This window comes from Pseudofulvibacter geojedonensis, assembly GCF_042675745.1.
Lineage (GTDB): Bacteria > Bacteroidota > Bacteroidia > Flavobacteriales > Flavobacteriaceae > Pseudofulvibacter > Pseudofulvibacter geojedonensis.
The window spans coordinates 346027-403697 of the sequence record NZ_JBHTJM010000002.1 but is presented as its reverse complement, the minus strand read 5'-3'; the positions used below and the strand labels follow the sequence as shown (position 1 = coordinate 403697).

Below are 57671 nucleotides of genomic sequence, written 5' to 3'. Positions count from 1 at the left end.
AGGTATGAAAGCCACAGGAACATTGGGTAACGCATTGATGTTAGGAACAGAGAATGCGATCATTCCGGTTCAGTTAATTACAAATGATATCGCACGAATGACAATACTGCCAAATGGAAACACAGGTATTGCGACTAACACGCCTAGTTTTCCGCTTGAAATCAATGGAGATGGTCGTGCAAACAATACATTCTATTTCGGAACTGCTGGTGCAGCTTTCTCAGGAACTAATCAAGGAGGTTCAATAGAGTTAGGGCCTTCAAATAGTGCCGCTGGTGAAATACCATTTATAGATTTTCATTATGGCGTAGGAACGGCACAAGATTATAACTTCAGAATAATTAACGATGCAGATCATAGACTATCTTTTAGTTACGACAATCTCTATCCGCTTCGAATAAGTACAACAGGTGTAGAGATTAATCAAGCGTATACTTTACCTACTGTTGATGGTACAGCGAACCAAGTATTAAGTACCAATGGTTCTGGTGCATTGAGCTGGGTTAACGTAAGCGGCGGCTCAACAAATAGAATTATAGACGCTGATAGCGATACTCAAATACAGGTTGAAGAAAGTACAGATGAAGACATTATCCGATTTGATGTAGGAGGAACAGAAGCTGCTGTGATTAATGCAAGAGAACGAGGTTCTTTAGGTATCGCAACAAACGATCCTAGAAGTACGATACACATATCTGACGGTTCAACGTCTCTAAAAACAGTGAGCGACGCAAGTGGAAATGGTACTGCATTACAAATAACAGATGATAATATTCCTCGTATCTATTTTGAAGATAGTAGTGAAAGTGCTGATGATAAATTGATGGATCTAAGCTATGAAGATCAGAGAATGAAGTTTGGTTCGCTTAATGATGCTGGAAATGCCTGGGATAACCGAGACATTCTTGTAATGGAACGCGATGGCAATGTGGGAATAGGTGTTGCTGATCCTGTAGAGCGATTGCATATCACTGGTAAGATTAGAATGGTGGATGGTAATCAAGCTGTAGGACGGGTTTTAACAAGTGACGCCAATGGTACTGCTACTTGGGCTGCTTTACCGTCTAGTTCAAGTAATAGTAGTCTAATTATAGATACCGATAGCGATACCCAAATTCAAGTAGAAGAAAGCACCGATGAGGATATCATTCGTTTTGATCTGGCAGGAACAGAACGTTTTACTTTCAATGAAGGACGTATAGAAGTAAAAAATAGCAACCAAAATATTGCTTTGGGTGATACAGCAGGTTTAGCACTAAACACTTCAAACACTGAAGGAAATACTTTTATAGGAGATGCTGCTGGATTGAGTACAAGTGCAGGAAACTACAATGTTGCTATAGGTGTAAATACATTGAGAAATAACAAAGCAGTGACTTTAATTACAGAAGCTAGCAACAATACTGCTGTAGGTAATTCTGCTCTACAACAAAACGCTACGGGTAAAGAAAATACAGCAATAGGACGCAATACTATGCTAGGGAATACTACAGGTAATTTTAATACTGCTTTAGGGTTGGGAGCTCTTACCCAAAACAGTACAGGGAATTATAACACAGCTATTGGTTACTTTGCGCAATTTGGTTTTTCATTAACAAATTTGAGCAATACCATTACTCTGGGATACAATAGTGAGGCTACAACTAGTAACACAGCTCGAATAGGAAACACAAACATTACCTCTATAGGAGGTTATGCTAACTGGACAAATGTATCTGACCTAAGGTTTAAAAAAAATATAAAGGAAGATATTATAGGTCTTGAATTTATTTTGAAATTACGTCCGGTATCATATAATTTAGATTTAGATGCTTTACATCGTTTTAAAGGTACTAAGGATGAATTACGTTTTCGAGATAGTGAAAGAAATAAAGCCTTAGAAGTTCAAACAGGTTTTATAGCTCAAGAAGTAGAGGAGGCTGCAATAAAAACGGGGTTTAATTTTCATGGAGTAGAGGTTCCTCAAAATGCACAATCTCACTACGGCTTACGATATGCTGAATTTGTGGTACCATTGGTGAAAGCAACTCAAGAACAACAAGAGTTGATTATTTCTTTAAAAAAGGAATTGGATAGACAAAGAGAAGAAAATAAAGCGTTAGCTAAACGTTTGAGTGTAATTGAAAAATATATCTTGACATTGAAAAATAAATAGTGTTGTTGTTTTTTGACACACCTAGATCGATTGTTTAAAATAAGACTTGAATGTAATTGAAATGTTTTACAATATTTAATTAAGTATGAAACTTGTGTTAAACGTCACAACTCCTTGTTTTTAAAGGGATTTAACAAGGTGTTATTTTTTTGTCACCATCTTATTTTTTATTCTCATAGCAAGTTTATTAATATTTACGGAGAATTCTAAAATCTAATCTATCAGTATTTCTTAACGCAATTTTTTTATAAAAATAATGATAGTTGTTGAGTGTTTTAAATGGTTAATAGTAATCTAAAATTTAATTACCATTTAATACCTGATTGGGTTTTAATAAATCTAACTTTATTATGATAAGAAAACTATTTTTTCTATTTGTTTTATTAACGACACTATGGTCAAACGGCCAGTCTTGTAGTGGATTAATGACACCATTATCAATTGAAAACCGTATTAATGAAGCGTCTATTATTGTTGAAGGTGTAGTTACCGAAAGCCAAAGTTATTGGGATAATAATGAGCATAATATATATACAGTTCATAGAGTTGAGGTGTATAAAAACATGAAATCTAATACCTCCAATTCTGTATTTGTAGTAACAATGGGAGGAGAAATAGATAATTTAATTCAGGTTAAATCAAATGAAGCAACTTTGCGAAAAGGTGATGTGGGGACATTTTTTTTAAAAGAATTTAACAGTAATATAAACTTATCTAGTACACTTTATAGTTTAGTTGGGGCAGCTCAAGGTGTTATAAAATATGATTACTACTTGAACAAGGCTTCAGGTGTTTTTAGCCAATACCAATCTATTGAAGATGATTTGTACTCAAGAATTCAATCAGCTACAGGACAATCATTTCACGATATAAAAGAGCGCCCAAAATATAACGCTAATCAATTTAGAGCGCAAGCTGCAGCTAATATTTCTAGTTTTTCACCTACAACAGCAACTGCAGGTACAGGAACGGTATTAACAATTAATGGGAATAACTTTGGAGCAGTAAAGGGTAGAGTTGGGTTTTCAAATGCTAATAATGGTGGTAGTACTTTTGCTTTAGCGCTAGATAGTCAGGTAATTAGCTGGTCAAATACTTCTATTACTGTAGAGATTCCCAGTTTTGCCGGAACAGGACCTTTATACATCATTACGGATGCTGGTGGTACTCATTTTACTTCTACAAGTTTAACAGTTCCTTATGCTAGAAGTAACCCTAATGATGGTACGACGGCTTATTCGCCTTATTTGGTTAACGATGATGGTAATGGTGGATTAACTTTATCATATCATACGGGTTTTGATGGAAGTACAGCTGCAACTTATTTTGAAGAGGCCTTTGATGTTTGGAACTGTGAGTCAAATTTTAATTTGACGTTTAGTGGCACCACAACCACGAATGCGGTAGGAAACGATGGGCTTAACATCATACAATTTGACAATGGAAGCTTGCTTCCCACGGGTTCTTTAGGAGCTGTATCAACAACCTATAGTGTTTGTAGCAATGGGAATGTATTTCCAGTTGACATGGATATTACTTGGAGTAATTCTGTAAACTGGTATTACGGTAATGGGACACCTCCAGCAGGACAACACGATTTTAAATCCGTAGCATTACACGAGTTAGGTCATGCACATTTGTTAAATCATGTAATTAATACTAATAATATCATGCATTACTCACTAGGAACTGGAGAGAGTAGGTATGTATTATCTCAAAACGATATAGATGGTGCTAATTATATCATGAGTGAGTCTACTACAAGTTTAGGTTGTGGTATTCAACCAACAACACCTCAATACAACTGTTGCGAAGATATTAATATAAATAATGAAGTCTTTCAAGGTAACGTAGAAGAAAATGGCACCGTAAATTTAAATTTTGATGCAGTTAATTACGATAGCATACAGTGGCAAGTAAGTACGGATAATGGTGCCACTTGGGCAGACATTACAAATGGAGGTAACTATTCAGGAATTAGTAGTTCATCTCTTAACATTACCAATGTGCCGTTGAATTTTGATGGTAATATCTATCGAGCCTTTCTAAATAATCTATGTAATACTGGTATCTATACCTCACAAACAACTTTGAATATTGTTGTTTATACCGCTATTCCAGATGATAATTTTGAGGCTGAATTAAGTGCGTACGACGATATACTAGGAGACAATCGCGTACCTACAAATAACATTAATACTATTACTCTTTTGGATATTAGTGACTCAGGAATTCAGGATATGACAGGAATAGAGTCATTTGTGGCATTAGAAAATTTAGATGCTCACAATAACCCATTTATTTCAATTGATTTAGCTAGTAACACTTCTTTACTTGAATTAAGACTAGACAGTACTTCCATCATCAGTTTAAATCTTCAACAGAATGGTGACTTGATAGAATTAGATGTAAGTAATTCACCACTATCTAGTATTAACCTTTCTGGTAATTCGGCATTAGAAATACTTAATTTAGAAAGTACTACTTTAGCAGCATTAGATTTGAGTTCTAATTCGGCGCTCAAAGAATTATCCCTAGAGGACACTGCGACCTTATCTTCTGTAGATATAAGTGATAATGAGTTACTTGAGAGGTTAAACTTAGGTACTATGGGAATTACTAATGTAATTTTTGGGAATAATACCGCTTTGGAAAGTTTACAACTTAGTTTTAATCAATTAACGGCACTAGATCTCTCAAATTTCAGCAATTTAAAGAGCGTAAGTGTAGGAAACAACAACTTACAAAGCTTAAATATAAAAAATGGTAATAATACAAATATAACTACCTTTATAACAGATAATAATCCTGCCCTAAACTGTATTTTAGTAGATGATGCCACTCATAGTACTAATAATTGGACACAGATTGATGCGCAAACTAGCTTTAGTGATGTATCATGTGGATATACCCCAATACCCGATAGTGCCTTCGAGACCAGATTAGGTGCCTTAGGATATGACGATACGCCAAATGATGCACAAGTACCAACTTGGCTTATAGAAGGTGTAACTATTTTAGATGTTGAAAATAGAGGGATAAATGACCTTACAGGGATAGAGGATTTCTCGGCGTTAACGAATTTAAATTGCTCTCAAAATAGTCTTGAAAGTCTGGATTTACAGGCAAACACATTACTTGAAGTTTTAAATTGTGAAAGAAACCTTTTAACAAGCTTAAACATTCAAAACAATACAGCCTTGTTGAACCTTAATTGCAATAGAAATCTTTTAACCAGTCTTAATGTCCAAAACAATACAGAGTTACAAATTTTAACCTGTGAGAGAAATAACATTAATAGTATTGATTTGTCAAACAATGAAGATTTAGAGGTATTAGATATAGAAAGAAATAATCTAACAGCGATTGATGTTTCGAACAATCCATTACTAAGAAGCCTTGTAATAAAAATAAATAACGGACTTAATCAGTTAGATGTATCACAAAATCCCAACCTAGAAGTATTACTGTGTAACGGTACCAGCATCCCGTCATTAGACCTTTCTAATAATAATGCTTTGACAAATGTACAAGCACATACAAACAACACGCTAACAGCAATAGACCTTTCAAATGCCACACAACTTCAACAATTACTTCTGTTCGATACTCAAGTAAATACCTTGGACGTATCAGATTGTGCAGCCTTAAAAGAGCTTAATGTCCGTGACTCACGTATCGTTTCATTAAACCTTAGTACCAATGGGTTGTTGGAAAAAGTTGATGTGTCTGATAACAACGACCTTACATTTCTTAATCTTAAAAATCAAAACAACACAACTATAACTAGTTTCGATGCTACTAATACAGCTAATCTTTCTTGTGTTAATGTAGATGATGCAGCTTACAGTACAACAAACTGGACGAATATCGATGCAGGTATGACCTTTGGTTTATTCTGCGAATATACTTTAATACCAGATAATAATTTTGAAGCAGCCTTAAGTGCTTATGATGATATTCCTAATGACGGTCAGGTACCTACGGTAAATATCAATTCTTTAATTAGTTTGGATGTTCGTAATAAAGGCATTTCAAATTTATCTGGAATTGAAGATTTTACCAGTTTAGAAGCATTAAATATTCGTGATAACAATCTTGAAACTGTAGATTTAACAAGCAACACCGGATTAAAATTCATCTTTGCCCAAGATAATGTATTGACTTCAATAAATGTAAATAATCTTTCTGAGCTTGTCAACTTAGGTTTAGCTAGAAACCAAATCACAGCTTTAGATGTTAGTAGCAACGTAAGCTTAAGAGAATTGTATCTTGCTGTTAATCAGTTAACCAGTTTGGATTTAAGTCAAAACCCTAATCTTGAGATTGTGGGAGTTAACTCAAATAACCTTCAAAATTTGAATGTTAAAAATGGGAACAATACCAATATCACAACATTTAGTGTTAGTGGAGGCAACTCTAATTTAGCTTGTATTTTGGTTGATAACGCCGAGTATAGTGCAACAAATTGGACTCTCATAGATTCACAAACTTTCTTTAGTGAAACTAATTGTACATTAATATATACTGCCATTCCAGATCCAGCGTTTGAGGCAGAGCTTAGTGCATATGATAACTTTCCTAACGATGGGCAGATTCCAACTCAACGTATAAAAACAGTAACCTATGTAGATGTTAGAAATGCTGGTATTTCAAGCTTAGTTGGTATTGAGGATTTTGAAGCGTTGGAAGTACTGGATTTTATTGATAACAATGTAGATTCTCTTAATGTTACAAATGCACCAAATTTACGTGTATTACGTTTACGTAATAACAATGTCTCTTCAATCAATTTGAGCCAAAATTCTAATTTAGAGTTTTTACTTATGGAAAATAATGGAGTAGAGAGCATTGATTTAAGTAACAATCTAGCAATAGAAGAGTTGTATTTAGGTGGAAATCAAATTACCGAATTAGATCTAAGTAATCATGCCGCACTTAAAATAGTTGGTGTAAATGTAAATAATCTTAACAGGCTTAATATTAAAAACGGTAATAATACCAACCTTACCACTTTCGTGGCAGGAAATAATCCTAATCTAAATTGTATTTTAGTAGATGATGTTAATTACGCTCAAACTAACTTTACTAGTATAGATGCTCAAGTAAGTTTTAGTGATACATATTGCCGTTACACAGCTATACCAGATGCTAATTTTGAAACAGTATTAGATAATCTTGGATATGATGATATTTCTGGAGACGGACAAGTGCCAACTGCTTTAATTGAAAATATAACAAGTTTAAATATAGAAAGTAAAAATATTTCTAATTTAAGTGGAATAGAAGATTTTAAAGCTTTAACAATTCTTAATTGTAAATTTAATTCTTTATCAGCTGTTAATCTTTCGGAGAATAACAATCTTGAACATTTATATATAAATAATAACAATTTAACAGATTTAAATATTACCAACCTAACAAACCTTAAGAGGTTAGAAGCAGGTTTAAATAATCTTGGTACTATAGATTTAACTAATAATAATAAATTAGAAAACCTTCAAGTTCAATACACAAATTTAGCAGCATTAGATATAAGTAACCTTGAAGATCTTAAAATTTTAAGGGTGTTTAATAATCAGTTGTCTAGTCTAGATTTAACAAACAGTCCGCTATTAGTTTATTTAGATATGAGAGGAAATACTAATGTATCTTCTCTAGATTTAACACATAACTCTTTGTTGAATTATGCTAATTTACAACAAATGAGTTTAACTAGTTTAGACTTAATAAGTAATACAAATTTAAATACATTACTAGTTGATTATAATGAACTAACAGCTCTAGATGTATCTAGCAATACAGTTTTAGAGACACTAGATGTCGAATTAAACAATTTAGCTACAATAACCTTTGGTGAAAACACACAATTAAACGAATTAAATTTAGGGCAAAATAAATTGACTTCATTAGATGTTAGTGGACTTTCAGGATTAACAATATTTGAAGCAGATAATAATGAGCTTATAAGTTTGAATGTTAAAAACGGGAATAATATTAATTTTACAACTTTTAATTCAACAGGAAATTCAAACTTGACATGTATATTGGTAGATGATGCAGTTTACAGTAATACCAATTGGACAAGTGTTGACTCTCAAACCAGTTATAACGACGTAGCTTGTATTTCCTATACACCCATACCAGATATTAATTTTGAAACTGCTTTAGAAAATCTGGGTTATGATGATGTTTCGGGTGATGGTCAGGTTCCTACTGCTTTAATAGAAGTGGTAACCAGTCTAGATATTTCAGGACAAAGCATTAGCGATTTAACAGGAATAAAAGATTTTACGGCTCTTCAAAGTATAGATTTTTCATTAAATAGTATGCAAAGCATTGATATAAGTGGGCTTACTAATTTGGAAAGTATTTATGCTAATCCAGCACCTATGAGTTTAACAAGTCTTGATGTGTCTAATTTGCCAGCTTTAAAAACATTAACTCTAAATGATACAGGTATAACACAACTTGATGTTTCAGACTCCACCTTACTTGAAGAATTAATTATACCAGTAAATAGTTTAACAAGTCTCGATATTAGCGCCAATACTTTGCTAGAAAAAATTGAAATTCGATCTACGCCTTTGGGTAGCTTAAATACAAACGGTTTAACAAGTCTTGTTGACTTAACTGTAAAAAATACATTAGTTGAGAGTTTAGATTTAACAGATAATATTGCATTAGAAATAATTGATGTTTCAAATAATCAATTAAATCAGTTGAATATAAGAAACGGAAACAATGAAATAATTACCAGTTTTGATGCACGATTTAATGATGGGTTAACTTGTATTTTAGTAGATAATGTGTCTTTTGCTGAAGCGAACTTTACAAATATTAATGATGCTGCAAGTTTTACAGCTACAAACTACTGTCGTTATACTGCTATTCCAGATACCAATTTTGAAGCGGCTTTAGAAAATCTTGGTTATGATGATATTTCAGGCGATGGGAAAGTGCCAACAGCTTTAATTGAAGTTGTAACTAGTCTTCGTCTTATAGAACGCGGTTTAACAGATATGACGGGTATTGAAGATTTTGAAGCCTTGGTGAGTTTAGAATTAAATGAAAATAATTTTACTAGTATAGATTTATCTCACAATCATCTATTAGAAGTTGTTGATTTAGAAGAATGTACTATTTTACAAAGTATCAATATTTCAGATAATCCCGCATTAAGAGAGCTAAACTTTAGTCAAACCTCAATGACTACTATTGATTTAAGTAACGTACCAGCACTAGAGATTTTCGATGGTTCAAGCATAGACTTGTCATCTCTTGACGTAAGTAATAATCCTTTGCTAGTCAAAATTAATATTAATGATACAGAAGTTGATACTTTAGATGTATCTAATTGTACTGATTTGGTGGAATTGCGAGCAAGAAGTTCTAATCTTAATTATCTAAATATAATGAATGGTAATAATACTAACGTTACCATCTTTGATATAAGAAACAATCCAAGTCTAACTTGTGTACGTGTTGATGACATAACCTATAGTTCGGCCAACTGGACTCTAATAGATGTACAAACCAGTTTTAGCGATACCTATTGTCGTTATACAGCTATACCTGATACCAATTTTGAATCAGAGCTTGAAGCATTGGGGTACGATGATATTTCTGGAGATGGGCAAGTGCCTACAGCTTTGATTGAGGTTGTAACGAGTTTAAATTTACAAGGTAAAAATATTTCTGATTTAAGCGGAATAGAAGATTTTACGTTATTGGTAAGCCTTAATTGTAGATATAATTCTTTCTTAGTGGTAGATCTTTCAGAAAACATCAACCTTGAACATTTAAATATAAGAAATAACAGCTTAACTAATCTTGACGTTACAAATCTTGTAAATTTAAAGGTTTTAGAAGCAGGTTTTAATAATTTAGGTAACATCGATGTATCTAATAATACCAATTTAGAGCGTCTTGAGCTTCAATACACAAACCTAATGACTTTAGATGTTAGTGCGCTAGCAAATCTCAATCATTTATCAGCATTTAACAACCAACTATCTAATTTAGATGTAACAAACAATCCTTTACTAGAATATTTGAATGCTAGAGGAAATAATAATATAACTTCTTTAGATATAAGGAATAATACATTGTTAGATTATGTCAATTTGCAACAAATGAGTTTAACTAGCTTAGATATTTCGAATAACTCAAACATTACTTCTCTGATTGTTAACTCTAATGATCTTATGGCTCTAGATGTGAGTAATTTATCTCAGCTAACTACATTACGTGTAGATGATAATGAGCTTATTGCGCTTAATGTTCAGAATGGTAACAATGTTAATATTACAACATTTAATGCTTTAGGAAACCTTAATTTAGTGTGTGTGTTGGTAGATGACGCTACTTATAGTGTTACAAATTGGACTGATATCGAACCGTTAACTAATTTTAATGAAACTAGTTGTAGTACAGACTTTTCATTAAATATAAAAGTATTTTTACAAGGCCCAGCTTTGAACCCAAATGCAGGAGAAGAAACATTAATGCGAGATGATTTACGAGTTGCCGGTTATATACCTACTACAAGTCCGTATCCAGACGGGATGATATGTGATGCATCAGTTTTTAATATATCAGGTACAGATGCTATTGTAGATTGGATTTGGGTTGAATTAAGGGATATAAACGTTAATACTTTGGTAAGTTATTCACAATCAGCCTTATTACAGCGTGATGGGGATATAGTTGGTGTTGATGGTATTTCTAAATTAAATTTTTCAACATTAGAAGACTCATACTACGTGGCTATTAAACATAGGAATCATTTAGGGATTATGACTAGTAATTTCATTGCATTTAGCTCCGGAGATATTAGAGATATAGACTTTACATATTCAGATGATACATTTACTCATGGAGTTAATTCTTTAACTAGTAACAATATGCCAATAGGCGTTGTAGCTATGTGGGCAGGAAATGTTAGTAATGATGCAATAGTACGATATCAAGGTTCTGGTAACGATACCAATACGATTAAAGATAACGTGTTGGCAAATGCTGGAAATACAACAAATAGTAATTTATATTCATATACAGGATATGATGTGGCCGATGTTAATTTAGATGGAACAATTAAGTATCAAGGTTCAGGAAATGATGTCAACACTTTAAAAGATGTTGTTTTAGCACACCCAAATAATCAGAGCTCACCATCTAATCTGTTTATGATCACAGAGCAATTACCAGAAAATTAAATTAATGTATAATAAAAAATAAAAGAGATGAAAAAAATATATATAGCTTGTACTTTATTGGCAATAATTTTTGGAGTGAATGCCCAAAACATGAATTACAGTTTAAGTCACATTGGCACAAATGCTAATGGTAACTTAGAAATGGCATTAGTAGCCACTCCCGATTTTACAGAAACCAACGGAAACTCATCAGATATGGGGGCAGTTGTATCGATAGCAGGAGGAGCATATTTATTACCGGGAAACACCGGTTTTGTTAATAATTGTGTGTTTACTCCACCAGCAAGTAATGTGTGCGATTATGCCATACCTGCAACCGAGTGGGATGCTACTTATTTGGCAGGTCCATCTGCATCTAGCGGAAATTTTGTATACCAGTTATTAAGAACACCTGGGGCAACCAATGTATTTTTTGATGCAGAAAGTGGTACACCAATTATCATGGCTGTATTTCAGGTAACAACCGGATCTGGAGCACCAACAACCGGAAGTATATCTATAATCGATAATAGTGATGCTTTAATTAGTTCAGAACCAAATGAGAACTTTTTAAATATCAATTACCCAACGGCTACTTCAGGAAGTACACAAGATATATTAGGAACTGTAGATACTACTCCTTTTTCTTTTGCAGCATTAAGTACTAGCGATGTTTCATTAAACTTAAATGAGGCAGTGTTATCACCTAATCCAACAAAAGGATCTTTTGTGGTAGAAGGATTAAAGACTGCAGCATCAGTGTCAATGTACAGTGTAAACGGAAAGAAGATTTTATCTATAGATAATTACCAAGGAGAATCTATAAATACATCAAATGTATCTTCAGGATTGTATTTGGTATCAATAGAATCAGAAGGTTCTAAAGAAGTAAGAAGGTTAATGATTAATTAAATAAGGCAGTTTTATATAATTAAAATTTGGTTTGTTGGTAAGAGCATCTTTTTTAGGTGCTCTTTTTTTATTCTAATACAAGGTGTCATAAGTATACGTCTTATTGATTTAAATATAAAGTAACTTTAGAAAACGGATTGCTATTATAATTCTTTTAAAAAAAGTAAGTCTAATAATTATTTGCTAGAGGGGTATTTATAATATTTTAAATATAGCTTTCAATTAAAGAGTGTAGAAGAAAAACCAAGTATTAAATGATAAGATACTAACAGTAAAGGTAATAGAACTGTGTATATTAAGCTATACGGTTACAAACGAAATAAAATTAAAAGCTGAAAATAAGAAAATTGGCAACGCTGATGGCAACTAAAAAAACAAAATCCTTGTAAATCAGATGTTTACAAGGATTTGTGTGAGCCCTGCAGGATTCGAACCTGCGACCGCCTCCTTAGAAGGGAGGTGCTCTATCCAGCTGAGCTAAGAGCCCGTAGTTTTTAAGTTTCTACGAAAACTGTGTCGGGGTAGCAGGATTCGAACCTGCGACCTCCTGCTCCCAAAGCAGGCGCGATAACCGGGCTACGCTATACCCCGAATAAAACCGGTTTTTAAGTTTTGGAGTGCAAATGTAATTATAAATTTAATAATAAAAACATTTTAAGTTAAGTTTATTTCTAAACTTAATAATAAAACTTAAATTCTGCGGAGAGACCGGGATTCGAACCCGGGCAACCCGAAGGTTGACAGCTTAGCAGGCTGCTGCATTACCACTCTGCCACCTCTCCAAAGTTATAAAGAACTTACAATACTAAATTGCGGTTGCAAATATATCTTAACATTACCTTTTACACAACATTTTTAGAAGCTTTTTTTAAAACTTTATGCTATCAAATTATTAATCAGGGTATTCTATACGTAAATGATATATGTTAATTAGTTTTTGCTTGAGTATTTTCTTTATTTGTTCGATCTCTTTAAAGGTAATATTGGCATTTAAAAATTGACCTTCAGATTTTTGTTTTTCAATAATTTGTTCAACAAAAGTGCTAATTTTTGTGTAATCAGGGTTTTTAATACTTTTAGAAGCAGCTTCTACACTATCGCACATCATTAAAATAGCAGTTTCTTTAGAAAATGGTTTAGGACCTGGGTATTGAAACTTTGTAATATCTACGTTTTCATTTATTTCCTTTTCCTTACTGTAAAAGTAATAAACTAAACTTGTACCATGATGAGTTCGAATAAAATCAATAATTCTATCTGGTAATCTATTTTTCTTAGCAATTTCTATTCCACTAATAACATGGTCTATTATTATTTGCGCACTTTCTTTTGGAGAGATTTCATCATGAGGGTTCATGTTGTTGTTTTGATTTTCAATAAAGAAAGTGGGTTCTTTTAATTTTCCAATGTCGTGGTATAAGGCTCCGACTCTTGTTAGCATAACATTGGCACCTATTTCATTTGCAGCAGCTTCTGCTAAGTTGGCAACATTTAATGAATGGTGAAAAGTTCCAGGAGCTTTATCTGCCAAATCTTTTAGTAATTTAGAATTGGTATCAGACAGCTCTAATAGTGATACATCTGATACTAGTCCGAATATTTTTTCAAAAATATAAATTAAGGGTTGAGCAAATAAAGTAGCTAATCCGCATAAAACAAAAAGGCCGAAAGTCTCTAATTTTAGTTCAATAATATTTCCTTCGTGTATTATATAAAATGAAAAATAAGCAATAATATAAACAAGTGTAATTTGTCCAACAGAAATAAACAAATTAGCTCTTTTGTATAATTCAGAAATTGTTAGAATAGTAATAATTCCAGCTATAATTTGTAAAAACATGTACTCGTAACTGTTCGGTACAATAAAACCGAGAAGTAAAACGGTTATAACATGTGCAAATAAACCTAGCCTGGCATCAAAAAAGGCTTTGAGTATTAATGGCATTATACAGATAGGCACAATATATAAATAAGAAGATTGATAACGCACCATAAGAGATGTGATGGCAATCATTAATATAATGTTAAAAAAGATAAAAGTGAGTTTGGTGTTGTTTTCAAAAATAGAAGGGCGATATTTTTTAACAAATAAGACTAGCATTAACAAAGCAAGAACTACCAAGATGCTATAGCCAAAAACAATCCAATTGTAATTTGACTCACTCCATACCTGAGAGGTGTAAATTTGTTTTAAAGAGTTTAATTGTTGTAGCTTATCTCCTTCAACAACTTCTCCTTTAGATATTATAATAGTATTTTCTTTTACTAGGCCTTGAGTGGGTAGTATCTTTGTTTTTTCAGCTTCGTAATGTTGTAATGTTTTGTTGCTGTTGTATCTTACATTTGTTTTTAAATGTTTAAAATATAGATTGTTTAAATAGCTTCTATGTTCGTTAAAAATACTATCGGATATAGATTTTTGTAAAAATTCTGTAGCACTTTCACTTGTAAAGAAATTTCCGAATAAATTTTTAGAAGCTTTGTTGGATCCTTTTATTTGAATAATTACTTCTCTACTCTCACTAAAAGTCAAATCTTCAGATAAAAGTCCTTTTTGGTAAATTACCGATAACGAATTGCTCAAAGTGTTTTTGCTTTTATTTTTTAAATCTAAATTTAAAGAGTCGGGAAAGCTAATTTCAAATTCATTTAATAGAGCTAAAGTAACATTTTTAACTATAGAGGTGTCGGCAACGAAGTATAGAGGTAATTGTTTTTCTAATTGTTTTTCTTCTTCGTTAATTTGATTTTTCGATTTTTCAATAGAAAAGTCAAATGGAGCGTATAAGTTTTTGTATTGCCATACTTTTCCTTTTTCAAATTGATACTTAAAAGAGCCTCCCTTAGGTAAGAGGTAAACTATAAAAAATACTGATACAACAAATAATAATAACTTATAAATGCTAGATTGGTAGGTATATAAATAGTGTGTTATTTTTTTCATTTAGTAACTTGTATGATATCAAAAATACTAATAAATACTTGATAAATGTAGTATTCGTAATTGTATAAAAAAATAGCTGAATAAGAGGTTAGCAATACCCGTAAAAAATCATTAAATTCGCAGACATTAATTAAGATTTAAATTATTTGAGATATGAGTAAAAAAGTTGTTATAGTTTCAGCTGCAAGAACTCCACTAGGGAGCTTTTTAGGAAGTTTATCATCAGTTTCTGCACCGAAATTAGGTGCTGTAGCTATTAAAGGAGCTTTAGATAAGATTAATTTATCTCCTAGCGAAGTAGATGAAGTTTTAATGGGGAATGTTGTACAGGCGGGAACAGGTCAGGCTCCAGCTAGACAAGCAGCTATTTTTGCTGGTATTCCAGAAAACGTACCTTGTACTACTATTAATAAAGTATGTGCCTCTGGTATGAAAGCTGTTATGCAAGGTGCTCAAGCTATTGCTTGTGGAGATGCTGAGGTTGTTGTAGCTGGTGGTATGGAAAATATGAGTTTAATACCTCACTATTATCATGCACGTTCTGCTTCTAAATTTGGTCCAGTTAAAATGTTAGATGGAATGCAGGTAGATGGCTTAACAGATGTTTATAGCCAAGAGGCTATGGGAGTTTGTGCAGATGCTTGCGCAACAGAATATGAGTTTTCACGAGAAGACCAAGATAATTTTGCTATTGAGTCTTATAAAAGATCTGCAGCAGCATGGGAAGCAGGAAAATTTGATAATGAAGTAGTTCCAGTATCAGTTCCTCAAAGAAGAGGAGAGCCTACTGTAGTAGCTAAAGATGAAGAGTATTCTAACGTTAAATTAGAGAAAATACCAAATTTGCGTCCGGCTTTTACAAAAGAAGGTACAGTTACAGCTGCTAATGCTTCTACTATTAATGATGGGGCAGGAGCCGTAATTTTAATGTCTGAAGAAAAAGCAAAATCACTAGGATTAACTCCATTGGCTACTATTACTGGGTATGCTGATGCAGCTCAAGAGCCTAAATGGTTTACAACAGCTCCAGCTAAGGCTTTACCAAAAGCGCTGGACAAAGCGGGTATTGGTATTGATGATGTTGATTACTTTGAATTTAATGAGGCTTTTTCTGTAGTTGGTTTAGCTAATATGAAAATTTTAGGCCTTTCAGCAGATAATGTAAATGTGAACGGAGGAGCGGTGTCTTTAGGTCATCCACTGGGATGTTCAGGAGTTAGAATTATCATAACATTATTAAGTGTCTTAGAGCAAAACAATGCTAAAATAGGAGCCGCAGCTATTTGTAATGGTGGTGGTGGTGCTTCAGCAATTGTAGTTGAGCGTTAATTTTAAAAAGAAATAAGTCTTCATGCGATACGGTATTGCTCATTTAAGTATTGTTCCTTTAAGAATAGAACCTGCCGACCCCAGTGAAATGGTTTCACAGGTGTTGTATGGTGATGTGTTTAAAGTAATAGAACAGCGAAAAAAATGGAGTAAAATTAGATTAGCGTTTGATAAGTATGAAGGTTGGATAGATAATAAGCAGTATTTAGAGATAACCGAAGAAGTATATAAAACAATGGTTAAAGAAGTGTTGAAGGTCACTTCTGATGTTGTTGAGTATATTACTTATCCTAACGGAAATATGAGTCTGTTACCTTTTGGAGCTACATTAAATGGTGTGGGTTTACTTAAGCATCAATTTGAAGGAAATTATATTAGTGATAAGCAACCAAAAGAAAATATTATAAAAACAGCGTTTATGTATTTAAACGCTCCTTATTTATGGGGAGGAAAAACACCATTCGGGATAGACTGTAGTGGTTTTACTCAAATGGTTTATAAAATTAATGGATATGCTATTTTGCGTGATGCATCACAGCAAGCTACACAAGGAGAGGCTTTAAGTTTTATTGAAGAAAGCGAACCTGGAGATTTAGCATTTTTTGATAATAGCGAAGGTAATATCATTCATGTGGGTATAATAATGAAAGACAATTACATTATTCATGCTCATGGTGAAGTTAGGATAGATAGATTAGATCATACAGGTATTTTTAATGTAGATAGAAATGTCCACACGCATAAACTTAGGGTGATTAAGAGAATTATATAAATAAAAAACCGCTCAATAGAGCGGTTTTTTTTTATGTTATTATTTATATTAATTAGCTTCAATAATTGCTTTCATTCTTTTAACATTATCCATATCGGCTAAAACACCATAAATATTTTTCAAAGTTTTAGCAGCATCTAGGTTTTTAGCATCTACAGTAAGAATTTTTTCTAAATAAGGAACGGCAGATTTGTATAGTTCATTACGTTGCTTTTGTAATAGATCATATTTTTTATTATCAGCAGATGAAGTTCCTAAAGAATTCATTTTTTCAACTAATGGTTTTTCATCTTCTAAAATTAAAGCGGCCATATTAAAGTTAGTGTTTATATCATCTCCTCTTAAGTCTAAGCTTTTTTGGTAGTATTCTCTTGCTTTTACTCTATCTCCATTTTCAGCAGACATAACCCCTAAGTTAAAGAATAATCCAGGATTATTAGGGTCTTTTTCTACAGCAGTTTTCATTAGTTGGGTAAACTCTTCTTTTTTACCTAATTCAAGGTATAAGTTAGCTTCTGTAATAATTAAGCTTACATCGTTAGGGTCGTTAGCTCTTGCGTCTTTGATAGCTGTAATAGCTTTTTCTGTATTACCTAAATTTACATGAATTAAAGCAATATTTTTAATTATTTCAGCTTTAACAGAAGGTGTTTGTTTTTCTGTAGGTTTAATGTGAGTTCCAGTTTTAAGAGCGAGAGTTCTCATTTGTTTGTTAGGGAAAGCCTCATCTTTTTTAGTAGCTGTATTGTAAGCCATGTATTGAGTCTTTACTCCTGTGTAATCAAGCTGTTTTAATTCTTCTAGTAATGGTAGAGATTTATCGTATTTTTTAGCGCTTATATATGTATTAGCAGCATAATATAAATATTCTTGATCTCCATTTAATCTATAAGCTGTAAGAAGTTTTTTTGCAGAAGCTTCATGTTTACCTTTGTTTGCGTCTTCTATAGCTTCGTTAACTATTTTTCCAGATAATTCTGTTTTTAGTTGAGAAATTTCAGCTTCGTATTTGTTACTTTTATTAGCTTCAAAATCAGCTAAGGCTTTCACAATACCATCGTAGTCTTTACCAGATAATACAGCTTTGGCTTTTAAATAGTAAAACTTAGCTTTGGTCTTATCGTCTGCATTACCTATAACTCCTTCAGCGGTAGATATTAAGCTTTTTACGTTAGCAAGGTTTCCTGATTTTATAGCTTTTTCTAAAGCTTTTACTTCATTTTTTTGAGCCATTGTCATTGTTGCAAATCCTAATAATGCAATAGCTAATACTTTTTTCTTCATTTATTTAAGTTTTAGGGATGTAAAAAGCCACAATAATGTATCTAATTAATAGAGTTATTATTATGGCTTAAGTTATTTCATTTAAAATTAATTTTATTCTTCTTCAGAACTACTTTCAATATCTGTGCCATCTTCTTTTACATCATTTTCATCATGCATAACTTTGGCTACAGCAGCTATAGAATCTTTACCTTTAATGTTGATAAGCTTAACACCTTGAGTGGCTCTACCCATTACACGTAAATCTTCTACTGCAATTCTAATAGTTATTCCTGATTTATTGATAATCATTAAATCATCATCATCAGTAACATTTTTTATAGCAACTAATTCACCAGTCTTTTCAGTTACAGATATAGTTTTTACTCCTTTACCTCCTCGGTTGGTAATTCTGTAGTCTTCTAAGCTAGAACGTTTACCATAACCGTTTTCAGAAACAACTAATATGTTACTGTCCATATCGTTTACAGAAACCATACCAACTACTTCGTCATTTTCATGGCCAAGAGTAATTCCTCTAACTCCTGATGCATTTCTACCCATTGGGCGAGTTTTACTTTCTTCAAAACGAATAGATTTACCAGATTTTAAAGCTAGCATAACTTGGCTGTTTCCAGTGGTTAGTTTTGCTTCTAGTAACTCATCGTCGTCTTTAATAGTAATTGCATTAATACCATTAGTTCTTGGCCTAGAGTATTGCTCTAAAGAAGTCTTTTTAACTTGCCCTTTTTTGGTGGCCATAATTACATAATGGTTGTTGATGTAATCCTCGTCTTTAAGGTCTTGAGTACAGATAAATGCTTTTACTTTATCATCTTGTTCTATATTGATAAGGTTTTGCATAGCTCTACCTTTAGATGATTTGCTTCCTTCTGGTATTTCGTAAACACGTAGCCAGAAACATTTTCCTTTTTGAGTAAAGAATAACATGTATTGATGATTAGTACCAACAAACATATGTTCTAAGAAATCTTGATTTCTAGTTGATGTACCTTTTGTGCCAACACCACCTCTGTTTTGTTTTTTATATTCTTCTAAAGGTGTACGTTTAATGTATCCTGCGTGCGAAATTGTAATAACAACTTTATGGTTTGGAATTAAGTCTTCAATACTTACACTTCCTCCAACGTACGATATTTCAGATCTACGTTCATCACCATACTTATCTCTTACTTCTTCAAGCTCTTCTTTAATAATCCCCATTCTACGAGATTTATGAGCAAGAATATCTTTTAAGTCTTTAATGGTTTCCATTAACGCGTCGTACTCCGAACGTAATTTGTCTTGCTCTAGTCCTGTTAACTGACGTAGACGCATTTCAACAATCGCACGGGCTTGAATTTCTGATAATTCAAAACGTTTGATTAATTTTTCGCGAGCTTCTTCAGTGTTTTTAGAGCCTCTTATTAAGGCTATTACCTCGTCTATATTATCTGAGGCAATAATTAGCCCTTCTAATATATGAGCTCTTTCTTCAGCTTTCTTTAATAAATATTGAGTCCTTCTGGTAACTACATCGTGTCTGTGTTCAACGAAGTAGTGAATTAAATCTTTTAGATTTAACATTTGAGGCCTACCATTAACTAAAGCAATATTGTTAACGCTAAAAGAAGATTGTAATGCGGTATATTTAAATAATTTGTTAAGAACAATATTAGGAACAGCATCTCTTTTTAAAACGTAAACAATACGCATACCTTTTCTATCAGACTCGTCTCTAATAGAAGAAATTCCTTCTAGTTTTTTGTCATTAACTAAATCGGCAGTTTTCTTAATCATATCTGCCTTATTAACCTGATAAGGTATTTCAGATACAATGATACATTCTCTTCCGTTAACTTCTTCTATTACAGCTTTACCACGTAATACAATTCTACCTCTACCTGTTTTAAAAGCATCGCGAACACCATCATATCCATAAATAATCCCTCCAGTAGGAAAGTCCGGAGCTTTAACATGTTGCATCAACTCATCAATTTCTATATCGTTGTTTTCAATATATGCAAGAGTTCCGTTTACAACTTCTGTCAAATTATGAGGGGGCATATTGGTTGCCATACCTACAGCAATACCAGAGGCTCCATTTACTAAAAGTCCAGGTATACGTGTTGGAAGAACTTTAGGCTCTTTTAAGGTGTCGTCAAAGTTTAATTGGTGGTCTACAGTGTCCTTATCGATGTCAGCCATCATATCCTCAGATATTTTGCGCATACGTACTTCTGTATAACGCATAGCTGCAGGGCTATCGCCGTCTACAGACCCAAAGTTTCCTTGACCATCTACTAGCATATATCGTAAACTCCATTCTTGAGCCATACGTACCATTGCATCGTATACAGAGGTGTCTCCGTGCGGGTGATATTTACCTAACACTTCTCCAACAACTCTTGCTGATTTTTTATGTGCTTTGTTAGAAGTTACACCTAATTCATGCATACCAAAAAGAACTCTTCTGTGTACGGGTTTCATTCCGTCTCTTACATCTGGTAATGCACGTGAAACAATAACCGACATTGAATAGTCAATGTAGGCTGATTTCATTTCATCTTCAATATTAATTGGTATCAGTCTTTCTCCTTCTGCCATGTATTAAAAATTTATTTTTATCAAACGAGCTAATATACATATTCTAAGCTTAAAAAAAGAAAAGAAATGAGGGCTTTTTAAACGAATTTATTAACAAAAAAAAAGTCGAAAATAGTTAATAACTATCATTGGGTTTTCTTTGTTTTTTAGCCTATATTTATTCTATTAGCAAGGTAAGAAGTTATATTTCGACCAATTTACCCTGAAAAATAACTTTTATTTAATAATTTTATAGGACTGAGTACAATTTATGGATGATAATTTTACACCAAGAGTTAAAGATGTTATAGGTTACAGTAAAGAAGAGGCACTGCGTTTAGGGCACGATTTTATTGGTACAGAACACTTGATGTTGGGTTTGTTGAGAGATGGAAATGGAAAGGCTATAGATATTCTTGATAAACTACAAATTGATTTAGATCATCTACGTAAAAAGGTAGAAATATTAAGTCCAGCAAATCCTAATGTAGCTTTTGAAACTAATCAAAAGAAGAATTTACATTTAACAAGGCAGGCAGAAAGAGCTTTAAAAACTACTTTTTTAGAGGCTAAATTATTTCAAGATACTTCTATAAATACGGCACATTTGTTGCTTTGTATTTTGCGTAATGAAAACGATCCAACAACAAAACTGTTGAACAAGCTTAAAGTAGCTTATGACAATGTTAAAGAACATTTTAAAAATATGCATGCAAACGAAGAAGATTATATAGATGATACTCCAAGAGCAGATGCTTTTCCTGATGATGATGGAAATGCAGGTGAAAGTGGAGATGCTAAAGAGAATCCTTTTACTTCAGGTAGTACAGGGAAGTCTGCTAAAAAATCTAAAACTCCAGTTTTAGATAATTTTGGTAGAGACTTAACAGCTTTAGCAGAGGCTGGAAAATTAGATCCAGTAGTAGGAAGAGAAAAAGAAATACAACGTGTTTCTCAAATATTGAGTAGACGTAAAAAGAATAATCCTTTATTAATAGGAGAACCAGGTGTTGGTAAATCGGCTATAGCAGAAGGTTTGGCTTTGCGTATTGTTAAGCGTAAAGTTTCTCGTATTCTTTTTGGAAAGCGAGTAGTAACTTTAGATTTAGCTAGTTTAGTAGCAGGAACAAAGTATAGAGGGCAATTTGAAGAGCGCATGAAGGCTGTTATGAATGAGCTAGAGAAGAATGATGACGTAATTCTTTTTATAGACGAAATTCATACTATAGTAGGAGCAGGAGGAGCAACGGGTTCTTTAGATGCTTCTAATATGTTTAAACCTGCTTTGGCTAGAGGTGAAATTCAATGTATAGGCGCAACAACTCTAGATGAGTACCGTCAATATATAGAAAAAGATGGTGCATTAGAGCGTCGTTTTCAAAAGGTTATCGTTGAGCCAACAACTATAGAAGAGACAATAGAAATTCTTCATAATATTAAAGGTAAGTACGAAGACCATCATAATGTAGATTATACAGATGAAGCTATTGAGGCCTGTGCTAAATTAACAAATAGGTATATGACAGATAGGTTTTTGCCAGATAAAGCTATTGATGCTTTAGATGAAGCGGGATCTAGAATACATATTACTAATTTAGATGTTCCTAAGCAGATTTTAGAGTTAGAGAAAAAACTAGAAGAAGTTAAGGAGTTAAAGTCATCTGTAGTTAAAAAGCAGAAATATGAAGAGGCAGCTAAATTACGTGATGATGAGAAAAAAATAGAAAAAGAATTATCTGTCGCTCAGGAAAAATGGGAAGAAGATTCTAAGTTGCACAAAGAAACGGTAACAGAAGATAATGTGGCGGATGTAGTTTCTATGATGACAGGAATACCAGTAAATAGGGTAGCTCAAAAAGAGACTAATAAATTAGCTGAGTTGCCAGATTTGATAAAAGGTAAAGTTATTGGCCAAGATACCGCTGTAGCTAAAGTTGTGAAAGCAATTCAGAGAAATAGAGTAGGTTTAAAAGATCCTAACAAGCCAATTGGTTCTTTTATATTTTTGGGTTCAACAGGTGTTGGTAAAACACAATTAGCTAAGGTGTTATCTAAAGAATTGTTTGATTCTACAGAAGCCTTGATAAGAATAGATATGAGTGAATATATGGAGAAGTTCGCTGTGTCAAGGTTAGTGGGGGCGCCTCCTGGGTATGTTGGTTATGAAGAAGGAGGGCAGTTGACCGAGAAAGTAAGAAGAAAGCCTTATTCGGTAGTATTGCTTGATGAAATTGAAAAAGCTCATCCAGATGTGTTTAATATGATGCTTCAAGTATTAGACGACGGACATTTGACAGATTCTTTAGGTAGAAAGATTGATTTTAGAAATACGATTATCATCATGACATCAAATGTAGGTGCCAGAAAATTACAAGATTTTGGTACAGGCGTTGGTTTTGGGACTAAAGCGAGAAGTGAACAGGAGGATGATATGGCTAAAAGTGTGATAGAAAACGCTTTAAAAAAGGCTTTTGCTCCAGAATTCTTAAATCGTATCGATGATGTTGTTGTCTTTAATTCATTAAGTAGAGATGATATACATAAGATTATAGATATAGAGCTAGGGAAGCTGTATGCAAGAATAGGTGATTTGGGTTATGAGTTGACTTTAAGTGAAAAAGCAAAAGATTATATTACAGATAAAGGATACGATAAGCAATATGGAGCTAGACCTTTAAACAGAGCTATACAAAAATATATAGAAGATGCTTTGGCAGAAGAAATAGTTTCGTCTCATATTAAAGAAGGTGATAAAATTTTTATGGATTTAGACGAAGAAAAAGATGAATTAACTATAAAAATTGAGAAAGCAGAGAAGTCTGCCGAATCATAATAGTTATTTCTTTAAATAATAAAAAAAGAGGAGCATTTTGCTTCTCTTTTTTTATTAGAATTAATGACATAAAAAAACCGATAACTTTTGTTACCGGTTTTGTGGGGAGAGCAGGATTCGAACCTGCGAAGTCGAAAGACAACGGAGTTACAGTCCGTCCCATTTGGCCGCTCTGGAATCTCCCCCAAAGCATTCGTTTATGCGGTTGCAAATATAGTAGTGTTTTTCAATAATACAAACATTTTTGTTGTAAAAATTATCAATAAAAAACAAGTGGTTGATAATGAATACTAAAGCTTGAATAGTTGAGTTATAAAGTGTACATTTATCCATCTAAAGTATACCCTAAACATGCAAAATCGCCTACTTTTTTTGTTCGCTATTATTTTATGTAGTTTTAAGAATTCTTTTTCTCAACAAAAAGAACAAGATAGTGTGTGGGTATCTATTTATACTACAGATAGTGTTACAAGGTATTCTAAAAAGTTTCCTTATAGTGGTTTGTTCGTAAAGAGTATTCAGTTGCCAGCAATTGATAAAAAAGATTATAAAAAAGATTTTATTTCTTTGGTGAAAACAGATAAGCAGTTGCTAGAGCAATCTTTGTTAAACCAATCATATTCACCAGAAGAAATAAAAGGTACAACCCTTCAAAAAAAATTAAGAGAGTTTGAACAATTATCTTATCCGTTTTCAAGTGTTATTACTCAAGCTTTAGCAGAACAAATAGCAATCCCTAATAGCGAAAGTATTCTGGTCTCTTATAAAGGAAATGTGTTTAAAGAATCAAAAAAAACAAAAACATTAAATACCAATCATGCTTTTTTAAAAATAAATAAACATGATAGTATTGTTTTTAATGAACAATTGTATTTACGTTCTAGATTGTTAGATTTTATAGTAGGTAATAATTCAAGATCAATAAACAATACTGAATGGATCTTAAAAGCATATAATGAAAAGGTAGAGGTGTTGCCTTACCTGTCTAATTATGACAATCAATTTATGCGATTAGAAGGTACTTATTCATTAATTAGTAAGCTGATCCCAGCTTACAAGCATTTTTCTAACTATACAGTAAAGATAAAAGATATAAAAAAGATAAGTAAGGAGTTAATAGGTTTTGATGTAAATGTATTGAGTACACTATCTTATGAGGAATGGATGAGTGAGGTTGATTTTGTGAAAAAAAATCTAACTGATTTACAAATTGATAGTATAAAAAAGAAGCTTCCTTATACAATTAAGGATAGAGCTACTGAACAACTTTTTGAAGTTTTAAAAGGTAGAATAAAAAACTTAGAGTTAATAGCAACAGAATATTATAATTTAATATCTCCTCATAAAATTGTTAAAGCATCAAATAATAGTAATATAATTGTTGTTAACAGGAAGTCTAATGGTGTAACCAATGTAAATATCTACAATGAAAAAGAGGGGAAAAAGAGTCCGATAAATAGTTATTCGTTTACTAAAAAGAACACTAAAAGTATTTGGGTATATGGTTTGGATGGAAGCGATTATTTTGAGGTAAACGGCGAGTCAAAGTTAGCTATTCCTATTAGTTTAATAGGTGGGAATCATCTCGATAAATATGAAATTAACAACGGTAGGGGAATAACTATTTATGATACAAAAAAACAAACAAATATTGTTCGATCTCATAAGGCTAAAAAGGTATTGTTTAATGATGGTTACTTAGTAGATAATTCACTAGTAAAATATAAACACAGTAGTTATAAAATAAGCCCTGTTTTAGGAGCTAACCCGGACGACGGTATATTTATTGGTGCTTTAAACACTTTGAGAGTTAATAATTTCGAACGCAATCCGTTTACTCAAAATCATGAACTGGAAGGGGTGTTCTATTTAGGGCAGATAGGCTTTAAGTTGAGGTACACAGGAGAAGTGGTTAATTTGGTAAAAGACAACAATGCGTTTGTATCTGTAGGTTACCAAAGCCCTAATTATAGTACTAATTTTTTTGGGTTTGGAAATGAAACGCCCAATTTTGATGATAACTTAAAGTTAAAATACAATAGGGTTCGTATGTCTGTGCTAAATACTCAATTGGGGTTGGTGAGAAAGAAAAAAAGGTATGAAGCAAAGGTGAATTTCTTTTTAGAAAGTATTAAAGTAGATAAAACACCTGAAAGATTTGTTAGTTCAGAAACTTTGTTTTTTCCAGATGATGAGTTCTTTGATTTAAAAAATTATATAGGCTTAAATCTTGGCTTTAAGTATAAAAAAATAAAACTTATCGAAGATTTGAAGCTAGTCCCTAATTTATCAGTAAAATCCGCAGTAAATCTTAAAGACACACAAAAGATTGTAACAAGTATTCAACCAGATGTTATGTTGTCTTATCCTGTTTATAAGGATAAAGTTTGGGTTGACGCTAGGTTGAATTATAATTATGTTTTTGGTAAACATTTAGAGTTTTATCAAGCGGCTAGTATTGGAGGGAACAATGGTTTAAGAGGTTATAGAAACCAAAGATTTACTGGGCAATCATCATTGTTTTCTAATTCTGATATAAAATGGTATGTAAAAGATTTAAAATCTGATGTATTGCCTCTTCAATTTGGTTTAATAAGTGGTTTTGATGCGGGAAGAGTTTGGTTAGCAGGTGAATCGTCTAATAAATTACATACTTCTTACGGAGCTGGATTTTGGTTACAATCTGCTAATTTATTAAAAGGGTCTTTAATGACTTTTGGGTCAAGTGAGGGGATACGATTTAATTTTAGTGTATCTTTTGGGTTGTAAAGTTTTTATTTTGAAATATCTTTACTTTTTGTAAAAAGGGATAAAATAGTTGATTGTGTACCCAAAACCAACACCCCATTTGCTTGTTTCATATGTCTTTCCAAAGCCAGGGATGTACAAATTATCGAAGTTTTCGGCAGAATTATTGCTAATGTTTCTTTTTAATTGGACATTAACGCCAAGGTATACATTGTTGAGTACTTCTGTTTTTATACCAAAAATAAATTCTATCCAATGAGAAGAAATTCCGTTGAATGATTCGGGAGTATTTATTAAGTTATTCTCATTCCAATAGTCATCAGTATTGTATATGCTATAGCTGTTTAAAGTTTGAGAAAAAGAGCTAAATCCGTATCTTAAACCTGCGTAAATGGCATTTTCCATATTTAACCAGTTTTGGTAGGCATTGTAATCTACTCCAAATTTAATGTATGACCCTTTAGTGTTTAAATTGATTTGAGTCTCATTTATTAAATGATTTTCATAACCTATTTCACCAGCTATATAATATTTCTTTGCAAATTTATAATCTGCATTTATTTCAAAAGCAGTGTAATTGCTTCTAATAGCAGTTTTTATAAGCTTTGAAATGTCCGTACCTACTCGCAATCCATAACGATGCTTTTTGCTAGAAGAGTCTATTGCTTTTTCTTGACTATATAAACAAAGGCTGCAAAATAAACTAATGATAAATATGTATATGCGCATTATTTTCGTTGTCTATTGTAGTTTGTTTGATTTCGGTATTTAGAATCCAGTTGTCACTATCAGCTGTAAATCCTATATTGGTATTCTTGTAGATGTTTTTGTATCCACATGCTCTCGATATAAAAACCTGTTCGTTATTGTATGATATTGTTATTTCATCTGTATTACCACCAATTATATCATCACTAGTATCGTCTGGAGTTCCATTGTTATTATAAGTGTAGTCTTTTGTAAGGGTAAATAAGGTATTGTTGTTTAATACTCTTAATGGTAGAACAATAGAGTCTTTTGTGGTCGTTATGCCAATTTCTTCACTATTACTAACTCCATTTACTTTTAGATTGTTAACAGCTTTTAGCTCATTTGTGTTCGATATGTTGTAAAATCTAATAATTAAATGCGGTGTATTAGCATTAGCATCAGAGCATATATCATCTTTTTCGCAACCTACAAGTATCCCAATAACTGTTATAATGAGAATAAGTGCCTTTTTCATACCTTTTGTGCGTTTCTATAAAAACAAAAATAATAGTATTTTAATTTTTTAGGCTTAAAAAGCTATTAAAGTTTGTTAAAAGCGAACATTTTTTTGTTTTACTGTTGTTTTATAATACATGTTAGCTCATAGTAGTTTAAAAGAAAAAAAGAATATGGAAAATGAAATGTTTTAATGAAGGTGTAAAAGGAGCTTACAAAGTGTTAAAAAGTTGAAAGTGTAGTGGTTGTACTTGTAAGATAGAGGTAAAATTATAAACATAGTTGGGTTTAATGTTTGTTTTGTATAAAACATAATAAAAAACTTGCATAAATTTATTAATTTGCAGCACTTAGGGGTGATTTCTCTCCCACGCTGAATTTTCGATGCGTTATCGAAAGGATAAAGGTACAGAAGGAATGGTTATTTTATTTATCTTAAATTATTTAAAAAATGGCTGTTTTAGAACAAGTAACGTCACAACAAGCAATTGAATTAGAAGACAAGTATGGAGCTCATAACTATCACCCATTACCAGTAGTTTTATCGAAAGGTGAAGGAGTATATGTTTGGGATGTAGAAGGAAAAAAGTATTATGATTTTCTATCTGCTTATTCTGCAGTAAACCAAGGACATTGTCATCCTAAAATAGTAGGGGCTATGGTGGCTCAAGCGCAAACATTAACGTTAACTTCAAGAGCATTTTATAATGATATGCTTGGTAAGTATGAAAAATATGCAACTGAACTTTTTGGTTTTGATAAGTTGTTGCCAATGAATACAGGAGCCGAGGCTGTTGAAACAGCTCTTAAATTATGTAGAAAGTGGGCTTATGAAGTTAAAGGGCTTGCGGAAAATGATGCTCAAATAGTTGTATGTGAAAACAATTTCCATGGAAGAACAACTACCATTATTTCTTTTTCTAATGACCCAGTTGCAAGAAAAAACTTTGGGCCATTTACAAATGGTTTCATTAAGATAGCGTACGACGATTTAGAGGTATTAGAGGAAACATTAAAGAATAATAAAAACATAGCAGGTTTTATGGCGGAGCCTATTCAGGGCGAAGCTGGAGTTTATGTGCCGCAAGAGGGGTATTTGGCTGGAGCAAAAGCATTGTGTGAAAAGTATAATGTTTTGTTTATTGCAGATGAAGTGCAAACAGGTATTGCACGTACTGGTAAAATGGTAGCCGTAGATCATGAAAATGTTAAGCCAGACATTTTAATATTAGGAAAAGCCTTAAGTGGAGGAGCTTACCCAGTTTCTGCTGTATTGGCTAATAATAATATTATGAATGTTATTAAGCCAGGAAACCACGGTAGTACTTTTGGAGGAAATCCTATAGCAGCAGCTGTTGCAATAGCGGCTTTAGAGGTTGTTAGAGAAGAGAAACTAGCAGAAAATGCTGAAGTCTTAGGTCAGTTATTTAGAGAAGAAATGTCTAAATATATAGCTGACAGTAATATTGTTTCTTTAGTAAGAGGAAAAGGTTTGTTAAACGCAATAGTTATTAATGATTCTGAGGAAAGTAATACTGCTTGGAATATTTGCTTGCGTTTACGTGATAATGGTTTATTAGCTAAACCTACTCATGGTAATATAATTCGTTTTGCACCTCCTTTAGTTATGAATAAAGAGCAGTTGTTAGATTGTGTTTCTATAATAGTAAAAACATTAAAAGAGTTTGAGAAGTAATAATTTCTAAAAGCTTTTTATTATTATCATAATAAAGGCGCTAGATTTATCTAGCGCCTATTTTTGTGCCGTTATGTATGGATTAAATAACTTGACATTATGAAATGAATTGTGTATTTATATACTATTTACTCTAAGAAGGTATTAAGTATTTATAAGTTTGCATTTTATAAAAAAGTATTTCTTTTTTTTCGGTCTAGTTTTCTAGTCTATAAAAACTTTAATGTTTTATTTTTTGCTATACAATTTAGCTTTTAAGTTTATAAGTATATAGGGGATTAAAAAGAACTTGTTTCTGTTAGTAAGTATATTTGATTAAGAATTTCTCAAAATTGATATAAATAAAAAAGCCAAGTTTAAACTTGGCTTTTTTTAGTATGAATGAATTTTTTATCTCTATTGTTTATTTAACTGTAACCTTTTTAGTGATGTTAAAATCTTGGTCAGTTATAACTTTAACTATATATACTCCTGAACTTAAAGAAGCAGTAGGGAAAGTGTATTCTGTATCGTTTCCAAGGTTGATGTTGTTAAAGATTTGTTTTCCGGCAGCATCATACATTGTAAAAGACTTTACAGTATGAGATTTAGGATTGCTTATAATTAGCTGTTCTAAATCGTTGTTTTGGAATACATTAAAAGAACTGGTTATTTCTTCTTCTTCTAAATTTAAAGCTTCTTCTTGCTCTGCATAAGCATCTCTAAACACAACAACAAAACGATCATTGTAAGTTCCTTGATCTAAAGTAACTTCAAATGTTCCGTTTTTGATATCTGTATAGCTATCGTTAAGTTTGTCGTGCATAAATACGTCAATGTTTTCATCAACATGAGTAAGACTGTTAACAGTAATGCTATAAGGTGTAGCGTCGTTAGCTACAACAATACCAAAAGGTAATCTAGCATCAATATCATAAGTAATAGATTTTATAGATAAATCATTTTCATCTATAACAAAGTAAGTGTCAGACGCTAATTTTTGTGCAATTCTAGCATCACAGGTAGGTTTAAAACTTAAATCAGTACCATTTCTAAAAGCAATAACACTTTCTCTGTAATAAGAGTCAGCAATTTTTGAATGGATTCTTATTTCTGGAATTCTTGTAGGGTTATTAACAATATCCATATAGTCTAAGCCATTATGAGACATTGCAATGATCTCTTCGTCTTCACTACTAGCTCTAGCAAAAATATCAACACCAGCTGGGCTGTCTTTTACATATAAACGCATAGAGTTGTCAAACTCTGCTGTAGCATTTTGTAACCCGTTAATGTTTCTAACCATAAAACCTTGTCCAATAGCAGCATATCTACGACTATATGTTCCTGAATATGCAGTACCAGATCCACTAGCCCCTCCATTATTTTGTCCATCACCGTTATAGCTGGTAAAGGTTGCTGGGGTAAATGTTCCGTGATCATTATCGTCAACTAATACTCCAGGTACCCATACACCGTAACCACCTTCGTAGTCATGTAAGTTGTGAGATCCTACGGCCTTTTGTTGCCAAAAATAAATTGCAGACTCTAAGTTGGCAATGTTGTTAACATTTCTTAAAAACATTTTTAAATCTAATGTAGATGGGTAAGGATTACCCACTAATGTTTCTACTTGGCTAGCTTGTAAACCATCATAATTTACAGAACCTCCTTGGGTAGCGTCAGATGTACCATTCCAATCTACATTAACAGTCATGTTTCCGGTTTTTGGACGACCTCTATAATCTATAGTAGTTCTAGTAGGTCTTCCTTTTAGAGTAAATCCTAAAGCAGGGTTGGTTGCCATTCCAGCATTCCACCCCCAATAATCATAAGAACTCTCTGTGTTATATATCCAAAATTCTGCAATTTGAGTATCTGTACTATTGTAGCCTCCAATAAAAGGAAATGCAGTTGAGTTTACGTTAGAAGGATCTGCGTTGTCAGCAGGATCGAACATTAAAGATTTATCAGATGCAGTGTTCGCTCTTGTGGTTCCATCAGGAGCTAAACCAACAGGAGAATTCCAGTAATTATACTCATAAACACCAACAGTCTGATCTTGGTATACAGAAAGAGCACCAGCATCGGAATTTTTTATATCGTTATCTTGAACTAATTGCGCTCCATCTCTTAAATATAAGTAAGAATCTGTGTTCTCTAGTCGTACATCATTAGTAACAAAAACAACTTCATCTTGAACAAACATGTAACTGTTTGGAGAAACATATAATTCTTGAGCGCTTACAAGACCTGTAAAGGCTAAGAGTAAAGCTAAAGTAAGGGTATTTTTTTTCATACTATTTTGGATTTGTAGTAATTATACGAAATATACGAATTTCTAAGCTGTTTAACTAGTGTTTTTTGTTAACAATAGAGCTACTTTTCTTTATACGGTTTAAAAAATCCGATAAACGACATAGTAGTGTTTTTGTTTCTACTTATTTAGTTGAACGGTACTTCGTAAGTTTCGGTAGTTGTAGGGGTGGTTATGGTTCCAAAATTATAGTCTTCGTTTATGATGGTTTCATTGGTACTACTATTAACTAAAAATAAGTTTAAAATATGTATTGTAGACGAGTAATCTAAGGTTCTTGTATGGTTTAAGTAAACGTTGTTTATTGTGCTAGATTGTATTGCAGAATTGAGGTAGTCTGGACCAACTGCAGGTTGTGTAATATCGTCTTGCGGATTTACATTACCATTGCTGTCTTCGTTTCTTGTTAAAATACCGTCTTCATCATCATCCTCATCTAAGTAATTAGGAGTTCCGTCTCCATCTGTATCAACAGCATCAGATAAGTCACCATCTCCGTCAGGATCGGCCATTTCATTAATGGTTGGTACGTTGTCTCCGTCGTCGTCAGAGTCTAAATAATTGGGTATTCCATCTCCATCAGTATCATCGTCATCAAAGTTTCCATTATTGTTTAAATCTTCAAATTCGGCAGGAATTCCATCATTATCATCTATAGTTAAAGATGTTATGAATTTTACTGTTCCGTTGTCTGAAAACGAATCAGAAGTGGTGTTAGGGTTTGTTGGGGGTAAAGAGTTACAAAATATTCCAGTTGGATCACCGTTATAAGTTCTGTAATTGAATGTATGTGTGCTGGATAAAGAAGTTGTGTTTTCTCCAGCAGTAGTTAGAAAGTTGGCGCTGCTAATAGGTAATCTAGCAGATAATGACTCATAAGGTGCTTGAGTTTTTATTTTGTAGAGAATAAAGTCTGTATTACCAGAACAATGTTGAAGATTTACATCATCAAATTCTAAATTGGTTACAAAAACATCACCATCGTCACAAGCTACAAATAGAGTGGCAACAGCTATTAATACTACTTTTCTTAACATTTTCACCTTATTGAAATTAAATTAGGCCACAAAATAACGAATATTTATGGAGTTTTATTTTATTTCAGTTATTTTTACATCCCCTTATTATAAACTTTATAAACTGAATAATGATAAAAAAGGCATACTTTGACAGTGCGGCTACTACTCGTGTAAGCGATGAAGTGGTAAAAGCCATGGCTGAATGTTTGGCAGACTGTTATGGAAATCCATCTTCTACTCATGGTTATGGAAGAAGCGCAAAATCTTTGATAGAGCAAGCTAGAAAAAATATAGCTAAACAATTAAAAGTCTCTACTTCTGAAATTATTTTTACTTCTGGAGGTACAGAGGCAGATAATTTTGTGTTAAACTCTGCTGTAAGAGATTTAGGTGTAAAGAGAATTATTACCTCAAAAATAGAGCATCATGCAATTGGCCATTCTGCAGAAGCATTGGTTAATTGTTTTAATGTTAAGTTAGATTATGTTGCATTAGATGAAAATGGAAGTGTTCGTTTAGATGATTTAGAACGTTTATTGCAATCTAGTGAAGAAAAAACTTTAGTAAGCTTAATGCATGTAAATAATGAATTAGGTAATATTTTAGATATAAAAAAGACTGCGCATTTATGTAAAGAATACAATGCATTATTTCATAGCGATACTGTGCAATCTATTGGTCATTACGAAGTTGATCTGTCTGATATACCTGTTGATTTTTGTGCAGTTAGTGCTCATAAATTCCATGGGCCTAAGGGTGTAGGTTTTGTTTTTATGAGAAAAGAAATAGGGCTTAACTCATTAATATTCGGAGGAGGACAAGAAAGAGGTTTTAGAGCAGGAACTGAGTCTGTTCATAATATTGTAGGTTTAGATGTGGCATATACAAATGCCTATAAGACTTTGGAAGAAGATAAGAAATACATAAAATCTTTAAAAGCATATTTTATACAAGAGATAAAAAAGGCTATCACTGAAGTTAAGTTTAATGGGTTGTCTGGTGATTTAGAAAAGAGTACTTATACTTTAGTAAACATGTTGCTGCCTGTTTCTCCAGAAAGAGCTTTAACATTATTGTTTCAGTTGGATATAAAAGGTATTGCCTGTTCTAAGGGTAGTGCTTGCCAGAGTGGTAGTGCTAAAGGATCTCATGTGTTGACAGAAATTTTGTCTGACGAAGATATGTTGAAACCATCTTTGCGTTTTTCGTTTTCTAAATACAATACTAAAGAAGAAATAGATTATGCGGTTGCAACTTTAAAAGATTTTGTAATGGCAGAAATTCCTGTTTAGTTTAGAACAAACAAATATGTAAACCTCGTATTTATTACGAGGTTTTTTTGTTACAAATTATCGCAAAAAAAATCTCGCCTAAGATAGACGAGATTTTGATAAGATATAAAAGTAAGATTAAGATCTTTTTTCTTTAATTCTTGCTTTTTTACCAGTAAGACCTCTAAAGTAAAAGATTCTAGCTCTTCTAACTTTACCTCTTTTGTTAACTTCTATTTTTTGAAGTGCAGGCATATTTACTGGGAAAATTCTTTCTACTCCTACAGTACCAGACATTTTTCTGATAGTGAAAGTTTCTGATGTTCCAGTTCCTCTTCTTTGAATAACAACTCCTCTAAAGAACTGAGTTCTTGTTTTGTTACCCTCTTTAATTTCGTAATAAACAGTGATAGTATCACCAGCTCCAAACTCAGGAAAATCCTTTTTTGTTACGAATTCGTCTTGTACAAACTTTACTAAAGCTTCCATTTTTATGTATTTAAAATATTGATTAAGAGCAACATACACGCTTTTCGTCAGAGGTTGGTCTCAATTGAGATTGCAAAATTACGAATAATTTTAAAATACTAAAAGATTATATACTTAAAAAGTAACAGTTTAAATATAAAAAAGTTTTTTAATCTAATAAATCTGGCCTTCGTTCTTTTGTTCTTTGGTAAGCTTGTTCTTCTCTCCATTCTTCAATTTTAGGAAAATTTCCTGATAATAGAATATCAGGCACTTTGTTTCCTTTGTAGTCAGAAGGTCTTGTGTAAACAGGAGGAGCTAATAAGTTGTCTTGAAAAGAATCTGTTAAGGCTGATGTTTCGTCATTTAAAACTCCGGGTATTAATCTAATTACAGCATCACACAAAACATTAGCGGCTAGTTCTCCTCCAGATAAAACAAAATCTCCTATAGAAATTTCTTTGGTGATAAATAAATCTCTAACTCGTTGGTCTACTCCTTTGTAATGTCCACAAAGAATAATGATGTTTTCTTTTAGAGAGAGTGTGTTGGCAATACCTTGGTTTAAGGTTTCTCCGTCAGGGGTCATATATATAATTTCCTGGTAATCTCTCTCAGATTTTAATTTAGAAATACACAAGTCAATTGGTTCAATCATCATAACCATACCTGCGCCACCTCCAAACTGATAATCGTCGATACTCTTTTGTTTGTTGGTAGAATAGTCTCTTAGATTGTGAAAATGAATATCTACTAAACCTTTACTTTGAGCACGTTTTAAAATAGAGTCACTAAACGGGCTCTTCATTAAGTCTGGTAGAATAGTAATGATATCAATTCTCATAATAAAAAAGAATTAGGCTTTATTCTTGTTCAATTCGTCTTGTAATTTACGCATTACTTTTTGTTCTCTCTCTAATGCTGATCTTCTGTGGTCTTCAAACTCTTTTTCGATATCGGCTAATTGTGCTTTGGTCTGTTTAGTAACACTGTTACTATTGTTGAATTTATATATAAAAAACATTAATAGTAAAGCTAATGCAGAAGTTATGCTCCAAAAAACACTTTTAAAACTTTCCTTTTTAATATCCATTCCTATAAAATTAATATTTTCTTTATCACTATTAATTTGAGTAATGGTGGTGTTAAGCTCGTTTATTTTACTGTTTAAGCTTGTGTTCTTTTCTTGTTGTGAAGCAATAGTGTTGTTAAGTGAATTGATTTCAGCTTTTTGTACTTTAATTGAATCGGTAACTTGTTGTTTTAAGGTGTGTAGCCATGACCTTTTAACTACTTTAAATTCTTGGTAATTGTTAGATTCGTTTATAACATAATTGAACTTCTCTGTAATGTTACCAGTGGTTAAGTTGTTTTTGCTTTCAGTTTTTTGTGCAAAGACAAAAATACTGTTTAATAATAAGGCAAAGGCAAGTAGGTAAATCCTTTTCATAATCTTTCTATTGAGTTTATTTTCGATAAAAAATCCGTGTAATAGTATAACACGGATTTTTTTTATTTATTATGATATAAAAGTTATGCTTTTATAAATCAATATTTTTCTACTAGTAATAAGTAAATCTTCTAACCTTAGCAATGTGTTTCGCTAAACGTATAACTTGGTGAGAGTAACCATATTCGTTATCGTACCATACATATAGTAAGATGTTTGTTCCGTTATCTCTTACAATAGTAGCTTTGCTGTCATATATAGAAGGTGCTGAAGAACCAACAATATCAGAAGATACTAATTCGTTATCTAATGAATATTTAATTTGTTCAACTAAATCACCTTCCAACGCATATTTCTTTAATATAGCATTAACGCCATCTAAAGAGGTTTGGTTGTTAACCTCTAAGTTTAAAATAGCTAAAGATCCGTTTGGTACAGGAACTCTAATAGCGTTAGAAGTTAATTTGCCTTCTAATGCTGGAAGTGCTTTAGATACAGCTTTTCCTGCTCCAGTTTCTGTAATAACCATGTTTAATGCAGCAGCTCTACCACGACGGTATTTTTTGTGCATATTGTCAACTAAGTTTTGGTCATTTGTGTAAGCATGAATAGTCTCTAAATGTCCATGTTTTACACCTAGGCTATCGTCTATAGCTTTTAAAATTGGTGTAATTGCATTTGTTGTACAAGAAGCAGCAGAGAAAATATTTATTTCGTCTGGATCATTCTCTAAGTGGTTAACACCGTGTACAATATTAGGTATTCCTTTACCTGGAGCTGTTAATAAAACTTTGCTTGTTCCTTTAGAAACTAAGTGTCTGCTTAGAGCTTCTTTATCTCTAAATGCACCAGTATTATCAATTACTAAAGCGTCATTAATTCCGTAAGCTGTATAGTCAATATCTTCTGGAGCATTGGCAGAAATCATGTTAACAGTAGTACCATTAATTAATAAAGCACTGTTTTCTACATCGATACCAACTGTACCAGAAAAATCTCCGTGTACAGAATCTTGTCTTAATAAAGAGGCTCTTTTTTCTAATACTGTTTGGTCTATTTTTCCACGAGTAACAATTGCTCGTAATCGCATTTGTTCACCTTTAGCAGTTTTAGACATTAGCTCGCGAGCTAATAAACGACCAATTCTTCCAAAGCCATATAAAACAACATCTTTAGGTTGAATTTCGTCTGCTTGTCCGGCATCTTTTAATTTGTCAGATACAAATGCAATTGCATCGTTGTATTTATCGTCTTCTAAGTGATATTCGTAAGTTAGTTTACCAATGTCTAATTTAGATGGTGGTAAATCTATACTTTGAATAGCCTTTGCAATTTCTACAGAATCGAATATAGATATTGGTTTCTGTACAAACTCCCCAGCATACTCATGAAGGTTTAAGATGTCGCTTACATTTTTGTCGATTAATTGATTTCTAAAAAGAACTAATTCAATAGATTTATCATACCATAAATCGCTCACTACTTTTATAAAGTCTACAGAAGCTCTTCTTCTGTCAGCTTGAAAAGATAGTTCTTTTTCGTAAGTTTCAATTGCACTCATGTTGTTGTATTTGTGTTGTATAATTTGAAAGTGCAAAAGTACTAAGATTAAACTAAAAAACGCACTAAGAAGTGCGTTTTTTTGATTATACTAATGAAGTGTTATTGCAGCCACCAATTTTTCATTTGGCCATCTGGGTAAATAACTTCTATTTGATATAAGTTTTTGATTTCTAAACTCTTTAATTCGTTTAAGTCGTCTATACTTTCAATTGACTTTTCGTTAAACTTAGTAATGACACAATCTTTTGTTATTCTTAAATTCTTTTTTAACCTACTGTCTATTACTTCGATAACTCTAATTCCGCTAGAGATGTCGTAGTTTTCCTTTTCGGTTTGTGTTAAGTTTTTTAATTCTAGTCCAAAAGCGGTACTGGTTAAGATACTTTTGTCAGATAATTTAACAGGAATGGTTTTCAATTTTCCATTTCTGTATATGGTAACATTTACAATATTATTTGGGTTTTTAGAGCTTAAAAAACCTGTAAGATCAGATGACTTTTTTATAATAACATGGTCCATTTTTTTAATAATATCACCTTTTTTAAGACCAGCTTTTGCAGCTCCAGATTTTTCGTCAACACTGGCAATAAAATATCCTTCGGTTTCATTTACTTCATAATGTTTGGCGAATTCGGCATTTAAGCCATTTCCGCTAACACCTAAGATTCCTTGTTGTACAGTTCCAAACTCCATTAAATCTTCTACAATTTTTCTAGTAATATTAGAAGGAACTGCAAAAGCGTAACCAATATATGATCCTGTTCTTGATGATATTGCGGTGTTTATTCCTATCAATTCACCTCTAGTGTTAACTAAAGCTCCACCAGAGTTTCCAGGGTTCACAGCTGCATCTGTTTGTATGTATGACTGTATATTTCTATCACCATCTAAATCTCTGGCTTTAGCGCTAATTATACCTGCTGTTACTGTAGATGTTAAATTGTATGGATTTCCAACAGCTAAGGCCCACTCTCCAATTTTTACATTGTCTGAGTTTCCAAAAGGGATATATGGTAAATCTTCATCAGTTTCTATTTTTATAACAGCTATATCGTGTTTTTTATCAGTACCGACAACTCGAGCTTGATAAGTTTTTTGGTTATTAAGCTTAACAGTCAACTTGTCAGCATTATCAATTACATGGTTGTTGGTAACAATATAGCCATCTGGAGTTATAATTACCCCTGAACCGGTTGATCCTTTTTCAATTTGTTCTCCTCTATTGTTGTAGTAATCAAACAAACTTCTTGGTTGAATGTAAGTGGCAGTGTTCGTTACGTGCACAACAGAGTTTACTGTTTTTTCTGCCGCCTGTGTTAAGTCAATGTTGCTTAGAGCGTCTAAATTAGCTGTATTATTTACAACAGGTGTAGTAAATGTTCTTGTTGAAGGTTCTTTGTAAACAGTAATTTCTTTAACATCTGGTTCTAGAAATAATTTATAACTACTTAGAGTGATAGCTCCCCCAAGCATCGAAAATAAAACTATCTTGGCTATATTCTTCATGTTTATAATTGTTTTAAGATGATGTATATAATAATAATGTTAAAATTATTAATTTATTATATTCTATAAATTCTTTTAACGCTCTTTTAACTACGTGTTAATAGCTAGTTAAAATTATAACATAATTCTTTTTTAAGTTTCAAATTAGATCTTTAATTCAGATTAAAATCTTTGTGCATTCATTACTTTTGTCACAAACCAAACAAGATGCTTACATTTTATAAATATCAAGGTACTGGTAATGACTTTGTCATGATTGATAATCGTCAAGATATAATCTCCAAAAATGATACCAAAAAAATTCAATTTTTATGTAATAGGAAATTTGGAGTTGGTGCAGACGGTTTAATTTTGTTAGAAAAAAGTGATTCGGTAGATTTTAAAATGGTTTATTTTAACGCAGATGGAAACGAAAGTACAATGTGCGGAAATGGGGGTAGGTGTTTGGTAGCCTTTGCTAATATGTTGGGGGTTGTAAAAAATGAAACTACTTTTGAGGCTATTGATGGATTGCATTATGCAACAATTAATAAAGATAGGGTGAGTTTGCAAATGCAAAATGTTACTCGTATTGAAAATAAAGATGGTGCTTATTTTTTAGATACTGGCTCGCCTCATCATGTAACTGTTGTTGATAATGTTGCAGGTCTTGATGTTTATAAAGAAGGGAAAAGAATTAGAAATGATGTGTATGGTAACGAAGGGAGTAATGTAAACTTTGTTGAACAATTAGAAGAAAATACCTTTAAAATTCGCACTTATGAAAGAGGTGTAGAGGATGAAACCTTATCTTGCGGTACAGGGGCAACAGCTGTAGCAATTGCCATGCATAAAAGTGGAATGACAAAAAGTGATACTGTTGTAATAAAGGTTGAAGGTGGTGAATTACAAATTTCATTTAAAAATTTGAATAATGTTTATAATGATGTATTTTTAATAGGTAAAGCTGTTCAAGTTTTTAAAGGGGAAATATTATGGTAACATTAAAAGGAGAAAGATTACAATTAAGGGCTTTAGAACCAGAAGATTTGGAGTTTATTCTTCAGATAGAGAATGACGAAAATATCTGGGAAGTAAGTCAGACTCAAGAACCATATTCTAGGTTTGTTATTAAAGAATATTTAGAAAATAGTTTTAAGGATATATATGAGGTAAAACAACTTAGGTTGGTGGTAGCAACATTGGAAGGCGAAGATATTGGGTTAATAGATTTATTTGATTTTGATCCAAGAAATAACAAAGTAGGGGTAGGTGTTTTAATTCTCGATAAAGAAAGAGGGAAAAATTATGCTTCAGAAGCTATGAATTTACTACTTTCGTTTGCATTTAAAAATTTAAGAGTTCATCAAATATATGCGAATGTTTTAGAGGATAATGAAGCAAGTATTAGATTATTTGAAAAAGTTGGCTTTAAAAGAACATGTACAAAAAAGGATTGGGTGTTAGAAGATGGGGTGTATAAAAATGAACTATTATTTCAATTAATTAAATCTTTTTAGGTAAGTAAGAAGTAAAATACGATTATAGATAACAATGTACATTAAAAAAATATTAGTGGCTATCTCATTACTAGGTTTAGTAGTTTTTGCCATTTTTTCTTATAAAATTTATAACGCAATATTTGTGCCTAATACAGCTTTTAACAATACTAAAGCCACTTTATATATAGGCTCTGACGCAAAATTTAAAGATGTAGTTGAAGATTTAACTCCTTTGTTAAAGGATATTGAGACTTTTAAGCAAGTAGCCGAAAAGAAAAAATATTCATCTAATATAAAAGGAGGGAAATACGAAATAAAAAAAGGCATGAATAATAATGATATTGTTAATGTCTTGCGCTCTAAAAATATTCCTGTAAAAGTTTCTTTTAACAACCAAGAATCTTTAGCAAAATTAGCAGGAAGGATATCTAAGCAAATAGAAGCAGACAGCTTATCTCTTTTGCAATCATTTACTGATATGTCTTTTTTAGATGAGAATAATTTTAGTGCAGATACCTCTTTAGGGATGTATATACCAAATAGTTATGAGTTTTTCTGGAATACATCTGCTGATGAGTTTAGAGGTAAGATGCTAACAGAATATAAAAAATTCTGGAACGATTCTCGTCTGTCTAAGGCAAAGAAAATAGGCTTAACACCTAATAAAGTAATGGCTTTGGCTGCAATTGTTCATAAAGAAACAGTCAAATCAGATGAAAGACCTAGAGTTGCTGGTGTATACATGAATAGGTTAAAAACAGGAATGTTATTGCAAGCAGACCCAACAGTTGTTTTTGCTGTTAAAAAGGGAACAGGAGTTCAATTAAAGAGAGTTTTAAACAAGCACTTAGAAATTAATTCTCCATATAACACATATCGAAATGCCGGTTTACCTCCAGGACCTATTGCTATGCCAGATATATCTGCAATAGATGCAGTATTAAATTATGAAAGGCATAACTATTATTATTTTGTAGCCGATGTGAAAAAAATTGGCTATCATAAGTTTGCTAAAACGCTTTCTCAGCATAATAGGAATGCTGCTGAATATCATAAATGGGTTTCTAAAATTCATTAACTACCTGAAAATCTTTGTTTTATAATTTTTTGTTAATATCTTTGATATATAGATTTTTATTATACCTTTGCACGCTGAAATTTTAAGCAGTTCGGTCAATCGCATTTTTTGTCGACGAATGTCAGTCTTAAGAAATCAACTATATGAGAAACTATTTAAAGGTTTTATTTTTTCTAGTAGTAGTATTTGTTATTTCTACTGGATTTACAGCAAAGAATGAGTTAAAAGCGTCTAAGACGATTAACCCATTCCCGACGGAAAATTTAAATCTGTATTATACAGTTTTAAATAAAAATGAGATTTTAAATGAAGAAGTAGAAGAAACTTTTTCATTATTCTTAGGAAAATCATTTATAGGTTTTAAAGAAGCCGTAGGCTTTAAGGAATCTCAAGGAAGGTATCATATTGTAAATGAGTTTGGTTATATGGGTAAGTACCAATTTGGTAAATCTACCTTAAAAACAATAGGAGTTTACAATACTCACTCTTTCAGAAATGACCCTTTATTACAAGAAAAGGCATTTGAAGCTAATCTAGCACGTAATAAATGGGTTTTACGAAGAGACATTAAAAGATTTGTAGGGAAACGAATAGGTGGAGTTGTTGTGACTGAATCAGGTATTTTAGCGGCAGCACATTTAGGAGGGCCAGGAAGTGTTAAAAATTTCTTACGATCTTATGGTTCAAATGTCTTTGCTGATGCTTATGGTAGCTCAGTTCGTTATTACATGAAGAAATTTGCAGGTTATGATACATCATCTGTACCTGAATTAAAAAATTCTAAAGTTAATTTATAAGAAGATTAAATTTTAGATTATTAATGTTGGAAAAAAAGCGCAATTTTTAATTGCGCTTTTTTTAATGTTGTTAATGTCTACCTCCTCTTGGAGGCCCGTTAGGTCTTCGCTTTTCTTTAAATTGTCTAAACAACTTTCTTTTAAATTCTTCTTCTGCTTTTTGAAGTAATATTAATTTTTTGGCCGGTAAAACATTATTTAAATCGTCGATTAATTGTTTTCTAGTAACATAGATGCTATTAGATAATGTTGTAAACTCTAATAATAATTTTTTAGCTTCAGCTTCAGTTAATTCAGAATTAACTTTATTTCTTAATTCATGCATTTTCTTTCTGTAAGAATGTTCTTTTTCTTGAGAAGCATTGTAAATAGGCCAAAATCTCTCAGCTTCTTTAGAGCTTAAGTTTAGCTCACTCGTAATATGTGCCGTTTTAAGAGCTTTAATTTTATCGCGTTTTTCATGCTTTTGGGCAAAGCCTATCTGAATGGCGATTAGTAATATTAATAAAGTAATAATTCTTTTCATGATTTCTTTATTTATGTTTACAGGTTATCGATATAATCGTCTGTAGTTAATTCGTCTGATAAATAATCGAATAATTGATTTTCATCAATATCATTATTAATAGATATTTCTTCTAAATCAGCTGTACTTACATTGTATAAATTAGCAATTTCATATTCACTTAAACCAAGACCTTTTTCATTAATGTACTCTTCAAAATCTGCATATTCAATACTATCAAAAGTTAATTTTTTATTAGAATTGAAGATGTTTTTAATAGAGAAAAAACCAATGACAAATATGGCAGCTATGCTAGCAACTTTTAATAGATCTTTTCTAGAAAATAAAGTAATGAGCTTAGTTTTTTTAGGTTGATTAACCTTTTTAAGAATATCTTCTTCTAACTTATCTAAATAACTGTCTGGCATTTTATAGCCACTGGTGGTTTGAATTATTTGATTGTTAGGTTGTATATTTAACTTTTCAAATAAATCAGCTTCAAAAGATTCTAAGTAAGCTTCTGGAGCTTTAAAACCTGTGCTTTTGTTGCCTATTGAATGATCTTCTTCTTTTAGGTCTAGTTTACTGAATAAAGAATCTTCAAAAGTACCAAAGTAGTTTTTAGGTACAGAATAACCTGTCTTGTTGTTATGTGGTTTATTTTTATCCATTATAATACTTAGACTTCAATAATACAATAAGGTTTAATTGTTTTTTATAAAATCTTCAATTTTTTTAACAGCTATATGGTAAGAAGATTTTAGAGCACCTACAGAAGTTTCTAAAATTTCTGACATATCTTGGTATTTTACATTGTCAAAATATTTCATATTAAAAACTAATTGTTGTTTTTGTGGTAGTGTAGCAATAGCTTGCTGAAGCTTTATTTGTGCAGCATTACCATCAAAATAGTTGTCAGCTTCTAAGTTGTTTAATAACGATTGTTGAACTTCTTCTGTAGAACTATTACTTTTTTTAGCTCTCTGATTTATGAAAGTTATCGCTTCATTGGTAGCAATCCTATACATCCAAGAATATAATTTACTTTCTTCTTTAAAGTTGCCAATGTTTTTGTATACTTTAATAAATGTGTTTTGGAGTACATCGTCAGTGTCATCATGATTTATTACAATCTTTCTGATGTGCCAATACAACCGTTCTTTATATTGTTTAACCAATTCCTTAAAAGCATTAGGTAGAGTATTTTGGTTTTTTAAATTAAGAATTAGTTCTTTTTCAGTCATTTATTAGGCTTTTCCTATTTTCTGTAGTTAGAATTTAAAATAAGTAAAAGGTTTAATTTGCTTAACAAAAGTTAAAAAACATCGATTAAAAGTAAATTTTTACGATAAAATGCATTTTTAGTTTGGTGGAATGAAAATGACTATCTATATTTACAGTATTATTTTAAAGGATTAGTGTTAAGCTGTTAAAAAAGCCCCAACTTTTTGATAGCTATAATATTACATAAAGCAAACCATTTTTTGGTTTGCTTTTTTGTTTTTATAGGCTTTGCATATCAACTAGCTTTTTGTAGGTGCCATTTTTAGCAATTAACTCTTGATGATTACCTTGTTCTACAATTTCGCCTTTTTGCATAACAACAATAAGGTCGGCGTTCTGAATAGTAGATAACCTATGTGCAATTACTATAGAGGTTCTATTTTTCATCATGTTTTCTAGAGCCACTTGTACCATTTTTTCAGACTCTGTATCTAAAGCAGAGGTAGCTTCATCTAAAATCATGATAGGAGAGTTTTTTAATACAGCTCTAGCAATTGCTATGCGTTGTTGTTGCCCGCCAGATAATTTGCCGCCACCATCTCCAATATTGGTATTGAAACCTTCTGGTTGTTCTTGTATAAAATCGTACGCATTGGCAACTCTTGCGGCATCAAACACATCTTGATCACTAGCTTTAGTATGAGATAGTTTAATGTTGTTTTTAATGGTGTCGTTAAATAAAATAGATTTTTGAGTTACGAGTCCCATCAAATCTCTCAGAGATTCTTTTGTTAAGTCTTTAATGCTTATTCCATCTATTTCAATTGTTCCTTCATTAACATCATAAAAACGAGTAATAAGATTAGCGATAGTAGATTTTCCGCTACCAGATTGTCCTACTAGAGCAATAGTTTTTCCTTTTGGAATATCTAAAGAGAAATTTTTTAGAACATAATTATCTTCATATTTAAACGAGATGTTTTTAAAACTAATAATATTGTCAAAACTAACTTTTTCTATAGCATTTTCTTTGTCTTCTAATGAAGATTGCATGTTTAATACCTCAAGTACTCTGTCGGCAGATGCATTTCCTGCTTTAACCTTGTAACTAGCTTTAGAGATTTTTTTTGCAGGGGTTAATATTCCATATGCTAAACCTATATAGCCTATAAAATCAGACCCATCGATAACTTTTTCTACTAATACCAAATGTCCACCATAAACTAACAGAACTGCAATAGTAACGATTCCTAAAAATTCACTGGTTGGCGATGCTAAAATCTGTCTTCTTAGTAAATTAGTTAAATGATTCTTGAATCTAGTGGTAGAGTTTTTGAATCTATTATTGAAAAACTGTTGAGCATTAAAACCTTTCAATACAGTTAATCCTGATAAAGTTTCATCTAAAATAGAAAGGAAGATACCTTGTTCTTTCATTACTTTATCGGAACGCTTTTTTAATACTTTTCCAATTCTTGAAATAATAAAGCCAGAGATAGGAATGAAAATAAAGACAAAAAGAGTCAGTTTTCCGCTGATGGCAAGCATAGATCCTAATGCAAACAAAATCGTAAAAGGTTCTCTTACAATTAGCTCTAGCATAGCTAAAAGCGAATTTTGAATTTCTCCAACATCTGCTACAATTCTTGAGATGGTGTCACCTTTTCTTTTTTCGCTAAAATAAGAAATTGGTAAGTGGATTGTTTTGTCGTATAATTCGTCTCTAATGTCTTTAAGAACTCCGCTTCTTAAAGGAACAAGAAAGTATCCTGAAAAGTATCCAGTTATACTTTTTAGTAAAAAAATGCCAATAATTATTATTGCCATGAAATTTAAAGCACTTTGCTTATCGTCACCATAAGTGCTATTCATGTAGAAGTTTAAATAATCAAAAACATAGTCTTTAATATTTGCTATGCCATTAAAAACTGGTTCTGCAGTGATAACTTCTTTGTTTTCAAAAAGAACATCAAGCATTGGAATCAAAGCTACAAAACCAAGTGTCCCAAATAAAGCATAAAGTATATTAAAAAAGATGTTTAAATAGGCGTATTTTTTATAGGGTATTATAAAACGCCAAAGTTTTTTAATGTAATCCATTAATGAATTTTCAAATCGTTACTAATTTCCGCTATTTTATTATCTAATTCGGAATTTACTTTTTCGAAGTCCGTTATATCATCAAGAGTGTCTTTAACACTCATGTAGAATTTTATTTTTGGTTCTGTTCCACTTGGCCTACAAGCTATTTTACTTCCATCTTCAGTGTAATAAATTAAAACATTGGATTTAGGAATTTCTAATTTCCATTCTTTATCGTTCAATAAATCTTTGGCTGTTCCACTCTGGTAATCTTCTAATAAAACTACTTTTGAGTTGTTTATAGTAGCTGGAGGATTGTTTCTAAAGTCAATCATCATTTGCTTAATTTCTTCAGCACCTGAAATTCCTTTTTTTGTCAAAGATACTAAGTGCTCTTTGTAGCAGCCATGTTTTTCGTATAATTTTAACAGCTCATTGTAAAAAGTACTATTGTTTGATTTTGCTTGACTAGCTATTTCACAAGCTAACAAAGTAGCAGTTACAGCATCTTTATCTCGAACAAAATCACCAACCATAAATCCAAAACTTTCTTCTCCACCACCAATGAAAGCTTGTTTAGGAAAATCTTTAATCATTTTAGCAATCCATTTGAATCCAGTAAGACCTACTTTACATTCAATGCCATAGTAATTAGCTAATTCTTGCATCATAGGTGTAGAAACAATAGTAGAGCCAATAAAATCGGTATCAGATAATTTACCTTGCTTTAACCATTGACCAATAAGGAAATCGGTCATTACAATCATTGTTTGGTTCCCGTTTAGCAAAACCATTTCATTTTTATGGTTTCTAACAGCTATTCCTAATCTATCTGAGTCAGGGTCTGTACCAATTACAATATCAGCATTTACTTTATGAGCTAATTTCATAGCCATTTCTAAAGCTTCAGGTTCTTCTGGGTTAGGAGATTTAACTGTAGGGAAATTTCCATCAGGTTCTGCTTGTTCTTCAACAATATGGACATTTTTGTAACCAGCTCTTTTTAAGGTTTCAGGAATAGTAGTTATAGAGGTTCCATGTAATGAGGTAAAAACGATATTTAAATTATCTCTTTCGGTACCTTGAAAACTACCATTTTTTACAGAAGCATTTATAAAAGCATTGTCTATGTCTTGGTCAATTATCTCAATTAAATCTTCATTGGCATCAAACTTAATGTCTGTATAATCAATATCATTTATCGTTTCAATAATTTCAGTGTCTTGAGGAGGGACAATTTGGCCTCCATCTGCCCAATATACTTTATAGCCGTTATATTCTGGAGGATTGTGCGATGCTGTTAGAACAATTCCACAGTCACAATCCAAATGTTTTACAGCGAAAGATAGTTCGGGAGTAGGTCTTAATTCTGAAAATAAATAGACTTTTATATTGTTAGCAGAAAACACATTAGCAACAACTTTTGCTAATGTATTAGAGTTATTCCTACAATCATAAGCAATTACAACGCTTAAATCTTTATGTGGATTTTGTTGTTTTAAATAATTAGCTAAACCTTGAGTGTTTTTTCCAAGGGTATATTTATTAATCCTGTTAGTGCCTACTCCCATAATTCCTCTCATTCCTCCGGTGCCGAAAGCCAAATTTTTATAAAAACTTTCTTTTAGTTCATCTGGGTTATTAGCAATTAATTCTTTAATTTGATGTTGTGTATCTTCATCAAAAGTTGGAGTTAACCATGTGTTGGTGGCATCTAAAATTTCAGGTTCTATATAGATCATGTATTAATAATATCAAAAATGAATTAAACAAATGTAGTGAAAATTGTAATTCAAATAAGGTAAACGAATAGCTTTATCTTTCTTATTTTAGTTCAATATTTAAGTCTATATCATTTAACGGCCATTCGCCTTTATCTATACTTTCCTTAGCTATTTTATCTACCACATTTAAACCTTTTGTAACCTTTCCAAAAGCAGTATGTTCTTTATTTAAATGATGAAGCCCAGCTGGTTTATGAACAATAAAAAATTCAAAAGCGTCAGATTCTTTATTTGGGTTCATGTTCCATCTTCTAGCGGCAGATAGTACGCCTTTATGATGTGGGTAGTTATTTATTTCGGCAGGTACTCTATAACTACCTATATTGTTTCTTATTTCTGCAGTTAGAGATTTGTCTGATTGTCCTGCTTGAATGATAAAGTCTTCAACAACTCTATGAAAACAAGTAGTGTTGTAATAGCCAGATTTTATAAGCAATACAAAATTAGCTCTATGCAAAGGGGTATCTGTAAAAAGTTCTATATGAATATCACCTAATCTAGTATGAATGATAGCTTTGGTTTCAGGATTTTCCTTACCGTATTGAGATAGGAAAGAAGTAACATTTTTAGAAGTAATTAAAGGATCTTTATCTAAATGACTTTTTTTAACAACTGAATCTCTTTTGGTTGTTGTTTCAATAGTATCAACTAGCTTTTTTTGTTGATTATTTTTAGATTTGTTGTGAGAATCTTTACAAGCGGTTAAACATAAGCTTATTAAGAAAAAACTTAAATACATTTTCTTTAATATGACCATAAATAGTTTTCAAGAATTAATACCAAAAATAGAAAAAACAGTTTTACCAGGAATAGAGTCGCAATTTAAAATGGCACCTATTATGCGAAAAAAATTGGGTAAAGATTTCGATTTTAAATCAAGGAATCCAAAGAAAGCAGCTGTGATGGCTCTTTTGTATCCTAATATAAAAGGAGACTTGCAAATGATTTTTATGTTGCGTAAAACATATAAAGGAGTGCATTCGAATCAGATAGGGTTTCCTGGAGGTAAAATTGAAAATGAAGATAGTTCTATTTTAGCTACTGCATTTAGAGAAACTGAAGAAGAGATAGGTGTAAAAAGAAAACAAATTCAAGTTTTAAAAGAATTAACACAAGTATATATTCCGCCGAGTAATTTTTTAGTACAACCATATATCGGTTTATTGCATGAAAAGCCTAAATATATACTTGATGAAAAAGAAGTTGAAAAATTAATAGAAGTACCTTTGTCAGATGTTCTTTCTGACGATTCTTTAAGTGTAATGAATATAGAAACATCTTACTCTAAAGAAGTAGAAGTGCCCATATTTAAGTTTAATGAAGAGGTAGTTTGGGGAGCTACAGCAATGATGTTGAGTGAGATTAAAGATTTGTTGTTAATAGCTGAGTAGTTTTCCCTACTTTTGTGACACTAAACTAATTACTTTTATGGGATTATTTAAGAAAAATCCTTTTGGACATAAACTTTTTTTAAAAAGATGGCTTATTAGAATTTTAGGGGCTTTGACTCATCGGAGATATAGAGGGTTTAATGAATTGCAAATAGAAGGTTCTGAAATAATTAAGAACTTGCCAGATAGTAATGTCTTGTTTGTATCGAATCATCAAACTTATTTTGCAGATGTCACTGCCATGTTTCATGTTTTTAATGCTAGTTTAAGTGGTAGAGTAGATTCAATTAAAAACATTGGTTATTTATGGAAGCCTAAACTTAATATTTATTTTGTTGCAGCTAAAGAAACTATGAAAGCTGGCTTATTACCTAGGATAATGGCCTATGCTGGATCTGTAAGCATAGAAAGGACTTGGAGGAGTAAAGGAGAAAATGTTAATAGACAAGTGAAAATGAGTGATGTGAATAATATAGGGAAAGCATTAAATGATGGATGGCTAATTACCTTTCCGCAAGGAACTACCACTCCCTTTAAACCTATACGAAGAGGGACAGCTCATATTATTAAGCAACACAAGCCAATTGTTATACCTATAGTTATTGATGGGTTTAGAAGGTCGTTTGATAAAAAAGGTTTGCGTTTAAAGAAAAAAGGGATTTTACAATCATTTATTATCAAAGAGCCTTTAAAAATTGATTATGAAAATGATTCTATAGATGATATCGTAACACAGCTAGAGTATGCCATAGAACAGCACGAATCTTTTAGAAAAGTAATTCCTTTAGAAGCTTTAAAAGAAATGGAAGAGCTCAATAAAATGAGAGAATGGGAATATTAATCATAAAAAAAGCAGGTTAGAATTATTTAACCTGCTTTTTTATGAGTAAAGATTTTTTATTTAACAGCTTTTACAGTGTATCCTTCTTTTCTTAAAAGATTTATAACTCCGTCTTCCCCGGCTAAATGAGCAGCCCCAACACCAAAAAAGCTTCTTTCTTTTTTTGAGGCATTAGTAATTTTGTCAATCCAATTTTTATTACGTTTGGTTAAAAAATCATCTAGGTAAGAAGCCATAATTCCGTTTTCTTCTTTAGAAGTTTCATCTAGAAGTTTTTCAATATTTTCACTCTGATATATTTTTAATAGATTTTGAAAATTATCTTTGCTTTTTTGCATTCCTTCTTTAGCCAAACGAACTAAGTCTTTAACCTGATCCTTGTAAGGAATAGCATCGAAGGCTGCAAACTGATCTTCAATAGTTTCTAAACCATAAACTTCTTCGTTTTCTGTTTTTACTTGACTCATTAGTCCAGCTTCTACAGACTTCATTGGGCAATCTAACATTTTTGGAATTAACATAGAGCTTAAAATCATTGGCTTCATGTTGTTTAGCATAGCTATACTCATTCCGGCTTCTTTGGTAAAGAATTCATCTAGTATTTTATACTCTTCTTCAGAAGTTAAATTTTTAATAGTTTTACCTTCAGGCATCATGGTTTGACTCATCATTTTTGCCTGCATGTTACTATCATCCATATCTAATTCTAGATATAGGTTTTTTGTTTCCTGAAGAGCCTTCTTTACATTGCTATTTAACTCATTATTGCAAGTAGCATGAATAGTTCCGTATAAATAAGAAGTTTTTATGTCTTTACCTGAAATTTCCCATAACAAAGAATTTTCTAGCTTTTCTTGACCATAGCCAAGAGAACTTGCTATTATAATAGCTGTTGTAAATAGTTTTTTCATAAAGTATTTATAAATCTAATTTTTTAAGTTCGTTATAATTTCTATTTAATTTCCTCATTAATAAACCATAGAGTAAAAAATATAAAAATAAGCACACACCAATTACAAAAACAGTAGCAAAAAGAATTGTAAAAATTAAAATAATATAGTCTTTGCTAGAAGATAATTCGAATAGAATTTCTCCTGTTTCATTCATGGGTGTAGTAAACGAATAAAAGAGACTAATGGCAACAACGATGGATAAGAAAAATAAATTAACCAAAACATACTGCTTAACTGTTCTTCTTGTGTTAATTATGTTAGTTAACAACTCTTTTACGCTATTGGTAGTGTTGATAGTTCTGTAATTGATATAAAATTTATATAAAAAATATAACCCAATTGCAATACTTATAACACTTACTGGTAAGTGCATTTTTTGCCAAATTTTAAGACTTTGTTGTTGCTCTATGTTTGGGTGATAAAATAAACCTGATAATAAGCCAATACCGATTTCAATTAAACTAATAATAAAAATCCACTTTACAACCGAGGATGATTTTTTTAGAATCATCTTATAGATAGAATCTGAAGAAACTTTGGGGTGTTTCTCTTTATTCCAGTCTTTTTTAAGTAAATCTAATTCCTTCATATATTTTATATAATTAATCCAATCTCTATGGATTTAATATTTTTTTTAGTTTTCCTTTAACTCTATTCATTTTTACTCGAGCATTAACTTCACTAATACCCATTGTTTCAGATATTTCTTTATAATTTTTTTCTTCTAGGTATAGAAATATCAATGCTTTTTCTATGTCAGATAGTTGTTTTATTGCACTGTACATTAATTTTAATTGTTCTTCTTCAGTATCATCATATTCATCTGCTTTAATTTTAAAATGAAAATCTGCTATATCATTGGTTTGTATAGATCGTTTCGATTTTCTGTATAAAGTAATAGCAGTGTTTAAGGCAACACGATACATCCAAGTACTAAATTTTGCTTCACCTCTAAATTTAGGAAAAGCCCTCCATAACTGTATAGTTATTTCTTGAAACAAATCATTATGAGCATCTTGGTTGTTGGTGTATAACCTACAAACCTTATGTATAATGTTTTGATGCTTTTCTAATTGAGCCACAAAACTATGTTCGAGTTCTTTTTTCACGTATAGTAGTTAATCAATGTATATGTGTTTAAAATTAATATTTTGTTACAAGATCTTTTTAAATTAATTGAAATTGACAATTCAGAATTGTAATTTAACGATTCGGTCAAATTTCTTTCTTGAACTTAGATATTAAATAGATATTTGAACTGAAGTTATAAAAACAACTTTACATGAGTACATTATTCAAGCATATAAAACTTTCTATATCATTTGGATTGGTAATTTATCTAATCATTTTATTGATAAGATATTTTTCAGGTTATTCTGTAGTTTTTAATAATCATTTATTGTTTGAATTTTTAATCTATATGCTGTATTCATTGGTTTTGTATGGGGTTAATGCTTTCATTTTTATTCAGTTAGATAGAAAGTTTGGAAAGGATAATTTTACTAAAAAAAGAATAGTAACTGGTTTTGTTTTGTCTATAGTGCTTACCATGTTAGCCGTATTTTTTTTAAGAGTTATAGAAGAGGTAGTGATAGAAAAAGGATCTTTTTTGATTTTTCTTGAGAACGAAAAAATAGGAAATTATTTGATACCTTTTATCATAACTGTAATAGGAGTGTTGTTTTTTAGCGCCTTCTTTTTTTACAAGTCACTTCAGGATAAAAAAATTAAAGAACAAAAAATTATAGCTGGAACTGCTAGTGCAAAATTTGAAAGTTTAAAAAGTCAGTTAGATCCTCATTTTTTATTTAATAGCTTAAATGTATTGACGTCTTTAATAGAAGAAGATCAAGATAAGGCTCAAAAATTCACTACTTCATTATCTAAGGTATATAGGTATGTGTTAGAGCAAAAAGATAAAGACTTAGTTTCGTTAGAAGAAGAATTACACTTTGCCAAAACTTATATGTCTCTGTTAAAAATGAGATTCGAAGGAGCAATATTTATAGAACTGCCAAAAGTGATTAACAACCCAGAGGCAAAGGTAGTGCCTTTGTCGTTACAAATACTTTTAGAAAACTGTATTAAACATAATGTTGTAAGCGAAGGTAACCCTTTGAAAATTAGGGTTGTAGAAGATAATGATCAACTAATAGTTATAAATAATTTTCAACCTAAACAAACCGTTAAAAAAAGCAGTGGAGTAGGACTACAGAACATTAAAGAGCGTTATAATATTCTTTCTACTAGGGAAATGTTCATTAGTCAACAAAATAATGAATTCACTGTGCAAATCCCATTATTAACAAAAAAATCATCAATTATGAAATCAACAGAAAACAAGTCAGTCAATTCAGATTATATAAACGCAAGAAAACGTCTAGATAAATTAAAGGACTTTTATGGAAGCTTGGTTGCTTATGTAATTGTAATACCTTTTTTGATTTTCATTAACTTAAAAACGTATTCTGGAGTCCATTGGTTTTGGTTTCCAATGCTAGGTTGGGGTATAGGCTTAGCTTTTCAAGCATACGAAGTATATGGAAAAGATAAATACTTTGGTAAATCTTGGGAAGATAAAAAGATTAGAGAATTTATGGAAGAGGAAGAAAAGAATAACAGACAATGGAGGTAAAATTATGAGAAATATAGATAAAGAAAATAATTATTTGAGTGCCAAGAAACGCTTAGACAGTATAAAAAGCTTTTATACACATGTAATAGTTTATATTGTAATTAATACTTTTTTATTACTAATATTTTCGACAGGCACTTCTGTTAAAGCAAACGGAATGCATTATGGGAATTTTTATACTGCTATTGGCTGGGGAGTTATAGTAATTATTCATGGAGTTGTAGTTTTTTCTCCTATTATTTCTATAATGAATAAGTGGGAAGAAAAAAAGATTAAAGAGTTTATGCAAGAAGGGACTAATAATAAATGGGAATAATGGAAAATTACAGTAAAGAAGAACAATATTTAAAGGCAAAGAAGCGAGTAGATCAATTAAAAGGATTTTACTGGCATTTGGCTTCCTATCTAATTGTAAATACATTTATTAGTTCAGTTAAAGTAATTAGTAATATTCATAACGGAGAAACTTTTTCTGAAGCATTTTTTGATTTTGGAACTTTTGCTGTTTGGTTTATGTGGGGAATAGGCTTGGCTTTTCATGCATTTGGAGTTTTTGGTGTAAGAATTGCTTTTGGAAAAAATTGGGAAGAAAGAAAGATAAAACAGTTTATGCAAGAAGAGCAGGAAAGAGCTGGTAAATGGGAATAATTATCAAAAAGATAACATGAACGTATTAATAATAGAAGATGAAAAGCCAGCTGCAAGAAGGCTTTATAGAATGCTAGAAAAACAGGGGGTTAAGGTTGCAACCATGTTGCACTCAGTGGCAGAATCTAAAGATTGGTTTATGGAAAATAACCAGCCAGATTTAGTTTTTTTAGATATTCAATTGTCAGATGGATTGTCATTTGAAATTTTTGAAAATTTAGATTTAAAAAGCGCTGTAATATTTACTACTGCTTACGATGAATATGCACTAGAAGCTTTTAAACTGAATAGTATAGATTATTTATTAAAACCTATAGATGAAGAAGATTTACATATTGCATTAAACAAATACAAAACCTTTTTTTCAGATTCAGAAGAAGTGAATCAATCAATAATTGACATAAAAAGAATTTTATTAGGAGAACAAAAAAAAATATATAAAACTCGCTTTACAATAAAAGTAGGGCAACATTTAAAAATTATAGAGACAAAAGATATAGAATGTTTTTATAGTCAAAATAAAGGAACATATGCATATACTAAATCAGGAAGGAGTTATTTATTAGATATGACTTTAGAACAATTAGAGCTAGAAGTAGATTTGGGTTCATTTTTTAGAATCAACAGAACTTTTATTGTAAATATTTCTAAAATTACAGATATCATATCTTACTCCAATTCTAGATTAAAAATTAGTCTCAATACTTTTAATGAGCAGGAACTTATTGTAAGCAGAGATAGGGTAAAAGATTTTAAAAATTGGATTGGTTAAAATTTCAATAAAACCTATTTAAAATATAGGATAATAGGGTTTGTTGTGTGATTTTTTTAACTCGTATTTATTTAATTTTCAAGACTAAAGTTTGATTTTTTTTATTATTTTCGGTGCTTTATCAACCCTAAATATAAATTTTAGAAGTAAAACTAAATTGAAAATTATGAATTTGAAACTACGAAAAAACCTATCGTTGGCTTTAATGCTAACAATGTTAGGATTTACATCGTTTGCTCAAGACAAAAAAAAGGAAGCAAATGGTTTTTTGACAAGTGAGAATGCCCAACGTTCTCTAGAAGAAACAGGATTTATTAGATGTTCAACTGTAGAGTATAATGATCAGTTAAGAGAAAAGCACAACTTAGCTTCAGAAGAAGAATTTGAGAATTGGTTGGCACCTAAAATTGCTGAAGTTAAAGCGCAAAGGCAAGTAAATTCAAACCAAATACAAGCCGTTACTACTTTACCAATAGTATATCACGTTTTTGCTACCACAGGTTCAGCACAAGATATGTCAGCTGCAGCAATTCAAGCTCAGACAGATCAGTTAAATTTAGATTATTCAAATCAATCTGGAAGTCCATTTGGAGTAGCAGCCGATACTGAATTACAATTTTGTATGGCTCAAGTTGATCCTAATGGTGTAGGAATGGCAGAGCCAGGTATTAATAGAATTACTACCTATGGTGATGGACCATTTACTAATGCAGATTTTGAAGGCGGTATGAAAGCTGCTACTCAATGGGATCCTACTAGGTATATCAACATTTGGGTTGCTAACCTTGGTGGAGGTTTATTAGGGTATGCACAATTTCCTTCTGCATCTGGATTAGACGGTATGCCTGCAGATGGTGGTGCTGCTAATACAGACGGAGTAGTTATTTTAAATAACTCAGTAGGATCTATAGCTAATCCAAACCCTAATGGAGGACAATACAATGCGGGTAGAACACTATCTCATGAATTAGGTCACTGGTTTGGTTTACGTCACACATGGGGAGATGGAGATTGTTCTGCAGATGATTTTTGTGCAGATACTCCAAACTGTTCAGGTCAATATTATGGTGCAGGACCAGCTCCAACTGAATGTGGAAATGTAAGAATGATTGAGAACTACATGGATTATTCTGATGATGCTGCAATGAATACTTTTACTGCAGATCAAAAAACAAGAATGGTAGCTGTAATGGCTAACTCGCCTAGAAGAATGGAATTGTTATCTTCTACAGTTTGTTCTATAGATTACAGTTTAATATTTGCTCAAGAAGCTATAACTACTTGTCAAGGTACAGATGCAGTTTATACATTTGATTATGATGCAGCTGACGGTTTTTCTGATACGGTTAACTTTACAGCAGCTTCAACTCCTACAGGTCCTTCTTTTGCGTTTTCACAAAATTCAGCTAATGTTGATACAAATGGTATTACCTTAACTGTATCTGGAGCAACTGCTGGAACTTATACAGTTACAGTAACTGGTACTTATGGTTCTGAAGTAAAAGAAAAAGAATTAACTCTAACAGTTTATTCACCAGCAGCAGTACCTACTTTAACATCTCCAGCAGATGGAGCTACAGATGTGATAGATCATACAATGACATGGGGTGCAGATACTAATGCAGCTAGTTATACAGTTACTGTATACAGCGATGCTTCATTAACAACTGTAGCTGAAGGTCCAGTTAATGTTACCAATCCTTCATATACGGCAACAACATTAATGACAGAAACACAATATTGGTGGGTAGTTAGTTCAACTAACGATTGCGGAACGTCTGCTAATTCTGCTGCGTTTAATTTTACAACTGCAAATATTGATTGTGCAACTCAAGTAGCAACAGATACACCGGTAGCAATACCAGATGGAACTGGAGCTCAAACAGAAGGGCAACCAGCTGTTTCAACAATTTCTTATGCTTCTGCTGTTACTATTACAGATGTAAATGTAACAGTAACTATTCCTGATCATACATATTCAGGTGATTTAAGATTGGTATTAACCAGTCCAACAGGAACATCTGTAGAGTTAGCTGCTCAGAATGGAGCTGGAGCAGATGGAGCTTACACAGCTACTGTTTTTGATGATGATGGCACAACAGCTATAGATGATGCTACTCCTCCATATACAGGAGTGTTTAGTCCAGAAAACCCATTGTCTGCATTGAATGGAGAAGTTTCTTTAGGAGACTGGACTCTTTCTGTTTATGATAACTGGAATGCAGATACAGGTAATTTAGCGTCTTGGTCAATTGAAATTTGTGGT

41 protein-coding genes and 4 tRNA genes (2 of these 45 only partly in view) are annotated in these 57671 nt (G+C 31.8%); 20 read left to right on the top strand and 25 right to left on the bottom strand.

The features are described from left to right. The 3 genes from ACFQ1O_RS02500 to ACFQ1O_RS02490 all read left to right on the top strand — a co-directional run. Positions 1–2155, top strand: the final stretch of a protein-coding gene (locus tag ACFQ1O_RS02500; RefSeq protein ID WP_377712962.1) for a tail fiber domain-containing protein. The gene continues 2465 nt to the left of window position 1, outside the view; 2155 of the gene's 4620 nt are visible here — the last part of the coding sequence; its start codon lies beyond the left edge, outside the window; the stop codon is at positions 2153–2155. Between the two features lie 425 nt (positions 2156–2580). Next, a complete protein-coding gene (locus ACFQ1O_RS02495) occupies positions 2581–11373 on the top strand; it encodes a matrixin family metalloprotease (protein ID WP_377712960.1) in 8793 nt (2930 codons plus the stop codon). A gap of 27 nt (positions 11374–11400) precedes the next feature. Further along, on the top strand, positions 11401–12264 hold the full coding sequence (locus ACFQ1O_RS02490) for a T9SS type A sorting domain-containing protein (protein ID WP_377712958.1): 864 nt from the start codon (positions 11401–11403) through the stop codon (positions 12262–12264). A 413-nt stretch (positions 12265–12677) separates the two neighbouring features. Here the strand turns inward: ACFQ1O_RS02490 and ACFQ1O_RS02485 are convergent. From ACFQ1O_RS02485 to ACFQ1O_RS02470, 4 genes are all read right to left on the bottom strand, one after another. After that, a tRNA-Arg gene (locus tag ACFQ1O_RS02485) sits at positions 12678–12751 on the bottom strand. Positions 12752–12780: 29 nt separating this feature from the next. Further along, positions 12781–12855 (bottom strand) — tRNA-Pro (locus ACFQ1O_RS02480). Positions 12856–12964: 109 nt separating this feature from the next. Then, positions 12965–13046 (bottom strand) — tRNA-Ser (locus tag ACFQ1O_RS02475). Positions 13047–13156: 110 nt separating this feature from the next. Continuing rightward, positions 13157–15208, bottom strand: coding sequence for an HD family phosphohydrolase (locus tag ACFQ1O_RS02470; RefSeq protein ID WP_377712956.1), 2052 nt, complete (start codon positions 15206–15208; stop codon positions 13157–13159). A gap of 153 nt (positions 15209–15361) precedes the next feature. Here ACFQ1O_RS02470 and ACFQ1O_RS02465 point away from each other — a divergent pair, with 153 nt between their 5' ends. Further along, positions 15362–16537 carry an acetyl-CoA C-acyltransferase gene (locus ACFQ1O_RS02465; RefSeq protein ID WP_377712954.1) on the top strand — a complete coding sequence of 392 codons (1176 nt, stop codon included), beginning with the start codon at positions 15362–15364 and terminating at the stop codon, positions 16535–16537. A 22-nt stretch (positions 16538–16559) separates the two neighbouring features. Next, positions 16560–17309 (top strand): C40 family peptidase, encoded by a 750-nt coding sequence (locus tag ACFQ1O_RS02460; RefSeq protein ID WP_377712952.1) that lies wholly within the window; start codon positions 16560–16562, stop codon positions 17307–17309. A 48-nt stretch (positions 17310–17357) separates the two neighbouring features. Here the strand turns inward: ACFQ1O_RS02460 and ACFQ1O_RS02455 are convergent, their stop codons facing one another. Further along, positions 17358–18593, bottom strand: a complete 1236-nt coding sequence (locus ACFQ1O_RS02455; RefSeq protein ID WP_377712950.1) for a tetratricopeptide repeat protein — start codon at positions 18591–18593, stop codon at positions 17358–17360. Positions 18594–18686: 93 nt separating this feature from the next. Next, positions 18687–21179, bottom strand: coding sequence for a DNA gyrase subunit A (gyrA, locus tag ACFQ1O_RS02450; RefSeq protein ID WP_377712948.1), 2493 nt, complete (start codon positions 21177–21179; stop codon positions 18687–18689). Positions 21180–21429: 250 nt separating this feature from the next. Between gyrA and ACFQ1O_RS02445 the strand changes: the two genes are divergently transcribed. Continuing rightward, positions 21430–23991, top strand: coding sequence for an ATP-dependent Clp protease ATP-binding subunit (locus tag ACFQ1O_RS02445; RefSeq protein ID WP_377712946.1), 2562 nt, complete (start codon positions 21430–21432; stop codon positions 23989–23991). A gap of 102 nt (positions 23992–24093) precedes the next feature. Here ACFQ1O_RS02445 and ACFQ1O_RS02440 read toward each other — a convergent pair. Continuing rightward, positions 24094–24176: transfer RNA gene (locus ACFQ1O_RS02440), tRNA-Tyr, on the bottom strand. 166 nt (positions 24177–24342) lie between these two features. On the opposite strand from ACFQ1O_RS02440, the gene ACFQ1O_RS02435 reads away from it, so the two are divergent. Then, positions 24343–26760, top strand: a complete 2418-nt coding sequence (locus tag ACFQ1O_RS02435; RefSeq protein ID WP_377712944.1) for a hypothetical protein — start codon at positions 24343–24345, stop codon at positions 26758–26760. Between the two features lie 21 nt (positions 26761–26781). Here ACFQ1O_RS02435 and ACFQ1O_RS02430 read toward each other — a convergent pair whose 3' ends face one another. Both ACFQ1O_RS02430 and ACFQ1O_RS02425 read right to left on the bottom strand, forming a co-directional pair. Further along, on the bottom strand, positions 26782–27468 hold the full coding sequence (locus ACFQ1O_RS02430; protein ID WP_377712942.1) for a DUF6048 family protein: 687 nt from the start codon (positions 27466–27468) through the stop codon (positions 26782–26784). Beyond that, positions 27443–27964, bottom strand: a complete 522-nt coding sequence (locus ACFQ1O_RS02425; protein ID WP_377712940.1) for a DUF6452 family protein — start codon at positions 27962–27964, stop codon at positions 27443–27445. The genes ACFQ1O_RS02430 and ACFQ1O_RS02425 overlap by 26 nt, the downstream gene beginning before the upstream one ends. 432 nt (positions 27965–28396) lie before the next feature. Between ACFQ1O_RS02425 and rocD the strand changes: the two genes are divergently transcribed. Beyond that, positions 28397–29641, top strand: a complete 1245-nt coding sequence (rocD, locus tag ACFQ1O_RS02420; protein WP_377712938.1) for an ornithine--oxo-acid transaminase — start codon at positions 28397–28399, stop codon at positions 29639–29641. A gap of 403 nt (positions 29642–30044) precedes the next feature. On the opposite strand, the gene ACFQ1O_RS02415 is transcribed toward rocD, so the two are convergent. Both ACFQ1O_RS02415 and ACFQ1O_RS02410 read right to left on the bottom strand, forming a co-directional pair. Then, positions 30045–31919 (bottom strand): T9SS type A sorting domain-containing protein, encoded by a 1875-nt coding sequence (locus tag ACFQ1O_RS02415; protein ID WP_377712936.1) that lies wholly within the window; start codon positions 31917–31919, stop codon positions 30045–30047. A gap of 146 nt (positions 31920–32065) precedes the next feature. Then, positions 32066–32974, bottom strand: coding sequence for a hypothetical protein (locus ACFQ1O_RS02410; RefSeq protein ID WP_377712934.1), 909 nt, complete (start codon positions 32972–32974; stop codon positions 32066–32068). 113 nt (positions 32975–33087) lie between these two features. Between ACFQ1O_RS02410 and ACFQ1O_RS02405 the strand changes: the two genes are divergently transcribed. Next, a complete protein-coding gene (locus ACFQ1O_RS02405; protein ID WP_377713222.1) occupies positions 33088–34248 on the top strand; it encodes a cysteine desulfurase family protein in 1161 nt (386 codons plus the stop codon). 117 nt (positions 34249–34365) lie between these two features. Here ACFQ1O_RS02405 and rplS read toward each other — a convergent pair whose 3' ends face one another. The 5 genes from rplS to ACFQ1O_RS02380 all read right to left on the bottom strand — a co-directional run bounded on the left by rplS (position 34366) and on the right by ACFQ1O_RS02380 (position 39214). After that, on the bottom strand, positions 34366–34716 hold the full coding sequence (rplS, locus tag ACFQ1O_RS02400; protein ID WP_377712932.1) for a 50S ribosomal protein L19: 351 nt from the start codon (positions 34714–34716) through the stop codon (positions 34366–34368). A gap of 148 nt (positions 34717–34864) precedes the next feature. Continuing rightward, positions 34865–35539 carry a tRNA (guanosine(37)-N1)-methyltransferase TrmD gene (trmD, locus tag ACFQ1O_RS02395; protein WP_377712930.1) on the bottom strand — a complete coding sequence of 225 codons (675 nt, stop codon included), beginning with the start codon at positions 35537–35539 and terminating at the stop codon, positions 34865–34867. Between the two features lie 12 nt (positions 35540–35551). Beyond that, a complete protein-coding gene (locus ACFQ1O_RS02390; RefSeq protein WP_377712929.1) occupies positions 35552–36145 on the bottom strand; it encodes a tRNA (guanine-N1)-methyltransferase in 594 nt (197 codons plus the stop codon). Positions 36146–36257: 112 nt separating this feature from the next. After that, complete coding sequence (locus tag ACFQ1O_RS02385) at positions 36258–37706, bottom strand: glyceraldehyde-3-phosphate dehydrogenase (protein ID WP_377712928.1); 1449 nt, start codon at positions 37704–37706, stop codon at positions 36258–36260. A gap of 101 nt (positions 37707–37807) precedes the next feature. Then, entirely contained in the window at positions 37808–39214 is a 1407-nt protein-coding gene (locus tag ACFQ1O_RS02380; RefSeq protein WP_377712925.1) for a S1C family serine protease, read from the bottom strand. 207 nt (positions 39215–39421) lie between these two features. On the opposite strand from ACFQ1O_RS02380, the gene dapF reads away from it, so the two are divergent. The 4 genes from dapF (at position 39422) to ACFQ1O_RS02360 (ending at position 42570) form a co-directional block, all read left to right on the top strand. Then, a complete protein-coding gene (dapF, locus tag ACFQ1O_RS02375) occupies positions 39422–40195 on the top strand; it encodes a diaminopimelate epimerase (RefSeq protein ID WP_377712923.1) in 774 nt (257 codons plus the stop codon). Continuing rightward, positions 40189–40713, top strand: a complete 525-nt coding sequence (locus ACFQ1O_RS02370; protein WP_377712921.1) for a GNAT family N-acetyltransferase — start codon at positions 40189–40191, stop codon at positions 40711–40713. The genes dapF and ACFQ1O_RS02370 overlap by 7 nt, the downstream gene beginning before the upstream one ends. A 34-nt stretch (positions 40714–40747) precedes the next feature. Continuing rightward, entirely contained in the window at positions 40748–41773 is a 1026-nt protein-coding gene (gene mltG / locus ACFQ1O_RS02365) for an endolytic transglycosylase MltG (RefSeq protein ID WP_377712919.1), read from the top strand. Between the two features lie 143 nt (positions 41774–41916). Next, the gene (locus ACFQ1O_RS02360; RefSeq protein WP_377712917.1) at positions 41917–42570 is read left to right on the top strand and encodes a hypothetical protein; all 654 of its coding nucleotides are present in this window, start codon (positions 41917–41919) and stop codon (positions 42568–42570) included. A gap of 70 nt (positions 42571–42640) precedes the next feature. Here ACFQ1O_RS02360 and ACFQ1O_RS02355 read toward each other — a convergent pair whose 3' ends face one another. The 6 genes from ACFQ1O_RS02355 to ACFQ1O_RS02330 form a co-directional block, all read right to left on the bottom strand. Then, positions 42641–43096, bottom strand: coding sequence for a sensor of ECF-type sigma factor (locus tag ACFQ1O_RS02355; protein ID WP_377712915.1), 456 nt, complete (start codon positions 43094–43096; stop codon positions 42641–42643). Between the two features lie 17 nt (positions 43097–43113). Next, a complete protein-coding gene (locus ACFQ1O_RS02350) occupies positions 43114–43746 on the bottom strand; it encodes a hypothetical protein (protein WP_377712913.1) in 633 nt (210 codons plus the stop codon). A 33-nt stretch (positions 43747–43779) separates the two neighbouring features. After that, positions 43780–44319, bottom strand: a complete 540-nt coding sequence (locus ACFQ1O_RS02345) for an RNA polymerase sigma factor (RefSeq protein WP_377712911.1) — start codon at positions 44317–44319, stop codon at positions 43780–43782. 259 nt (positions 44320–44578) lie between these two features. After that, entirely contained in the window at positions 44579–46399 is a 1821-nt protein-coding gene (locus ACFQ1O_RS02340) for an ABC transporter ATP-binding protein (RefSeq protein ID WP_377712909.1), read from the bottom strand. Then, entirely contained in the window at positions 46399–48123 is a 1725-nt protein-coding gene (locus ACFQ1O_RS02335; protein ID WP_377712907.1) for a phospho-sugar mutase, read from the bottom strand. The genes ACFQ1O_RS02340 and ACFQ1O_RS02335 overlap by 1 nt, the downstream gene beginning before the upstream one ends. A gap of 82 nt (positions 48124–48205) precedes the next feature. Next, complete coding sequence (locus ACFQ1O_RS02330; protein WP_377712905.1) at positions 48206–48922, bottom strand: peptidylprolyl isomerase; 717 nt, start codon at positions 48920–48922, stop codon at positions 48206–48208. Here ACFQ1O_RS02330 and ACFQ1O_RS02325 point away from each other — a divergent pair. Together ACFQ1O_RS02325 and ACFQ1O_RS02320 are read left to right on the top strand one after the other, a co-directional pair. Beyond that, a complete protein-coding gene (locus ACFQ1O_RS02325; RefSeq protein WP_377712903.1) occupies positions 48915–49556 on the top strand; it encodes an NUDIX hydrolase in 642 nt (213 codons plus the stop codon). The two genes, ACFQ1O_RS02330 and ACFQ1O_RS02325, sit on opposite strands and share 8 nt — an antisense overlap. 37 nt (positions 49557–49593) lie before the next feature. Continuing rightward, positions 49594–50397: a lysophospholipid acyltransferase family protein gene (locus ACFQ1O_RS02320; RefSeq protein ID WP_377712901.1), complete on the top strand. Its 804-nt coding sequence runs from the start codon at positions 49594–49596 to the stop codon at positions 50395–50397. Positions 50398–50453: 56 nt separating this feature from the next. Here ACFQ1O_RS02320 and ACFQ1O_RS02315 read toward each other — a convergent pair whose 3' ends face one another. The 3 genes from ACFQ1O_RS02315 to ACFQ1O_RS02305 are packed head-to-tail and all read right to left on the bottom strand — an operon-like array spanning position 50454 to position 52459. Further along, positions 50454–51308 (bottom strand): TraB/GumN family protein, encoded by an 855-nt coding sequence (locus tag ACFQ1O_RS02315; protein ID WP_377712899.1) that lies wholly within the window; start codon positions 51306–51308, stop codon positions 50454–50456. A gap of 7 nt (positions 51309–51315) precedes the next feature. Beyond that, complete coding sequence (locus tag ACFQ1O_RS02310; RefSeq protein ID WP_377712897.1) at positions 51316–51939, bottom strand: hypothetical protein; 624 nt, start codon at positions 51937–51939, stop codon at positions 51316–51318. A 25-nt stretch (positions 51940–51964) separates the two neighbouring features. Further along, positions 51965–52459 (bottom strand): RNA polymerase sigma factor, encoded by a 495-nt coding sequence (locus ACFQ1O_RS02305; protein ID WP_377712895.1) that lies wholly within the window; start codon positions 52457–52459, stop codon positions 51965–51967. A 173-nt stretch (positions 52460–52632) separates the two neighbouring features. Between ACFQ1O_RS02305 and ACFQ1O_RS02300 the strand changes: the two genes are divergently transcribed. The 5 genes from ACFQ1O_RS02300 to ACFQ1O_RS02280 all read left to right on the top strand — a co-directional run. Then, entirely contained in the window at positions 52633–53985 is a 1353-nt protein-coding gene (locus ACFQ1O_RS02300) for a 2TM domain-containing protein (protein WP_377712893.1), read from the top strand. A gap of 4 nt (positions 53986–53989) precedes the next feature. After that, positions 53990–54301, top strand: coding sequence for a 2TM domain-containing protein (locus ACFQ1O_RS02295; protein ID WP_377712891.1), 312 nt, complete (start codon positions 53990–53992; stop codon positions 54299–54301). Beyond that, positions 54301–54633 carry a 2TM domain-containing protein gene (locus ACFQ1O_RS02290; protein WP_377712889.1) on the top strand — a complete coding sequence of 111 codons (333 nt, stop codon included), beginning with the start codon at positions 54301–54303 and terminating at the stop codon, positions 54631–54633. The genes ACFQ1O_RS02295 and ACFQ1O_RS02290 overlap by 1 nt, the downstream gene beginning before the upstream one ends. A gap of 16 nt (positions 54634–54649) precedes the next feature. Continuing rightward, a complete protein-coding gene (locus ACFQ1O_RS02285; protein ID WP_377712887.1) occupies positions 54650–55405 on the top strand; it encodes a LytR/AlgR family response regulator transcription factor in 756 nt (251 codons plus the stop codon). Positions 55406–55571: 166 nt separating this feature from the next. Then, positions 55572–57671 carry the 5' portion of a T9SS type B sorting domain-containing protein gene (locus tag ACFQ1O_RS02280; protein WP_377712885.1) on the top strand. It continues 660 nt past the right edge of the window, so 2100 of the gene's 2760 nt are visible here — the first part of the coding sequence; it begins with the start codon at positions 55572–55574; its stop codon lies off the right edge, out of view.

What these genes read in the sequence shown, in the direction of transcription:
- ACFQ1O_RS02495 (WP_377712960.1), top strand. Translation starts at nt 2,581, where the DNA reads ATGACACCATTATCAATTGAAAACCGTATTAATGAAGCGTCTATTATT.
- ACFQ1O_RS02490 (WP_377712958.1), top strand. Translation starts at nt 11,401, where the DNA reads ATGAAAAAAATATATATAGCTTGTACTTTATTGGCAATAATTTTTGGA.
- ACFQ1O_RS02470 (WP_377712956.1), bottom strand. Translation starts at nt 15,208, where the DNA reads ATGAAAAAAATAACACACTATTTATATACCTACCAATCTAGCATTTAT.
- ACFQ1O_RS02465 (WP_377712954.1), top strand. Translation starts at nt 15,362, where the DNA reads ATGAGTAAAAAAGTTGTTATAGTTTCAGCTGCAAGAACTCCACTAGGG.
- ACFQ1O_RS02460 (WP_377712952.1), top strand. Translation starts at nt 16,560, where the DNA reads ATGCGATACGGTATTGCTCATTTAAGTATTGTTCCTTTAAGAATAGAA.
- ACFQ1O_RS02455 (WP_377712950.1), bottom strand. Translation starts at nt 18,593, where the DNA reads ATGAAGAAAAAAGTATTAGCTATTGCATTATTAGGATTTGCAACAATG.
- gyrA (WP_377712948.1), bottom strand. Translation starts at nt 21,179, where the DNA reads ATGGCAGAAGGAGAAAGACTGATACCAATTAATATTGAAGATGAAATG.
- ACFQ1O_RS02445 (WP_377712946.1), top strand. Translation starts at nt 21,430, where the DNA reads ATGGATGATAATTTTACACCAAGAGTTAAAGATGTTATAGGTTACAGT.
- ACFQ1O_RS02435 (WP_377712944.1), top strand. Translation starts at nt 24,343, where the DNA reads ATGCAAAATCGCCTACTTTTTTTGTTCGCTATTATTTTATGTAGTTTT.
- ACFQ1O_RS02430 (WP_377712942.1), bottom strand. Translation starts at nt 27,468, where the DNA reads ATGCGCATATACATATTTATCATTAGTTTATTTTGCAGCCTTTGTTTA.
- ACFQ1O_RS02425 (WP_377712940.1), bottom strand. Translation starts at nt 27,964, where the DNA reads ATGAAAAAGGCACTTATTCTCATTATAACAGTTATTGGGATACTTGTA.
- rocD (WP_377712938.1), top strand. Translation starts at nt 28,397, where the DNA reads ATGGCTGTTTTAGAACAAGTAACGTCACAACAAGCAATTGAATTAGAA.
- ACFQ1O_RS02415 (WP_377712936.1), bottom strand. Translation starts at nt 31,919, where the DNA reads ATGAAAAAAAATACCCTTACTTTAGCTTTACTCTTAGCCTTTACAGGT.
- ACFQ1O_RS02410 (WP_377712934.1), bottom strand. Translation starts at nt 32,974, where the DNA reads ATGTTAAGAAAAGTAGTATTAATAGCTGTTGCCACTCTATTTGTAGCT.
- rplS (WP_377712932.1), bottom strand. Translation starts at nt 34,716, where the DNA reads ATGGAAGCTTTAGTAAAGTTTGTACAAGACGAATTCGTAACAAAAAAG.
- trmD (WP_377712930.1), bottom strand. Translation starts at nt 35,539, where the DNA reads ATGAGAATTGATATCATTACTATTCTACCAGACTTAATGAAGAGCCCG.
- ACFQ1O_RS02390 (WP_377712929.1), bottom strand. Translation starts at nt 36,145, where the DNA reads ATGAAAAGGATTTACCTACTTGCCTTTGCCTTATTATTAAACAGTATT.
- ACFQ1O_RS02385 (WP_377712928.1), bottom strand. Translation starts at nt 37,706, where the DNA reads ATGAGTGCAATTGAAACTTACGAAAAAGAACTATCTTTTCAAGCTGAC.
- ACFQ1O_RS02380 (WP_377712925.1), bottom strand. Translation starts at nt 39,214, where the DNA reads ATGAAGAATATAGCCAAGATAGTTTTATTTTCGATGCTTGGGGGAGCT.
- dapF (WP_377712923.1), top strand. Translation starts at nt 39,422, where the DNA reads ATGCTTACATTTTATAAATATCAAGGTACTGGTAATGACTTTGTCATG.
- ACFQ1O_RS02370 (WP_377712921.1), top strand. Translation starts at nt 40,189, where the DNA reads ATGGTAACATTAAAAGGAGAAAGATTACAATTAAGGGCTTTAGAACCA.
- mltG (WP_377712919.1), top strand. Translation starts at nt 40,748, where the DNA reads ATGTACATTAAAAAAATATTAGTGGCTATCTCATTACTAGGTTTAGTA.
- ACFQ1O_RS02360 (WP_377712917.1), top strand. Translation starts at nt 41,917, where the DNA reads ATGAGAAACTATTTAAAGGTTTTATTTTTTCTAGTAGTAGTATTTGTT.
- ACFQ1O_RS02355 (WP_377712915.1), bottom strand. Translation starts at nt 43,096, where the DNA reads ATGAAAAGAATTATTACTTTATTAATATTACTAATCGCCATTCAGATA.
- ACFQ1O_RS02350 (WP_377712913.1), bottom strand. Translation starts at nt 43,746, where the DNA reads ATGGATAAAAATAAACCACATAACAACAAGACAGGTTATTCTGTACCT.
- ACFQ1O_RS02345 (WP_377712911.1), bottom strand. Translation starts at nt 44,319, where the DNA reads ATGACTGAAAAAGAACTAATTCTTAATTTAAAAAACCAAAATACTCTA.
- ACFQ1O_RS02340 (WP_377712909.1), bottom strand. Translation starts at nt 46,399, where the DNA reads ATGGATTACATTAAAAAACTTTGGCGTTTTATAATACCCTATAAAAAA.
- ACFQ1O_RS02335 (WP_377712907.1), bottom strand. Translation starts at nt 48,123, where the DNA reads ATGATCTATATAGAACCTGAAATTTTAGATGCCACCAACACATGGTTA.
- ACFQ1O_RS02325 (WP_377712903.1), top strand. Translation starts at nt 48,915, where the DNA reads ATGACCATAAATAGTTTTCAAGAATTAATACCAAAAATAGAAAAAACA.
- ACFQ1O_RS02330 (WP_377712905.1), bottom strand. Translation starts at nt 48,922, where the DNA reads ATGGTCATATTAAAGAAAATGTATTTAAGTTTTTTCTTAATAAGCTTA.
- ACFQ1O_RS02320 (WP_377712901.1), top strand. Translation starts at nt 49,594, where the DNA reads ATGGGATTATTTAAGAAAAATCCTTTTGGACATAAACTTTTTTTAAAA.
- ACFQ1O_RS02315 (WP_377712899.1), bottom strand. Translation starts at nt 51,308, where the DNA reads ATGAAAAAACTATTTACAACAGCTATTATAATAGCAAGTTCTCTTGGC.
- ACFQ1O_RS02310 (WP_377712897.1), bottom strand. Translation starts at nt 51,939, where the DNA reads ATGAAGGAATTAGATTTACTTAAAAAAGACTGGAATAAAGAGAAACAC.
- ACFQ1O_RS02300 (WP_377712893.1), top strand. Translation starts at nt 52,633, where the DNA reads ATGAGTACATTATTCAAGCATATAAAACTTTCTATATCATTTGGATTG.
- ACFQ1O_RS02295 (WP_377712891.1), top strand. Translation starts at nt 53,990, where the DNA reads ATGAGAAATATAGATAAAGAAAATAATTATTTGAGTGCCAAGAAACGC.
- ACFQ1O_RS02290 (WP_377712889.1), top strand. Translation starts at nt 54,301, where the DNA reads ATGGAAAATTACAGTAAAGAAGAACAATATTTAAAGGCAAAGAAGCGA.
- ACFQ1O_RS02285 (WP_377712887.1), top strand. Translation starts at nt 54,650, where the DNA reads ATGAACGTATTAATAATAGAAGATGAAAAGCCAGCTGCAAGAAGGCTT.